Raw genomic sequence first — 56,906 nt, forward strand, 5'->3', positions numbered from 1 at the left:
TCCTTCGGGGCGTCGTAATCGCCTTTGACGGCCTTGACTCGCAGCGTTACGACCAGGCTGTCGCCGTCCCGCCTGGCAGACACAAAGGAGCCGCCGCTGACCTTCACGTCCGATTCCTTATAGCTTGCAAGGAAATAATCCTCGCTGACATCCTCGGGCTGCAGCGTCACGCGCATCTGCGGTTCGTCGGCAGCTTTTAGCTCCTTGTTTGAACCCTTGTTGACCCACTCGGCGTCCGTGACATGGTACTTGGAATTGCCGGCATTCACATTCACGCCGCCCTTTTCCGGCGTTCCGTCCCCGATGCCGATGTCCGGAAGGGTGGAACCGGCCTCCAGCCTGGAGTCCACGCGCACGCTGACCTTATTGATCGCCCTGGAAGCGGCCAGGGCCGTAATGGGAACCATCACTGCCATGCACAGTGCAAGAAGCGCGGCGCAGCGCTTTTTTAAACTTCCGGCTCTTCTGTCCATTCCCCATCCTCCTCTGCTCCCTCTTCTGGGCCGGCGTCCGGCACATAGCCCAGAAAATATACATATATTTCAACAACTGCCTGATATAATTCTTCCGGAATCGCGGCGCCCAGCTTCATCTGGCTTAGCAGGCTGGCCAAGGAATCATCCTCATACACCGGCACTCCCGCCTCTAACGCAGTCTCCGTAATCCGCTCTGCCATATAGCCCATACCGGACGCCACTACAATCGGGGCCCCGCTCTTCTCCGGATCGTATTTTAAGGCTACCGCCTTTTTCTGCATCAGCTCATCAAATTCTGACATTAATGCCTCTCTCCTTCTGTCTGAATTCCGGGAATGCCTCTTTAAGCCCAATCTCCTTTTCCTTTTTCTTCACAAGAATACGGTTCAGCCCCAGGCCGTTCTTCTTTAAGATTCCCGCTATGTTCTCCTGTATGTCTTCCTTCTCCCCGGACAGACGCTCGGGAACATAGAGCTGCATATCGATCTTGCGGTTCTGCAGCGCCATAACCATGTCGAACTTCCCAAGGTTCTGGACGTCGAATTTCAGCAGGAGCTTGATCTTCCTGGCCTCGTCCTCGCTGTCCTTCTTCGCGTCCGGGTCGATCCATACCTCGGACATAACCTCCTTTTCCTGAAAACGGAAGGGGAGCAGGATGTGCATCAGAGGAAGATACACGCTCTCATTGAGCAGCATCCCGTTAAATATATCGTAAAACTGCTGGATATTCTCCAGCCCGGCCTGGCCGTTGGCGCCTTTCATCAAAAGTGTGGAAAACGCGTCGGCAAAGCTCCTTCCGAATGTCTGACGGCCCAGGGCGCTCACTGTCTCCTGCAGATCCTCCTCCGCGTCGCCCTTGTACATCTGCTGAAAATCTTTATTTCCGATCATCCGGTTAAAAAGCTGCATGAGGCGGTCATGCCCGCCGTTTTCATACTTCACGGCATGAAAAATAAACATCATCGCAGCGTTGCGGATCGGGCCGTAGTCATGCGTGCGCGAAACGTAATTCGACAGAAACGGGATCAGGCGGCTGTTGATGACCTCCGTGTTGGCCTCCGTATTGCCATTCTGCGCCTCCCAGTCCATCTCCTGCACAAGCTGGTTAAAATCCTCACGGAATGAGCTCAGCATCAGACGGCTGATATCGCCGGTAAGGGAATGCATCTGCTTAAGCTGATGTTCTCCCGAAGAAAAGTCATTAAACGCCTTTAAAAATGCCGTCACCGAATCCTTCACGCCCTCCGGCGCATTCCGCGCCAGGAGATTGCGCAGGCCGTCAAACAGAGGGCCTGAAAACTTCACCTGGGCGGCCTGCTGCTCCTTGAGAAGCTGCATAAGCTCCTCCGGTGAATCGGTCTGGATCGAGGAAAAAAGCTGCTCAGCCAGATTACCGACCTCCGCCTTCTCGCCTGTGACGAGGCTGGCGAGGTCATCAAACATAAGCTGTTTTAAAAGTCCGGGAAGGCCCAGCGCATCCTCCAGCTTCTGCACAAAGGCCCCGTAATTACTCTCATAATCAATAATGCCAAACGCGCCTTCGCCCGTCGCGGTGCCGGCCTGGCCGTTCGTCTGGCCATCCGCCCGCACGACCCTGGTCGGATCAACGGGATTCTGGACATGCGGGCCGCCAGCCTCATTTTTAACCCCCTGGCTGTCGATAATGTTTCTATTGTTTATGGAAGGGGTCGTCACCTGCAAAATATTTGCCATAGCTCCTCCTGTCGTGCATGTTGTGTATAACCCATCTAATATATATCGGCGCAAATCACATTATTCATTAGTAATTTCCCTGTTTTTTTTACCCTGTAAAGCCATTATAAAAACCGATAATTTTGCCTCCAGACTTATTCTTCCAGAATTTTTGCCGATAATGTAGGTAAAGTATATATTTGACCCGTCGAAAGAAAGGAGGGCGGCATGAACGTTAAGCTTTATACAAGAGGTAGTGAATATACGGGTTTCCGCACCCTTACCACAGCGGCCGACAAGCCTTGCGCGGCGCCCGAAAAGACGGCAGGCAATTATGATAAAGTGACTATCCGCCGGCCGGCGGCAGGCAGCGAGTCCGGTTTTGCGCGCGCGCTGGCAAAGACGCTGAGTGAAAAGCTGGATGAAGGCGCCAGTCAGAGCGAGGTGATGCGGCTGAAATCGGCCGTTGCGTCCGGAAGCTATCACCCGGATGCGAGACACATTGCAGAGCGCATGCTTTGCTACCGTTAGAAAAGGAGTGTATATGGCGTTTACTGACAGCAGCACAGACGAAGCCGTTTCCGGCTTTTCCCATACACTGGAGCAGCTTCTGGGCCTGATGGTTTCCATCTCGGAGCTGGAGGAGGCCAAGGCGGAAGCCGCTTCCACAAGGCAGCATCAGAAGATAGACGGCTTCTTAAAAGAAGAGCAGGCTCTGATACTGAAACTGCGCGGCCTTGAGCAGCTCCGCATGAAGCAGGCCGGCGCGCTGGGATGGCAGGGGCTTACATTCCGTCAGATTCTCGAGAGGGCTGACGGCGGGCAGAAGGAGCTTCTGTCCCCTCTGTTTGATAAGATGAATTCACAGCTTAGGCGGCTCACTGATTCAAAGGATTCCGCAGATCGGATTCTCCGGCTGCGGCTAAAGGAGCTGGAGGAGGCTTTGGCAGGCTCTCCGCAGCCCCATCTGCATGATGCGTATGGCTAATCTTCGCGTCTTTGCCGTGATGCTGACCTGTTACCTGTAACCTGAATTTTGGAGGATATATCTATGTTAAGAGCTACTTTCGCCGGTTTTTCCACCGCGCTTTCCGCCCTGCAGGCGAATCAGAAGCGTCTGGACATCACCGGCCAGAACCTGGCAAATATGAATACGGTTGGCTATACGCGCCAGCAGTTGGAGACTTCCAGTTTAAATTATACGAACCCGATTTCCAAATATATGAGCAATCCCACATTCAACGTGGGATTCGGCACACAGATGAACTGTGTTTCCCAGATTCGCGACCCTTATCTGGATGCCCAGTACCGCATGCAGATGACGAAGTCCAGCTATACGGACGGCGTGCAGACAGCGCTGGATTCCTTATCCAGGATATTGGATGAGTCAAGTATTTCAGGTATCCAGAAGGCGTTTGACAATATTCAGTCCGTCCTGAGCAATATACAGGATTTAGCAAATGCAAACGACGCCGTGTTCGAGAGCGAGCTGCGCTCCCGTATGCAGGCTTTGACCAACCTGCTGAATGATTCTGCCAACAAGATTACAGAGGCAAAGCAGGATGAATTTGACCGGCTCAAGGGCGAGGGAACCAGCGAGCAGGGCGCAGTAGAGAAGGTGAATGATCTCCTGCGCAATATCGGTGATCTGAACGTCCAGATCAAGAGGAATCAGATCGTCGGCCAGCCAAGCCTCGAGCTGTTGGACGAGAGGAACCGGATGATCGACGAGTTATCCAGCTATATTCCGATTGAGGTCACGTATTATAAGGATGACGATCACAGCGGGACATATACCGCGCCGGACGGTTCCACCCGTGATAAGATGTACGAATACGATCAGAACGGCAAAGTGATTGGCAAAAAGGAATGGCCGGATGATCTGAGAATTACGATGTCTTATAAAGATCAGGACGGCAACACGAACAGCCTTATCCTCGTAAACGGCACAGAGGGCGGTCAGGGTAAGAATTATGCGGAAGCAACGGTAAACGGCACACGTGAGAATCCGGAAGGCGCCTCCATGACCTTCACCGGATGGGCTGCATACAATGCTGCGAACAAAACGCCTGTCACCATATCATCCGGCGATAATGCGAATCCCACGAATGCGCACAATTATCTGGAAGGCGGCTCTATCCAGTCCAGTATTGACATGCTGGCAGCGACGAAAGACGGCCCGGCTCATAAAAGTGTGGAATGCTATCAATATTATACTGAAAAACTGAATATGCTCGCAAATACCTTTGCAACTGTAATCAATACAATAAATAAAGATGGCAATGGCGGTCTGCAGGCTGATTTATTAAGCTCGAGAGATGGATCTGCCATCACTGCCGCCAATATCACAGTCAACACGGACTGGTACAGCGGCACGGTTCATTTCGGAAATACTTCACTCACCAAACCGGCCGGTTCTACAGACACTGCCCTGAATATGCTTGAGGCGATGAAGACACGTTTTGACGGCAACAGGGATATACAGGGTATTTTTGCTAATCTTGGCGTTGCCCTGCCGGATTTGGGCGATAAAACCTTTTCCGATTATATGACGAACGTTTCCACGGTTTTGGCAAATGATTCCCTGGCCAACCAGACTGCGCTTAAGACGAACGTTACTGTTTTAAACGGCCTTCAGGATTCGAGAGATTCTGTGTCCGGCGTGAGCCTGGATGAGGAGGCTTCCAATATGATGACCTACTTATCTGCTTATAATGCAGCCTCCCGGCTTATGACCGCATTGGATGAGGCCCTGAATACGCTGATCAACAACACCGGACTTGTAGGCAGATAACGAAGGATTGGAGGTAGGATAATATGCGTGTAACAAATCGTGTGACCAATACGGCGATGAACAGAAAGTATACCACCGGCGTGAATGATGTGCATGGCAGGCTGAACAAGGCCATGAACCGGGTATCCAGCGGAAAGGCATATGAAAACGCGGCCGAAAACCCCTTAGCTTATTATCAGGGGAAAAAGCTCGATAACCAGTATCAGGATGTTGAGAGTAAGCTGGAACTGATCTCGGATCTGGAAAAACGTCTGGAGGAACAGGAAGGCGGGGCCTATGCGATACAAAACCAGTTAGCAGAGGCTCAGAAGAAAGTCGTCTATATTACTTCTGACAGTAATAACGGCGAGCATACGGTAGCGACGGTCCGGGAGGATTTTGTCCAGAGAGCGCAGTTCATGGTGAATGAACTGAATTCCCAGTACCGGGATTACTATGTTTTCGGCGGCTGTGATGTAACTACGACTCCGTTCGAGTTATCGATTGAGACGAATCAGTCCGTTACATTAACTTATAACCATACGTTTCCGGGAACTACTACAGTTGAAACGATGAAGCTTACCTGGACACTGAATGGTGATAAGCTGGAGATGAATGAGGGTACGGCCGGAGATCTTGACAAAATTATTAACGCAATGCAGGAGCAGGGCCGTGTTGATATAGGTTATGGACTTATCTCTGACCGAAATACTCTGATGGACACGTATACAGGCGGTATGAATGTTCTTGCAGGATTAAGCTCTGATGCCGTTGTTGCCGGTATGAAGGGCGCTAACCCGGCTGATATGAAGCAGAAGGTTTTTGATCAGCTTAAGGAATCCCCTATCGGTCTCCTCGCGGAAGGTATTTTACGATGCGATGATCGTATGAATGGCGGCGATGCCGGAACTTTTTCCAACGGCATGAACGCGTTGATCAATACAATGTCCGATACCCATACACGGATCGGTATCGTATACAGTGATCTGGGCAACAAGTATTCTCTTCTGGAGGATATGGAATCAAAGCTGAAAAAACAGCATCAGTCCCTTGAAGCGCAGTACAAGGATAAACTCGGCGCCGATCCCTATGAGGCGATCATGGATATGTTTTCTGAGCAGTATTCCTATTCCGCCTGCTTACAGCTCGGCTCCAGGATGATGCAGTCCTCGCTGTTTGATTTCATCCGATAGTCTGTACTACTATATTACAATTAAGGAGGTGTTTCTATGGGTCAGCTTATCAGAGCTACGACTACTCCAATTGAGATCATTCGTTTTTCTCAGAATGCACGGCTGATCCCTTCCAATATGGTCGATGTTGAACGCCGAAAGGTGATAGCCCGGCATAATGCGTTCCAGCATCAGACCACAGGCGGCGCATCCGTTGATATGAATTTTATGAGCCGTGTAAACAGAACCTTTTCCGCCAGGCAGCATACGTCTCCGGCTGTTCCGGAGCCAGTGGATCTTCCGAAGGCTTCTTCACATTCTTCCGCACAGGGCGCGGCTGTCCGCCAGCAGGCGGCATACAGCCGCCGGATTTCATCTGTTCCGGCAGCGGAGCAGGCGGCAGAACTGCCGATACCGTCCGGAGCCGCCCAGACAGAGGTATCCTTTTCTGATGTGGACGCTGTATCCATGCCGCTTGACACTCAGTCCCAGGCCGCATACACCGCTCAGAGAGGCGCTTTTGAATTGCGCGTGGCAAAGGGCGAGCTTTCGTATGTGCCTGCTATGGTTATGACGATTGTGACACAGCTCCCGCAGGTTAATTTCGAGTATATCGGCGGATTTAACTATGTACCTCCCGATTGGGGCCAGCCATTGGGCAGTAACTTGAATTGTTCGATTTAGGAGCGTTTTATATGACTATTCATACTGATTATTACGGTGAAGTAGAATATGAGAAGGAGGATCTGGTATTCTTTGCGGACGGCCTGTTTGGTTTTCCCGAGCTGCGCTATTACCTTCCACTCTATCTTGAAGATGGGGATGAGTCTGTTATACTGATGCAGTCCACAGAGAATCCGGATATCTCTTTTGTAACTATGAACCCTATGTCCTTTTATCCGGATTACCAGCCCTGTCTTAAGCCTGAGGAGCTTTCTATCCTGTCAGCTCAGGACAGCGGAGATCTTTCCTATTATGTCATCTGTGTGATGAAAGAGGATTACCTTGACAACACGGTCAATTTAAAATGTCCCCTGGTTATCAACCCTGGCACGCGCACAGGTATGCAGGTGATACTGGAAGGCTCTCATTATGGCTTTCAGCACAGGCTCGGTTCTTTTGTAAATGCAGATTCTGAAAACAGAGGTGACACAGATGCTGGTTCTACGACGTAAAAAGAATGAGAGTATTTTGATTGGTAATGATATTAGAATTACGATACTTGAGTGTGCCTCAGACGGAATCCGCATTGCGATCGATGCTCCTAAACAGATTTCTATTATACGGGAAGAGCTGTCACAGGCCGAGCTGGCGAATAAAAGCGCCATTTCTCCTGCAAGCAGTTCTGTCCGTTCCTTTCAGGCTGCCATGGCCAGACATACTCAGAACACGGATGCGTCTATGTCAGCCCAAAGCGAATAGCCTCTCTTCGATGGCTAATAATATGATGATAAAAAAAGATATCAGGATGCGCAATGATGCCGCTGTCCTGATATCTTTTTTCCTGTTCATGCGCGCTTAACCATCTCCCCCAGCGCCTATTTCCTCATTTTTATCATCCCGCTGATCAGCCTTGTTCCGCGTATCAGCCAGCTTACCGGAAGCAGTATGGGGGCCTTCTCCAGCCATGGATACATGGAGCGCATATAGGAGAGCTCCGGAAAGATCCAGCTCATCTTCTTTTTGAAACGTTCCACGCGCTTTTCAAATTCCATTTTTATGCGCTGCAGCTTTTCAGCACGCCTCTCCCGCTCCTCCTCACGCTGTATCTGGCGGGTGAGCTCAAGGGCCTGGGTATCAGATTCCTTGTTGAGCGCGCCGCGGCTGAGTATCCTGTTCTCCAGCACATCATATACGGACATATCATCCCGGGGACCGAATATCTGTCTGCTTCCTTTATCCCCAAACCACATATAACCAATAGACAGGAGCTTTGCCGCCAGTTGATCAATCTGAAGCTCAATCAGCATATGCTTTATGAAATCCTGATTTAACTGTTCGGCCCACGCCCTGTGGTAGAGATATAAATCCAGAATCTCCCGTATCAGCAGTTCATCTGTCACATAATGGTACACTGCCTGCGCCATTCGGAACACAAAACGATCGGAGGCTGACATTCCTCTGATATACTGATACGATTTTTGAAGAGTCGCCCGCTCCAGAAGATAAAGCATCGTCTTCTTATATAAGCTGGTGATGAATGGCAGATCGTGGTAAATCTCTATCGTAAAGCCAGACACACGTTTCAGCCGTTCTCCGCAGCCTGAATAAACCCGATCCGTCTCATATCCGAGATCCACTAAATAGCCCTTTGTAAAAATATAGCTCTCCATATCCATATAGAGGATAAGGGGACTGTTCGACGCCATCTCCGGTACCTGATACAAATCTCTGACGGCCGTAGAGGCCAGAATGATACAGGAAATCTCCTTCATCTCTAAAAGAGTCAGTATCTCTTTTTCTGCGTCGCTGCATATCTCACCAAACAACAGGCTTTCCTGGTAGCGCTCAAAAAAGCGCTCCCGCCATCGCGCGGGCACATGCTCGTTCTTCCCCAGAAGCCCGATATACACCATATTGGCCAGCCTGTGGTAATCTGCATTGCGGTATATCTTCTCCCAATTTAATCCGCCGCGAATCGGGCTTAATGCATCCTGACGGATAATCGAGCCGGCCATATTAACCAGAAAGCGCCCTTCAAATATTAATTGATTCATTTTCTCACCCACATCAAGCGCAAGCGCTTATATCATCCTTGCTCCTTCCGGATAAGGGATAGAGCTGTACACAATCGTATACAGCTCTATCCCTACAGGCTAATATCCGCTTATACGGACAAGCCTGCCTGCCCGGCCGCCCGCAGGAATATAATGTTATGCCAATGTATTAAGAAGCATGCCAACTGCATAGTAATTGCTCAGGTTAAACGCCCCGCCTCTTGCAAATGAAGAGAAATACTGGAAGCTTGAAGAACCGATGCCTTTGGTTACAGCCGATGTCACGGAATCAGAATCGGAGCCTGACCCCTGGCCATTGGACAAATCCTTGTCTACGATGCTCTGTACCGAGTCCGACAGCGCGCTGTCCGCTCTGGTAGCCGCCTTCTGGGCAATCCCAAACTGTCCGCCGATCATATCTCTGGTCCAGTTATAATCATTTTCAAGAGATTCCTTTAATTTGTCCTCATCAACGTGCATCTTGCCATACTCGTCAAAATTAATACCAATTGCAGCGAGGGTCTTTTTGTCCGCCATCCCGCGCTGGAACGATGCCAGATGGGACGCCGCGCCTGAACCCCTGCCAGCGTTGGCAGAAAGCATGGAGGTAACGGAATTGTACTTATCAACCAGATCCTTTACAGCAGCGACAACGTCATCCTCGTCCACACCGGTGTAAACATTCGTCTCTCCGGTTGCTTTGAGCTTTGCGTCGATCCTGCCGTAATCCAGAGTGATATCATTCGTCGATGAGCGGTACTCCTGGGTATAGCCATTCTCTGTCACTGAATATACAGCGTCCTGCGCCGCCACGGATGCATTCTCAATGCCTGCCGCCGCGCCTGTCTTGCCCTCAACCGTGAAGCCCTTGGACTCCCCTGTATCCTTTGCGGTAAGAACCAAAGAAACCTTGCCCTCCACATTGGATACCGTCGCTCTCACGCCGAGATGCGAGTTGGCATTGATCGCTTTTGCCGCATCCTGATACATGTCATTGTAGGTCCTTGCAGAGCCGTCCTTGTTTGTGCTGCTGATCGAAATCTCCGCACTCATACCGGAAGCCCCGGTAATCTTAAACTCCATGTCCGCGCCTGCTTCAACCTTTTCCTGGGAATAGTGGGCTGCGCTTTCGTTCTTCTGCGCCTGCGCTAAGGACGTCACGTTTAACGTGATATCCGTGTTTCCATTCAGACGCCAGTTGCCTTTTACCGAAGCCACATCCTCGTTCGTCGAAGCTGCCTTGAAATCCGTGAAAACGTTCTTACTGTTTCCATAGATCAGCTTTGACGCCGCGGACTCAAGTGCTGTGAGCTCTGACTGATAATCTCTCAGAAAACTCTCTGTACTCGAATACGATGACTTCACACTGCTCGTACTGGAACTCGACGAACCGGATTCAAGCTTTTTCTTTGCCTCTTCAGCCGCGCTCGCGCTGTTCTTTGAATACTCCAGCCAGCGCATCTGGTTAAGAGAACTCGCATACTGATAATTGTAACTGCCGATTCCACTAATTGCCATAAATGATTCCTCCTTTCATTTTAATAGGCCATATCTCAGCCACGCATCCCTTCCATATCTGAAATATGGTTATCTATCTGTCTTTCCGTAGAAAGACTTATCGCCGCCCACCCTGCGGTTTAGCATCCGATCCCTTTCCTGGATTTCCCTAAGGAGCGTCCTGCTTTTACGGCGGATTTCGTAAATCTTCTGCTCCTCAAAGCTTCCTGGAGGACGGGCGGCAGCGGGATCAGACGTCATCAACTGACGCACCATACCGGCCTCTTCCTGGCCCTTTTCTGCCATAAGCCAGATTTCCTGCTGGCATCTCTCCATATTTTCTATCTCTTCTGCACGCATATCCAGGAGAAGCGAGGCCGAAACCTCGTCTCTCCTGGATACGGCATTCTGAATCTCAGACGTCAGCTTTCCTATCTCCTGAAGGGAACGATAGCGTCTCTGGAGAAGAATCATTATTCGTTCCAGATCAAGCTTCATATCTCCCTCCTACCCCTGAACGCTCTTCCTTTGCACATAGTGGGAATCCGAAACCTTACGCCCTGCCTGTTCAAACGCATCTCGCAGCTCAGACAGGATATGACTGATACGCCCAATCTCATCCTTACGGCGCTCGCGACCAGACTTAATCAAACTCACATCATAAATCAGATACGTATAAATATCCCACAAATCCTGTGCCAGAGGCTGGCGCATATCCAATATATCAATCAAATAACGGACAATCCTGGTAGTACGCCGCAGGCAATCCTCAAATATCGCATAATCCTTATCCCCCAACGCTATCTCGGCTTTGGAGAGGCGGCTGATTGCCTCGTCATAAAGCAAAAGCAACAATTCTAAATTGCTCATAGAATAGATACTTTGTTCTTTATACTTCTGGTATCCAGGCATGATACTCCTCCTACATTATAAAAATATAGCTTTACATCGATCCGGTTAAGCTGGAAAGAGCACTGGACTGGGAATTCATCTGGCTGATCAGGGTTTCCATCGATGAAAACTGGCTGATATAGCGATCCTGCTCTGTGGAAAGTCTCTTTTTAAGCGTCTCTAAATCCTGCTGCATCTGTTCAAGCTGTTTATAAATCTGGTTATTGGTAAGGCTGCGGGACAATTTTTCAGTTCCTGCCACTTCGACTAAGCTGCCATTCGAGCCGCCGTGCTTATAAGAAAATCTGGTTGCATAATTACTCAGGACATTATTAACTGTTCCAATCACACCAGTCTTTCCATCGCCATTGCCGCAGATAACAGACGCAACCTTATCCGGATCATTCTTCATGGCATCCTTAAATTTTGTCTCATCAAATGTAAGTGTACCGCCGCTGTAAATATCGTCGGAAATGCTGATCCCAATCTCCTGAAGGGCTTTCAGATCCACGCCATTCTTCTTCATATTGACGATCATACTCTGGATACTGTCGCTCAGTCCGCGGAGATTGCTGTCACCAAATAACAGGCCCTGCTTCGCTTTCTTCTCCCAGTTTTCAATGGAGGTTTCGCTCATCTCATCCTTCTGCTCGTCGGTCAGAGGACCGTAATCTTTGTCCGGACGGGTGGTCATCTCTGAATTCACTGCGCCTGCAAGGGCATTGTACTCATCAATAAACTTCTTCACGCGCTCCGCAGCACCGTCCGCATCCGCCTTGGCGTTGAAAGTGATCGCCTTGCTGGAGTCATATTTATCAATCGCCTTGTCATAGCCGAACTCACCGCTTACCGTTATCTTCAATCCTTCTAAATTTATCGTATTTGTTGTGCTCTCAACGATCGTGGGCTCACCGTTTCCGTAGCTGACAGCTATCTCCGCATTTTTTCCATCCTCTGCTTTGAAGCCTTTGTCTGCCGTACCGCCAAAGATTATCGTTGCCGCATTCGCCGCCGCCTGTGTCGCCGCATCTGCGCCAGCGTCGGCAGATGTGGATATTTCTCTTCCTTTTCCGGTTTCCGAAGCTAACAGGGTAAACTGATTCGTTGCGCTCATATAAGTTGCTTTTACGCCTGCCTTACTGGAGTTGATGGCGTTCATCATCTGATTAACTGTCGTATCTGCGTTAATGTCAATCTTCACTCCATTAATCAGCAAACCGTCCTTCAGGGCTTCCCTGCGGCTGGCCTCATCCTTAATGTTTTTATCAAATCCAAGCTTTTCCCAGTTTGACAATATACTGGAGTCCAAATCGATCTTATTGGACATGTTTTCCAGGCCAAGCAAATTTCTCATTTCCTTTGAACTGCTGCTCACGGTCAGAGTTGTCTTCTCCGACGCATTGTCGCCCAGTTTAAAAGTCAGTTCTCCGTTCTCGCTCGACGCCACTACATTATTCTTACCAAATGCATCCTCAAGGCGTTTATTAATATTCTCAACAAGCTGTTCTACGCTCTTTACGCCTGCCTCTGCCTCTTTTGCGGTAATCAGCTCAATCTGCTTTGTCTGGCCTCCAAATGTGACGCTTACCTTCTTCCCCGTCATGTACTCTTCCAAACTCTGTTTTTTGACAGAGCTTTCTTCCAGAGTCTTGTCAACATGGGAATTAAAGTCTGCGAAAGAAACTCCCTTGCTGGTATCCAGCGCCGTCGTCCCATCCTTCTTTGCATTAAAGCCCAGAGCGGACATGGCGGAAGAAAATCCTTTTACCCGCAGTTCTCCCCCCGCAGATTTATCGCCTGCTTCAAGCTGAAAGTTCCCACTATCATCAATCTTAAATTTCACGACATCTTTCAGAAAAGTTTTCGTACCTTCCAGTTTTGTGTCGGACTGCTGCAGAGCTTCGTTCAGCTGATCCTCCAGCTTTTTTCTGCCTTCTGCCGTTGACAAATCGGCTGTGGTATAATCAATCGTTACGGTCTCTTCCCCGATGACCTTCCCGTCCTGATCCTTTTTCTCAACCTTATAAGAAGTGGGGAATGTAAAGCTGGCTGAATTTACAAATTTTCCACCGTCTACATCTGTCCAGATTCCGAACTGGAGACTGGTTCCCGCCAGATTGGATGTTCTGCAGGTTCCCTCCGTATCAAGTCCCGTCGTATCGTTTACTTTTCCAAAGCTGATGTTAGAAGTTTCCTTTTCGGCGGATCTCATGTAGGCCGAAGAAGCCGTCTGCTTCACGCCCCGTATAGAGATGTAATCCAGCATCTGGGAATTGCCTGTGGCAGTGATATACTTTGTCACACTCGAATCGCCCAGTGCTGTAACCTGATTTTTGGAAAAAAAGCTGGGATCAATCAGGCTCGTAGTGGAGGAGTATGAAAAATAATTGTCCTCCATATTTATAATCTTGTCAATAACGTTCCGATATGCCTCCTGCTTCCACTGCAGACTGGTAATATCATTCTTTTTATTTGTTATCTTCGTGGTGGTTCCTAACGTCATCTGCTCAATGATAGAGTCACGATCAATGCCGGTCGCCATACCGCCAAATCCTCTCAGGCTGGTATTGCCAAGGCCGCTTGCTCCTGATACACTTGCCATCTGTCATTCTCCTTTCCTATATCTATCTTCTCTGTAATACAGGCTCTGCATTTTCATATCCATGATGAAGCCTTATTCTTCTATACTATATCTATCGGCGATTTTTTCAGGAAAATAATCTGGCGGAGTTAAATTTCTGTGACGCGGCCAGGTTTTATTCCGAATTCCGCAATCCGGCGGTATGTATCCTGAACAGCGGGGAGCAACCTGCACCCACACCCCTTACCCCCGCCAACAGCGACAAAAAAGCGCAGGTACCAAATCATCCCTGCGTTTTTTTGTCTGCATACCCCCTGCTCACCGCAGCACATCCCCTGTGATCTCATATTCTTTATGCCGCGGTTTTTCCTTCACAAGCATACATGCTTTCACAATTTCCGTAATGATCCTGGCCCGGTTTCTGCTTTCATAGTATCCGATGATAGGAGCAGTCGGGCTGCTGTCCACCACCACGTATTTGGGCGGCAGGCAGGTCAGGCATAATGCTATGACATCCGCGCAGCATCTGCTGCAGGTGCATACATCGTACTTTTCCATCTGATCTTTCAGATTTGTCCTTCCCAGCACCTTCTCCACCACGTTTAATATCTGGTATTCTTTTTCCTGAACCGGACTCATATCTCCGGACGCAGGCGTCTGCTCCTGCACAGGTGAGGGGCCAGCGCTGACGGCGCTATCCGTTTCGGACGCGGACTCCTCCAAAGCCTCTGCGCTCTCATCCGGCGCGCCGCCTTCCTGCAAAATCTCCTCCTGGGGCGGTTCTGTTTCAGCCGCCTCTTCTGCCGGAACAGCCGGCTCCGCTGCGGCCGGTTCCGTCTCCTGTTCCGATATATCCTGTTCGGATTCGGAGTCTGACACATCATCAGCCGGCTCTGATAAGCGGCTCTCAGCCTGCCCTTCCTCTCCTACAGCGACGCTGCTCTCCGGCTGGCTTCCGCTTTCCACAGCGCTGTCGCTCTCCGGCTGGTTCCCGCTTTCCACAGCGCCTTCGCTCTCCAGCCGCTCCGCCTCCGGTGCTTCCGGTTCACTTTTTGCCTCTTCTTCCGCCGCCTGCAGCAAGGTCTGCTCCAGATGTTCCTCAAGGCGTCCTTTGATCTCTTCCGATATCTTATCGCTGTCGCTGTCATCGACTACTATCACTTTTTTGTCGGTTCCCGCCTGCGGCGCTGCCGGAGCGGCCGCGCCTGCTCCCGGGGACGCTGTCTGGGCAGAAACCGACGCTGCCGGGGCGGATCCGGGAGCAGCCTCGCCTCCGGCCTGTGACAGCGCTCCAGCCGGCGCTGCGCCGGATTCCCCGGCGTTCTCCGCCGGCGCGTTCAGGCCGCCATCTGTCTCCGGATTCCCGGCCTCTGCGTCTTCCGCTGCTTTTGTTTCCGGCTCCGCCGGAGCGCCGTTGGTAATCAGATTGAGCACATGCGAGGTTTTATTCGTTTTCCTGGCCATCTCCCAACACCTCCTTTAAGTGAATCGTATCTGCTATTTCTTCCAAAAATTCCCTGTAATCCTGTACGGCGGCGGAACGGGGATTGTATTCAAAGATACTTTCTCCATGCGCAGGCGCTTCGGCGACTGCCACTCCGGTCCGGATCTTGGTTTCAAAGACCTTTGTCCCAATCTGATCGGCGAGCTGCTGCGCCATCTCTAAGACATCCCTGGAAAGCAGGGTACGCTTGTTAAAACGGTTTAACAGGATTCCCAGTACATTCAGCCTTGGGTTTAAAGAGTCGCGGACCGATTCAATGGTTTCCTTAAGCTGGGAGAGCCCGACCAGGCTCAGGATGTCGGAGGCCATGGGGATGATGAGGAAATCGGATACAGCGTAGGCATTTACAGTCAGAAGATTCAGGGCCGGAGGAGTATCGATGACCACATAATCATATTCCCCGATAACAGGGGCGAGCGCGTCCCTCAGGATATATTCTCTGTGTTTTGTCGCGACCTGCTCCAGGCCCCCGCTGCTTAAGGTGATGTCAGAGGGGAGAATATCACAGATTTCTGTTTTATGGATTGCCTGCCGTGCGGACATCCGTCCCTTAAGAGCGTCCAAAACCGTAGGACCATTTGACAGCTCCGCGCCCAGGCAAAAGCCTAAGTTACCCTGCGGATCTAAATCAATACATAATATACGCCCGCCGGCTAAAGCGATCCCTGCGGCCAGTGCCGCTGAAGTGGTCGTTTTCCCGACGCCGCCCTTCTGATTTGTTACAGTGATAATCGTAGCCAAAGCATTACCTCCGAGTCTTCCTTTGTTTGATACTGTTCTCTGTTATGATTCCCATAGAAGCAGCTCCGCCTCGCTGGGAAACATATCAACCGTCTGATTAATATTGTCCTCTGTAAGGAATATAACCGGATTCGGGAGCGGGCTTCCGGCGTCCGCCGCGGCTTCTGCAAGCCCCTCGTCCCATTCCTCGCGGCTGCTTTCGCTGCCGTTGATATAGAACAGAGGCGTATCCCAGTCGTCCTGTCTTGTCGTAAAGTGCCAGACATTATCAAAGAAAAGCCCCCCGTCGTCCAGGAGAAAATAGTCTTTATCCCAGCCGTTGCCGTAATCCGATACCAGCCAGGTCGTCTCTGTCTCAGCATTGCGTGCCAGCCATGTGGCCTCTGTTCCCTCCGCATCCGCCAGGGCGGCGGGAACGAGCTCTGCCTCATCCCTGTCCCATATGCCGATATACAGCATACGGCGGGGCGCGGAGGCGCGATCCACGACCGCCAGATCCTTGTAACCGTCGCCGTTTAAGTCTGCAATCACAAAACCCGGGCGCTGCGATGCGTCCGCCTGTTTAAATTCTTTGCTCTTTAAATAGGAATTGAGCTGCTTTTTCATATCCTTGCGCCAGTCGTCATACTTCTCCAGGATCACGCCGTCCGAGCCCACAAAATGGCCGTCATGCGTAAAGGAATTGTAGCGTTTGGCGCCGTCGTCTCCCAGATAATATTTGTTTCCGTCGTCCTTATCTTTATACCATCCGGTTTTCATATAGCCCTTGGAATCAAAGTAGTATTCCTTTCCGTCAACTTCAACCCATTTATCCTCAGCCGGTTCGTCCGGGGCGTACATATACATCCAGTGCTTCCCGTCCTCAGACATATCCCAGTCGCCGCCATAAGCAGCAAAAGGGCCTGCGGCTGCAGTCAAAGCCGCCAGGCAGAGGGCGGCAGAAAGCAGACGTCTTTTACCGGTTTTTTTTCTGTTTTTCATGTGCATTCTCCCCTCTCCTTCTCTGCTCTGACATGAGCCCTTTGTCCGGCGCCTTCGCCGGGCTCTCCAACACGCTGTTTTTACTCTGAACCGCCTTACTCTTCCGGCTTGTTCTGTATAAATTTTGCCAGCAGCTCATCCAGAATCATCACGAGATGGCCGATCTCCGGTTTCGTGAGCTGTTCGTCCGCGCCCAGCTCTTTTCCTTTTTTGCGCATCTGCTCGTCAATCAGGGATGAGAAAATGACAACCGGAATCTTTTTAAGCCTTGGGTCGGTCTTGATGAGCTTGGTCAGACGGTGTCCGTCCATCTCAGGCATCTCAATATCTGTGATGACCAGATTCACCTCATCGTAGAGGTTCGGAGCGTCCTTGATGGAAGAAAGATAATCCCAGGCCTCCTGCCCGTTTGTGAAATCGCGCAGGTTGGTAAAACCGGCTCTCTCAAGGGAATCATCGATCATTCTGCGCAGCAGGATAGAATCCTCTGCGATCACGATCGGGCAGTCGCATAACGGGCGGTCGCCCAGCTCTTCGATCTCAGACATCTGGATCGTGGTTTCCGGCGCAATCTCCGCTACGATCTTTTCAAAATCCAGAATCGTTACGAGCTGATCCTCGCACTGGGCGATTCCTGTGGCTACGCTCTCGTCTCCGTTGGAAATCGTCTTATCCGGCTTCTGGATGTCTTTCCAGGAGATGCGGCTGATTCCCTCAATGCTCTGCACGCGGAACGCCACGGTCATGCGGTTGAAGTTTGTCACGATAAACAGATCCCTGGGGCCGTTCTCAATCCGCTCGCCGGACAGGTAGTAGGCTAAATTAATCACAGTGATGAGCGTATCCCTGGGCTTAAAGATACCCTCTACCGCCGGGTTGGCGTGCGGCATGGGCTTTACCTTCTCGCTCATGATAATCTCCTGTACCTTTGCTACATTGATTCCGTAGAATTCTCCCAGAACCCGGAATTTCATGACCTCAATCTCATTCGTACCGGACTCCAGAAGGATACCTTCTTTGTTCTTATCTTTCTTCGCCATCGTTTTCTCCCCTCTCTACAAATGCCTCTCCGGCCTTCCAAAGGTGCGGACCCCCACATCGCCTGTCGCCAGATCAATATACATCGTCCTGGCATAGGATGCTCCGGTATCCTCTCCGGAAATACGGAGGCCCTCCTCCATCAGTACCTTTTTTACGCTGACTGTGTTTCTTTGTCCAATATTTCCGAAATCGGAATTTCCGCTGATCTCGAACATCTTTGCACCGCCGGCTATCTTTACCACCGTCCTGGATTTTACCATCCCGAAGGCGGACATCTTGCGTACCGTCTCATGAATTCCTGAATCCGCATATTTAAAAACATTCGGATCCGATGCATTAAACCTTGCAGGCAGCATTATATGCAGCAGGGCTCCCAGCCGGATAGCCGGGTCATAAAACGATATTCCGATGCAGGACCCCAAAGCGTACGTGATGATGCGCCCCTCTCCCCTGCTCAACTTCATATCTCCAATTCCTACTTTTAATTCCTTTTGCATCACTATGAGACTCCTAATTTATCCAGAATATCGTTCAGAGAACGGATGTCAGGGAGCATGAGAAGCCAGTCTGAAAGCTGCTTCCCGTCCATGACAAAATCTGCATTACAGTACATCAGCTTGTCAGTTTCATATCCGTACTCTGCGATGGGCACGGTCAGAATCGCCCCCAGCATGTTCATCGTCGCGCTGGGTACGGACAGCTCAATATCTACGTTCACAAGCTGTGAAAAGGCGTTGATATAGGAGCAGATGATAATATTACCGATCTCGGTCAGGGCTGATCTGGCGAGCTCATCCATTTCCTCAAAGCCCTTATAGCTTTCCCCAATCATCTTCTCAAGGACCGTATTGGCAAAATCGAGATTGAACAGGAAAAGCATCAGCCCATCCACATCTCCCGACATCTTTACCAGAGTGGCGGCAACGATCTGCTCCATATCCCCAATCCTGTCCACAGCCTCCTCATAGCCTAAAATATTGACCTGGGGAATGGTGATCCGTATCTCTTTCTGAAGCATCTTGGATAATGATGTGGCAGCATGACTGGTTCCGATACTGCCAATTTCCCTCATCACATCCAGCTCCTGAAGGTTCATGTCGTCATAACTCCTGAGTTTCATATCTTATCTGCTCCTCGTCTTTCTACCATCAGCCTCTTAAGTTATTGATGGTGTTTGTGATCTCGTCTGAGGTCTGTACCATCTTCAGCGCGTAAGAAAAGGCGCGCTGGCACTCAATCAGACGGACATATTCCTTAGCAACGTCCGTGCCGGATGCCTCCAGGGCCCTGGATGCCAGGATGGGCTTTTCCACCAGCGTTGCCTCCATTCCCTCGTCCATCGGCACATATTCGTTGTCCCCCACGCTCATCAGCCGGCTCGGATTCCGGAAAGTATAAAGGCTTATTCTCGGGCTGTCGTCATCCTCGTCGTCCTCGTCGTCGTCTTCCTCCACCTCTTCCTCGTAATCCTCCTCCATCTCGGCCTGCATCTTTTCCACGTCCTTTACCTCTAACTGCAGCGGCTCCTGGTTCTGATCAAGCACCAGTTTTCCGGACTCAGTCATGAGATAAAAGCCATCCTCCATCTCCGCGCGGTAGAAATGCCCGTTGCGGGTATACGTGATCTCGTTTGTCTGCGGATCCCGCAGCATGAAGAACGCATTGGGCTGCATGATGGCATAGTCATACTCGCTCTCTGTCTGGACAACAGGCGCCACGTCAAAGCCTGTGTAGGTTCTCTCAACCCTCATGCCCGCTCCGGCCTGCAGCTCGGTCACCGCGTCCGGCGAATCATTTAAATTGTAATTGATAAGCTCCGAAAATACCGTGGTTTTTGGCTTAAAACCCGTGTTATTCACGTTTGCCAGGTTATTTGATATAACGCTGAGCTTTTCGGTGCAGTTTGCAGCGCCCAGAGCGCCTACGTAAAATGACATATCCATCTTGGCTTCCTCCTTAACCCTAGCTTATCCTGCCGATATCCGTCGCGGATCTGCTCATGATCTGATCATACATCTTGAGAACCTGCGCGGCGCTCTGCAGCGCCCTCTGGGAGGACATCATGGATGTCATCTCCTCAACCATATCCACATTCGATTTTTCAATCGCCTTCCAGACAATGGGAGCCGCCGCCTGGCCTTCCCCGGGCACAATCTGCGCCTGATCCGTGGAAATCAGGCCGTTATCCTCTTTGTGGAGCTGATCGTAATCCGCAAAATCCACTACCTTTAACGTGCCGTAATCCCTTATCTCCGTCTCCACCTCGCTGTCCTCGTCGCCGCCCCCTGTGGTGATGGTGACCGTGATATGGCCTCTGCCGTCTACCGTAAAGTTCTCATTGTCAATCTGGATGGGCTGGTTGTCTGTGGAAAGCACCCGCCCGAAGTGATCCAGAACCAGAAAGCCCTCCTGATCCACGGAAAAGGAGCCATTTCTCGTATAGCGCTCCCCTGCCTCGGTCTGTATGCAGAAAAAGCCGTTTCCGCCGAGGGCAAAATCATAGATCCCGTCTGTCTGCTCAAAGCCTCCCTGCGTATAATTCACATAGGTTCTCTCCGCTGTCTTGATCTTTGACGTGGTTGCAAGAGGAGTCGGATCCTCTTTTTTCGTTCTTCCGGTCCGGTAGAGCATCTCCTCCTGAAAGGTACTGCTCACCATCTTGTCGCTCTTATATCCGGCGGTCTGTATATTAATCATATTATTACTGATCACGTTCAGATTCCTGCTCTGTGTCAGCATACCGGACGCAAGATTATAAAATCCCTGATACATCGCTGTCTCCTCCCTTATAGATGTGTATTCATATAGGCCTTCAGCTTGCGGATCGCTCCGCTGTGGATCTGGGAAATCCTTGGTTCGCTGACCTCCATCACCTGTGCAATCTGGCTCATATTCAGTTCTTCCACGTAATAAAGCGAAATAACCATCTGTTCCTTTTCTTTTAGGCTTCCTATGGCCTCTGTCAGGATCCTCAGCGTTTCCTCCCGGAGAAAGGCCCGTTCGGGCTGGGAGGCGATATCCCTGCTGGGGATCTGAACCGGCTGGCGCTCATCGTCGTCGCCTGTCATCATATCCAGGGACAGCACATTGACCATAGCGCTCATCCGCTGGATCTTCTGGCACTTTTTGAGATCCATCTGCAAATGCCTTGCGATCTCCTCGTCCGTGGGCTGGCGCCTCAGCGTCTCTGACAGATGAAGCCTCGCCGCCTCAATGGATTTGTTCTGCCTGTGGTAATCTCTGGGCATCCAGTCATTTTTCCGAACCAGGTCGATCACCATGCCGCGGATGCGCCTTGATATAAAAGTTTCAAATTTGTTGTCTTTTTCCGGGTCATACCGATCGATTCCCTTCATTATGGCAATGACCCCTTCGTTGATAATGTCTTCCATCTGCATGATGCCGGAGTAAAGGTTGTGCATCTGCACCGCTATCGCCCGCACGATATATACGTACCGCAGGGTCAGCTCCTGCTTGACAGGCTGGCTCTGATCCCTCTGATACAGGGCGAACAGCTCTTCATTCGTCTTTTCCTTTAACTCATCCAACTGCTGCATCTATCATCACCCTTTGCCTCAATTCCCTCTAAAGCCTGGTGATTCCAGCTTCAGGCTGCCTATTGACTGTATCTGGATATTGTTTGAAATCTCATTGAAGGAAAGTATCCTCACATTCGGATAAAACTGGTCGATCAAACGGTAAAAATGCATCCGCATCACCTGAGATGTCAGGATCACAGGCGTCTGCGTCAGGCCGTTGAACTTCTTAAGCTGCTCCGCAAGCTGGCGTATCAGGCTCTGGAGCACATCCGGGCTCAGCGCCAGGTAGAAGCCGTTCTCCCCCTTTGCCAGGGAGCCGACCATGGTCCTCTCCAGCTCCGAATCAAGCGTGATCACCTTCATACTGCCATCCTCGCAGTACATACGGGTAATCGTGCGCTTTAAGTTACTTCTGATCTTCTCAATGATCGCATCAATATCCTTCACAGGAAGTCCTGTCTCCGTAATGGCCTCGATCGTCGTCTCTATAATCGTCTCCAGATCCTTGATCGGAACGCCTTCTTTTAAAAGGCTTATCAGGATGCGCTGGAACAGGCTGTAGGTAACAAGCTGCGGGAACGCCTCCTCCACCAGTTCAGGCGCTGACTTTTTCACATTCTCGATCAGGTGGATGACCTCCTGCCTTGTAATCAGCTCATAGGCATGCTGTTTGATTACCTCCGACAGATGCGTTACCATAACGGACAGGGGATCAATGACCGTATATCCGTAAAGCTCCGCCTTTTCCCGGTCCTCCGGCCGGATCCACCGGCTGGGAATCCCGTAGGCAGGCTCAATCGTCTCAATACCGTCAACCTCCCGCTCGAGATGCTCCGGCTCCAGGGCCAGGAAATAATCCATCAGGATCTCTCCGCGGGCAACTTCCTCCCCCTTTATTTTAATACAATATTGGTTGATACTCAAGCCCGAACTGTCGCGAAGGCGGATGGACGGGATAACAAATCCCATATCCTGCGCGTACTGCCTCCGGAAAATCACGATACGGCTTATCAGCCGTCCTCCCACGGATTCGTCGGCAAGAGGAATCAGGCTGTAGCCGAACTCCATCTCCACCGGCTCCACCGACAGAAGTGTGTAAACATTATTGACATCCTTGAAGTATTCCTCCTCTGTAACCGTCTCCGGCGCGCTCTCTGCGGGAGCTTCTTCCCCGGCCGCGCCGGAGCCGCTCTCCTGAAAGAATGCCTGTGAGGCCCGCGACGGCTCTTCCTGGATCCGTCTGCCAAGGAAATAACCGCCTGTGATCAGGGATACCGATACAAGCCCCATCTGGATGATTGGCATGCCCGGTATCACGGTCAGGATCGCCACCGCTGCGCCGCTGACCATAATCGCCTGCGGCTGAGCCAGGAACTGTTTGGAAATATCCTCATTGAGGCTTCCCTCTGCGACAGCCCTGGTCACGATCATGCCGGTCGCCGTGGAGATCAGCAGGGACGGGATCTGGCCCACCAGCCCGTCGCCCACGGTCGCAATGGAATACGTGTTTAATACATTCCCGATCGTATCTCCTGACTGGACGATTCCGATGATGCTTCCGCCGATCAGGTTGACGGCAGTGGTGATAAGAGACATCACCGAGTCGCCCTTTACGATCTTCGTGGCGCCGTCCATGGAACCGTAGAAGTCAGCCTCTCTCTGTATCTTTTCTCTCCGTATCTTCGCCTGCTGTTCGTCAATCAGGCCGGAGCTTAAGTCCGCGTCGATCGCCATCTGCTTACCGGGCATAGCGTCTAAGTTAAACCTGGCGGCCACCTCGGCCACGCGCTCCGCGCCCTTGGTGATAACAATGAACTGCATGAGTACAATGATCAGGAAGATGATAATACCTACCACAACATTTCCCTGCAGGACGAAATCGCCGAAAGCCTTAATCACATGCCCCGAGGAACCGCCGCGGCTTAAGATGTTTCTGGTGGTCGATACGTTAATCCCTAACCGGAACAGGGTGGTAATCAAAAGCAGGGACGGGAATATCGCAAATTCCAGCGGCTCCCTGATGGTCATGGTTATCACCAGTATCATCATTGATAAGGATATATTCAAAATAATCGCCACATCCACCAATGCCGGAGGCATGGGTATAATCAGCAGCAACACGATCGTGAGTACAAATAGTACCACTGAATAGTTTAGTAACTTTTTCATTCTGCTTACTCCATATGTCACAATTTATTGAACATATCCTCCCTGTTCGTCGCCTTGTATATATAAACCAGAAGTTCCGCTATCGCGCCGTAAAATTCGGCGGGTATCTCCCGGTCCAGCTCACAGGAAGCATATAATGCTCTGGCAAGGGGCCTGTTCTCTATCACAAATACCCCGTGTTCCTCTCCCACCTTTATGATACGCAGCGCCAGCTTATCCTGGCCCTTGGCCAGGACCACAGGCGCAAGGTTCTGATCCGGATCATACTTGAGGGCAACCGCAAAGTGGGTCGGGTTTCTTACAATCACATCCGCCTGCGGAACCTTCTGCATCATACGGCTCATAGCCATCTGTCTCTGCAGGCGGCGGATACGGCCCTTGATCTCCGGATTTCCCTCGGTCTGCTTGTATTCGTCCTTAACCTCCTGCTTGGTCATCTTCAGCTCTTTCTCATATGTCCATCTCTGATAGAGGTAATCAAAAAATGCAACCACAGTAAAGGCCAGGGCCACCTTGAGAATCAGATTGAATATCCGGTTCAGCATGAAAATCGCCGAATTAAAGGGAACCATATCGATCGTCCTGGAAACCGGCGTCAGATCCCCCTTTATTATGTTATAGAGAATGGCCAGAAGTATGCTGATTTTAATCAGGTTTTTGATCAGCTCAACCGCCTTCTTTAAGGAAAACATATTTTTAATACCCTTTAAAGGGTTCAGCTTGCTGAATTTGGGCCTTATTACCTTAAAGGATACATTAAAGCGCGTCTGTATGCCTCCTGCGATAATACCGCAGACCATGGCCACCAGTAAAAGCGGCAGGGCGCATTTTGCAAAGGCAACCACCGTAGCCATAAACAGCTTATAAGACAGGAAGGAGCTCGAAATCTGGCCGATTCCGCCGAACACCCACTTCATGTAATCGCGAAGCGTCCTGTAAATGAGCGGCATCATAATACGCGCAACCCAGAAAACCCCTACCAGCATCACGACGGTAATAACATCCCGGCTCTGGAATACATTACCTTCTTTTCTCGCGTCGCTCCGCCGTTTACCAGTAGGCTGTTCGGTCTTTTCCTGACCGTTGCTCTCCGCCAAGCCCTCACCACTTCCTTTCTGCTGCAACCGGCGCGATCCGGACCGTTCCTCTTACGCCCCCGGCCTGACCAGCATCGCCAGCCCTTCCATAGACAGGTACATATCATTCAGGATCGCGTACAATTTATCTGACATGGGGCTGAACATGAACAGAAGCATAAAAAGCCCCACGATAATTTTCATCTGGAAATTGATCGAAAACACATTAATCTGGGGGATCATCCTCATCAGAATCCCCACCGCAGTCTCCGCAAGCAGCTCCATGGCGATAATCGGAAACGCAAGCTGCATTCCAAGCAAAATCCCCTCGCGGAACATGTCCAGCACAGCCGCGGCAAGCTCCGGCCGGAAGGTAACGGTCCCAAAGGGAACTGCCCGCGCAGAGTTAAAATAAATGGCAAGCAGGCGTAAATGCCCGTTTGAAGCAAAAAAAAGCAGTACCAGAAACGCATTATAAAGGCCCGCAGTAATCGTCATCTGGCTGCCGTGGATTGGATCATAAACCTGAGCCATATTTAAGCCCATGACCGCATCCATAATCGAAGTCCCAAACCGCACCGTCATAAGCGACAGCTCCATGGCAAACCCCAGGGTCAGGCCGAAAAACAGCTCCATTAAAAGCGCGGCTCCATACTGTATCAGACTGTCCGGCCGGACAGACGCCGCGTCCGGAAAGCTTAAATAAAGCATCACCGAAAGAACCAAAATAAACGCCGCCCTTGCTGTCCTGGGCAGACCGGACTGGCTGAAAATGGGGTTCAGGGCTATCGCCCCGCTCATGCGCATCACAATGAGGGAAAATAAAAACAGCATCTATCCTATCCCCCGGCTACCATGGAAAAAATCCCACGGGTAAAATCCTGCAGCATCACCAGCATGGTGCTCCCCAAAAAACCCATCATCGCCATAATCGCCAAGAGCTTTGGCACAAAGGTCAGCGTCTGTTCATTAATCTGCGTGGCGGCCTGAAAAATGGCAATCAGCACGCCCACAACCATACTCACAACCAGAAAAGGCAGCGCAAGCTTCAGCGCAAGCTGAAACGTCTGATACATCACATCCAATACTTCTAAGTTGCTCATTACAGCCTCCTCTCTGCCTGCTGCTTAAGCCCCCGGCCCCACAGCGGCAAAATCGTATCGTTTTCCTTACCCCGTTTGTCAGCGGAAGCTCTGGACAATGCTCGAAAACAGAAGCTCCCACCCGTCTACCGTCACAAAAAGCAGCAGCTTAAAGGGAAGGGACACCATCGTCGGCGGCAGCATTACCATACCCATGGACATCAGCGTCGTGGCAACCACTACGTCAATCAAAAGAAACGGAAGGTAAATGAGGAAACCGGCCGTAAAGCCTCTTTTCAGCTCATTAGTCATAAAGGCAGGAGTCACGACAGTCAGAGGGTAATCTTCCACATTCTCCTCCACCTCGCTTCCCGACAGCCTGACAAACAGATCCAGCGTGCTTTTCTCTGTGTTTCGCAGCATGAATTCCTTAATCGGGCCGCTGAGCCTTGTTACCGCCTCCTGCTGCGTGATCTCGCCCCGCACATACGGTTCATAGGCATTCTCCTGAAGCTGTCCCAGCACGGGATTCATGATGTACAGTGTCAGAAACAGGGCGATCCCGGTCAGGACCATATTCGGCGGCGTCTGCTGAACGCCCATCGCATTCCTCGTAAGGGCCAGAATAATGATGATCCGCGTAAAAGAGGTCATCATCACCACAAGCGAGGGCAAAAGCGCTACCATGGTCAGCGTGAAAATCGCGTCCAGGGCAGGCACGTTACCGCCGTTTAAGCCTGTCAGAAGTTCATTCATCTTCTTCCTCCTTCTTCTGTTTATGGGAGAAAGCGTATTTCTTCAGAACATCTCCGAACGCATGCTCTGCCAATATCCCCGCAGGCTGCGTATTCTCCTTAAGCTCCCCCTCAATCTCGGTCAGAAGCTCAATGCCGGCCGAACTGACTCCGAGAAGAAAACAATGCTCCTGCACTTTTACGAGAAGAAGCTGCCTGTCCGCTCCCACCTGAAGGCGTTCGAGGACGCGAATATTGCCGCCCGACGCCGCTCTCCCCCAGCTTCTCCCAAGGAGGCGGCTGCACCACCATGCCAGGAACAAGACGCATGCCACTGCCACAAGCGCTCCCGTCAGAGCTGTAAAGTCCTCCATCACAGGCACTCCGGAATCAGGTTCCTGGCTACAATCTCCGTAATTCTTATGCCGAAATTGTCCTCTACGACTACGATATCTCCTCTGGCAATACATTCCCCGTTTACATACAGGTCAGCCTGCTCTCCCGCCATCTTGTCAAGCACAACGAGCGAGCCCTGGGTAAATTCCAGAATATCCTTTACCAGCTTCTTGGTGCGTCCTATCTCCACGGAGATTTCGAGCGGAACCTTCATCAGCATCTCCTGATTGGTTCGGTTCTCCTGTCCGTCTCCTGCCTCGTCCTCCAGCACAGGGGAACTCATCGGGCGGATCAGGGAAGGCTCTGAGCTCTTCTTTGTCTCCTTTGCCTTGTTGTTCTCCCGCATGCTCTGCATAAGCTCCATCATCTGCATCTGGGACTGCTGCATCTGGTTTAAAAGCTGCAGCATCATCGGATCCTGAGCGGCCTGATAAACAGCCTGCGGCGCGGCATAGACAGGCGCGCTCTGCACAGGCGGTACGGGAACCGGGGCCGGAGCAGGCGCAGGCGCGGCTGGCTGTGAAGCCGCCATCATCGCCTCAATCTCCGCCTGTGACATCGCTGCTCCCGACGCGGCGGCCGGTTCGGCGGCTGGCTGTGAAGCTGCCATCATCGCTTCAATCTCCGCCTGTGACATCGTCGCTCCAGGCGCGGCGGCCGGTTCGGCGGCTGGCTGTGAAGCTGCCATCATCGCTTCGATCTCCGCCTGTGACATCGTTGCCCCCGACGCGGCGGCCGGCTCTTCTTTCTCCTCCTCCCGGGCCGGCGGCTCCGATTCATCCAGGCTCACCTGGAATGGCTCAAGGAGGCGTTTGACCAGATCCTCGGACATGATATTAAAGAACTCACTCTTTAACTGCCCTTCAATCTCCAGTGAAAAACGAACCACGACTCTGCTGCAGTTTTCCGGAAAATATTTTTCTTTAAAAACCGTGTCGCTCTCAATCTCAAAGGATACCGGAGTGGAGATATCCACAGGAATCCCTAAAAATTCGGCCAGCGCTGTGGCGGAGGAACCCATCATCTGGTTCATAACCTCACAGATTGCGCTGCGGTTCATCTCGTCCAGCTCGAACTGATCCGGCGGGATCTCCTCTCCCATCATCATCCCCACAATGATTCTGACGTCATTGCGGCTGAACATCATGATATTCCGGCCGTCCAGGCCCTTCACATAGGCAATCTCAACGCCCACTGCCGGCTCAAGCTTTTTGAATTCAAATTCACTGCCTGCAAGGATCCTGACAACAGGTGTGGTAATATTTACTGCCGTGCCCAGCATGGTGGAAACCGCGGTTGCCGAAGCGCCCAGGCTTATATTCATTATCTCGCCGATGGCGTCTATTTCCATTTCATTAAAGCTGTTAGCACCCATCCTTCTAATCTCCTTTTGTTATGCGTTATTTCCCTATATCTAATGCTCTCTGGGCCATCAGCTTCATTGCGTTTAAGGCTGTGACGTTTGCCTCGTAGGATCGTGTCGCGGACATGCTGTCCACAGTCTCTTTCAACAGATCCACATTGGGCATATTCACATAGCCCTCTTCATCTGCATCCGGATGATCCGGATTATAGACCCGCTTCATCTCCCGGTCGTCCTGTATAATCCCTGCAACCCTCACGCCTCTCGCCGCGCTGGCATATCCGCGGCCGTGCGATGCATTGCGCAAAGCTTCGCGAAAAGAATTGCCGCCAAAGCTTTCAAAGACGACATCCTTTCTCTGGTAGGAACCGCCTCCCTGGGTCCGGGTCGTGTCAATATTTGCGATATTCTCTGCGGCAATATCCATCCTGAGGCGCTGCGCGCTTAAGCCGGAAGCGCAGATATCAAACGAACCTAAAAATGCCATTTTAATTCCCCCTGCCTATTTGCCCAAAACGGCGTTGACGGTCTGGACAATCCTGTCTGCATTGAACGGCTTAACGATGAAATCCCTGGCTCCGGACTTAATAGCGTCCACTACCATACTCTCCTGGCCCATGGCTGTACACATCACAACCTTGGCTCCGGCGTCAGACTCTTTGATCTTCTTAAGCGCCTGCAGACCATCCATGTTCGGCATAGTGATATCCATAATCACCATATCCGGCTTCTCCTCGCCGTACTTCTGCACAGCTTCCGCGCCATCCTGCGCTTCCACAAAATCGGTATACCCGCTGGCGGTCAGCGCTTTTTTAATCATCATCCGCATAAATGCCGCATCATCAACCAACATAATCTTTGCCATTTTTATTTCCTCTCTTTTTCTTTAATTCGCAGCAGCTTTTAACTCCTCACTGACTGCCGCATAAATTCTCTATGTATAAAATCTGCTCAGATTTTAAAGCAGTCCGGTCATCCTTCGCCCGAGGCATACGCAGGTTCAAACTCCTCTGCGTTCTCTTCGCTCTCTTCGCTCTCGTAGGTCCTTTCTTCAATGCGTACAGCCACATTTTTCTTATATACGCCCATCTGTCCGGTAAACCAGGGCTGTCTGCCCACATACAGCTTCACGCTGCTGTTCTTGGGCTTGTTCAGATCAATGATGTCGCCCACCTTCAGATGATAGATATCCTTCAAGTCAAGCTCAACCGTACCAAGCTGCCCGGTTACCGGGAGCTGCGTATAACGGATATTGTCCATAATGATATCCTTGTTATCCTCATAGGCAAAGCCCCTCGCGATATGCTTACGGCTGTCTATCATGGAGAAGATAAATTCCAGAAGCGTACCCGGCATACAGATCCGGATTTTTTCCACCGCAAGGCCGGACACATCCACATTCAGGTGGATAATCGCCACCGTCTCGTCGAGTCCGAGCTCCTGCACCATGCTGGGATTCTCTTCTATCCTCTGTATCTGGAACAGGATGTTGATATAATTGGAAAATCCATCCTTTAAAGCCGCTGTAAAATACTCCACCACCCGGCGGTAAAGAGCCACCTCTACGTCGGAATAACGATACTCCGGCTCTACCTTCATTACTTCCTCGCCTCCGCCCAGCATACGGTTGATCAGGGTGATCACCAGGCCCGGCGTGACGTACATCATCAGAGGAACATTATTCTTTCCCCTGTCCACCACAGTGGCATCAATCAGCGTCATACAATCATTCTCATGGAATGCGTTTACATATTCATAATACCTGCGCTCCTGAACCTCCATCACCGTTATGTCTGTCATAACGCGGAAGATTCCGTTTACCTGGGAGGTAATGATCCGGGCGTAGTTTTCAAATACGCTGGTCAGGATCTTCATCTTCTCCTTTGTAAACTTCCGGGGACTGTAGAAGTCATACCTGCTATATTTCCTCTCATCTGCCTCCGGCTTTGGCTTCTGCGTCTGAGCTTGCTTCTGTTCAACTACCTCGGGCTCCTGCTCAGGTTCGCTGTTCTGCATGGACTTCAAAAGCGCGTCTATCTGACTTTGGGATAATACATCTGCCATTGCTTTAAGCCACCTTTTCTATATTATTCTGATGCCGGAACCTCGAATGAAGAAGGCATCGGAAGATCTCCTGCCACATCCGTATCAGCCGGGACTGCCGGCTCCACGGGGGCCGCTCCGTCTGCTGAGGGGAGCGGCATCGGGAAACCACCCTCAGGAGCTACATCACCAGTCGGAAGGGGCATCTGGAATTCTTCTGCCCCGGCATCCGCCGGAAGCTGCTCTTCCTCTCCTGTCAGAGGAGCCATCATGCTCGCCTCTGCGTCCGCATTCTCCGGCGCTCCCGGTTCTGAGGACTCAAAGCCATGTTCGCCAGTATCTGTCTGACCGCCGACGATGACTGTACTATCCTCGTTGATTCCGCTGGTGTACTCCTCATAATACTCATTCAATGAGCGCACATCCGCGCCTTCATCAATCAGCAGGAGCTCAACGCGCCGGTTCTGCGCCCTGCCCTCCCGCGTTTCGTTGGAGGCAATGGGCCGAAACTGACCGTAACTGACATCAATCATCTTCTCCGGATCCAGCACATTCTTGGCCTGCATATAGATAGTAACCTCAGCGGAACGCATGGCTGACAGCATACGGTCTGTCCTGGGATTGTTCGGCTTATCCGGATCGCCCTGCGCTGTATGAGCCATAATGTTTACCTGCTGGATCTGGCTGTTGGCCGGCCCCACCGCCTCGCAGAACACATCCATGACCTTCCTTCCCTCTGCCGTAAGCTGGGAGCTGTCTCCGTCAAAGAAAGCGTTGTCATGGAATACGATAAAGGTATAGCCGTCTCCGCGCGACACGGTTACGTCGTTAATCCCCTCTTCTTCCATCATCTCGGCGATGGTTAAGTACAGGGTATCCATATCCACTTCTGTCTCCGGAAGCTCGTCGAGTCCTGTGGAATCAGCATCATCGCTGATCTCGCCATTGATCACAACGTCGTCTATAATTTCCTTATCCGGAGTAATACTGCGGACAAATACTTCCCATTTCTTCGAGTCAAGGCTTGACATGGAAAACAGGAGAACAAAGAAACACAGGAGCAGCGTCACCATGTCCCCGTATGTATCCATCCAGTTTCCGCCGCCGTCTGTGGGACGATCCTTTTTTTTCATTAATCGTCACCCCCCGCAGCAGGCGTGGGAGCATTAGCCGCCTTGGAAAGCAGCTTTTTCTGCTGGGACTGCTTGAGGGAAGCAAGCAGATGCTCTCTTAAATATTTGGGATTCTCTCCCGCCTGGATCGCGATGATACCTTCAATAATCGTAGAGCAATACAGCTCCTCCTCATCCTGACGGATGCGGAGCTTTTTGGCAATCGGATGGAAGATCAGGTTCGACAGAACACTTCCATAGAAGGTGGTAATCAGCGCCACACCCATATCCTGGCCCAGGGTCGCAGCGCCGTCGCTGGAACCCAGATCCATGCCCTTAAGCATGTTTACCAGACCTACCAGCGTACCGATCATACCAAAGGCCGGCGCATAGGCAGATCCCTTTTCATAAAGCCCCGCCACCTGGTCATGACGGGTCATCTGGTTTTCCAGCTCCCGCTCCAGCAGCACGCGCACCCGATCCGGATCATTCGCATCGACGATCATCAAAAGACTCTGCTTTAAGAAGGGATCCTTGATCTCTTCCGCCTTTTCCTCCAGAGCGAGCAATCCGCTCTGCCTGGCCACCATCGCCAGATCCACGAGCTGATCCACGAGCTTCGGAATATTGTACTGCTTCCCCCGGAGCAAAACCATGAAATGTTTGGGCATATCCTTCAAAATCGATAACGGATAGCTTGCTATAATCGCCGCAAAGGTTCCTCCCACTACGATCAGGATACTGGGCATGTCAAAGAAATTCCCCAGCTTCGCTATGCCAATACCATTGACGATCAACACCGTTCCCAAAACGATTCCGATAATTGTTGTTAAATCCACCTTGCCGTACCTCCTATGCTATGCTGCTCTCTGCGCAGCAGTCCTATATTTGCACTGCTGCGCCCTTTGACTATTTTACAGGAGTTTATCCTTAAAAGCAACACAAGCATGCAAAAAAACTTTCACTTGCTGTAATATCTCCTCCACCGAATCCTTTACAAGGTAATAATCTCCGTTTACCATCATGACTTTCGTCTCCGGGATTGACTCGAGATATTGTATTTGGATGTAATTCAGATAAATGACTTCCCCGCTCAAACGGGTCATTTTAATCATCTGCGCCCTTCTTTCCCGTCACAGCAGCCATTCCGGGCCCCGAAAAGGGGCGCCGGGATGGCCGCTCTTTATATTATGTCATGGATTATCGTTTCATGTTTACTAATTCGTTTAAAATTTCATCGCTTACCGTGATAAGCTTGGAGTTGGCCTGGAAGCCTCTCTGGGTGGTAATCATGTCAGAGAACTGGGTTGCCAGGTCTACGTTGGATGCCTCCAGATAGCCTGTCATTAAATCTGACGTGGTACCGCCGGGGATAGTCGCCGACGATTTACCGGTATTATCGCCTTCTGTGGCTCCGTAGTAATACTGACCCTTTTTCGTCAGACCTTCCGGGTTCTGGAACGTGGCAATCGCTAATTTGCCAAGAGAAACAACGGTTCCGTCTATGGTTGAACCAGGCGTTGGATCTTTGATGGTAGCTGTTATCTCACCCAGCTTATTAACCTGAATATTAGCTAATTCCAGAACCGGATCGCTGGCTCCGCCTGTGCCTGATGAATACGAAGTGGCAGTGTCTGGGGCCCTCAGAGCTACCAACTTAGTCGTATCAATCGGATTCGTAGTCGTGTCGCTCGGATTCGTTCCCCTGAAGCCATATACAAATCTACCATTGCCATCTACCAGGAAGCCATTACTGTCGAGTTTAAACTGTCCCACACGGGTATAATCATAATCTACCTTTTTGATATCTGCAACAGCATCTGTAGGAACTGTAGGAGTGGAAAATGTTATAAAAAATCCATCTCCATTGATACTTGCGTTCAGTCCGCCCACATAGGTAGGTGTAGACGCCGTCATATCCGTTGCGATTGTTCCCATCAGGGCGCCGTAACCAAACTGAGCCGCGTTCGTACCGCCGGCATTGGTCGTTCCACCTGTCGATGCATTCGTCGTCTGATACATCGCCTCCTGGAAACTGTAAACCTGTGACTTAAAACCAAATGTATTCACGTTTGCGATATTATGTCCGATTACGTCCAGTTTATTCTGGTGCGCGCGCAGCCCTGCGACTGCTGAATCCATTGCTCTTAACATTTCTTTCCCTTTCTGCTGTTCTCTATGCCGGCCGCGCATCGGGCGTCCGGCACGGCCTCCTTAGCGGTCCTGCCTACATCAGAACAGCGCTGTCAATATTTGTGAAGATTTTTTTCTCTGTCTCGTCCTGCGACATGGTGGTGACAACGATGTTGTTCGGCACATTCACGATGAATACGCCTTCCCTGCCGATCACCGCTACGTCCCTTGCTCCCTTTTGCCGGGCCGCCTCCACCGCCTGCTCTAAATTTCCCAGAAGACGGCTGTCCATGCGGATGCCCCGTTCGTCCATGCGCTTTGCCGCGTGCTTTGAAAAGTTCAGGCTCTCATTGACCTTGCCCCGCAAAAGCTCCCCAAAGCTCGCCCCTGCATGCCCCGCCTGACTGACGGGCTGTGACTGTCTCCGATCTGCCCCGGAGGCACTCTCAACACTCAGATGATGTACTCCGTTTAAACCCATGATATGGTCCTTTCCAGCCGCGTATGAGGCTCAGCTACATGAAGAGAGTCGGATCATACAGCGGATTGCTGTTTTTATCGTTTGTACTGTTTCCCGCCAGCTTCGCGGCAGCTCCCGAGCTGCTATCGCCTTTGCCGTCTTCCTCGCCGCTTGATGCGTACGGGTCGTCAATCTTGCCCATGCCGAGCACGTGGGAAAGCGGGTATTTCTTGTTGTCGTCCTTCAGTTTAAATACCGGGGTTCCCGCTGTAAAGTCAACCGACTCTACAATACCGTATTTCACACCGCTCGGAACACTTCCCGTCCCGTTTTCATTCTCCTTTGTTATAGCGACCGTGATTTCCTGCCCTATCAGCCCGGCTGCATACGTCTGTGTGGATACCGCCGTGGATGTCTGAACGGACTCGGTCATTGCGCTTAAGGACTGCACCATCGCCATCTGTACCATCTGCGCCATCATCTCGCTGTTATCCATGGGATTGGACATATCCTGGTTCGCAAGCTGCGCTGCCAGAAGTTTGAAATAGCTTGTGATGGTCAGCGTATTCTTTTCATTCTGTCCCGGATTATAGGACGTCGGTGCGTACGGATCTGCCGTGCTGCTGACTGCTCCAACATCTGCCATTGCATCTCCTCCTTCTCTTAAACCAGCCCCAGGCGAAGCATCTGCGTAAAGGACTCCGACTGGTTCTTCTTATTCTGCTGCTCACGGCTTTCCTGCCGCTGCTGTTCTCTCTCCTGGCCTCCCTGGCCATCATCATAGGGCTGTTTCTGCTCCGGCGTGTACACAACCGTCTCCTGCCCTGTCTTTTCCTCCAGAATCCGGGCGATCTCGCCCGCTCTCTGGCTCAGGAGTTCCACGGTCTTCGGATTCGCCGACAGAATCGATACCGCCGCCTTTCCGGCCTCATATACGACCCGGATCGTCAGCTTTCCCAGCGAAGCGGGTTCCAGCTCAATCGTGAGCGTCCCGTTGCTCTTCGGAAGCGAGGAAGCCAGCCTGTTTCCCAGGTCATAGCCAAGCGTATCCGGCGATGTCTTAAGCGTCTGCGCCTTCTCCTGCGGGATCTCCCTGACATCAAATGCGTCCTGCGGCCGCCCTGCCGCCATATCGGAAACAGCCATCTTCTGAACCTCCGCCTCTTCTGTGCGGCCGTCCTGTCCGGTTCTGTCCTCCTGTGAATCAGCCTGCGGGGCAATGTCCGTCTTCTCCGTATCCTGTCCTCTGTCAGCGGACACCTCCTGCGGACGGAAATCCTCCTCGGATTTCTCCTTCACCGCTGCGGGTTCTGCCTTAACAGCCTTTTCCTCCGCGGGCTGCTCCGGCCTGTTCTGCCCTGCCGCCGCTGCATGTGGCTGCGCAGATAAAACATCCTGCGCCTCAGGCGTCTGCTGTACGGCCTCTGCCGGCTGTGCCTCCGTCTCCGGCAGCGCTTCTGGAATTACCCTCTCTGAAACGCCTGTCTGCGCCTGCAGCCCCTCCGCGGCTTTCACCGCCTCCGGCTGCCCTCCCAAAGCAAGCTCAGCCTCCGGCGTCCCGCCTGCTTCCTCTCCCGCGGCCTGCACCATCATCTGGCCCAGCGCTGCCTGGAGCTCCTGCATCGCTTTAGACGGATCCGCTTCCTCTTTAACAGGAACCGTATCTTTCTTGTCCTCATTTCCGACCGGCTTCCCGTTTGCGTCCTTATCCTGCCCTTTTACCGGAGCATCCTTTTTCTGCTCCCCGGAGGCAGCCCCATCCGCTTTGCCCTGCATCATGCTGGCAAAATCCGATTTGGACGTCTCCTTTGCGGATGCGGACGATGCGCTCCCCTTTTTGACGGACGAAGACTTCACAGACGAAGCTGCGGTCAGACGCGCCATGTCAATTCCAGCCATTCTTTCCCTCCTTTCTGAATGATCGTAACACTGTGTCAACTGGTTCTATATAATTATCAGCCGTCTCCGGCTGTAATTATCCGATTCGCTTACTCTCACTCCCCGGAGGACAAACCGCCCACCGTATATCCCCGCGTAACAAACTCCTCAATAAAGTTCTCCTCTTCCTTTGCCTCCGCTTTCCTGTACTCCTCCTGCCTGCGCCCCTTCAGTTTTTCAAACTTAGAAGCATCCACCTTAGCCGCAATCACCTGCTGCTTTTTCTTTTCCTCTTCCTTCTTCAAATGGCTGAGCTGCTCCTTGCGGATATTGATCTTCTCCTCCATCAGCCCGATACACATATCATACAGCCGAAAGCTCTCGATCGGCGCCCCCACGCTCTTCGACTCATCGAACCCGTGGTGAAACCCCATCAGCTCATCCTTCAGCCTGCGTATCTCTTCCTTTTTCTGATCCACCCGCCTGATAATCACAGCATGCTCCGCCTTCTCATTATCAAGAATCTGCTGCTTATAATCCAAAACCGTCTCAAGGCTGTACCGAAACCGCTTCATCACTCATCCCTCCGGACCTGCCGGCTTACCGGCTGACAATCTCTTCAATCATCTTCAGGGTTTCCTCATATGAAAAGCTCTCTTTGATATCCTGCTGTAAAAAGCCGTTGATGCGGTTAATCTTTGCCACCGCCTCGTCCAGGGCTATGTTCGTGCCCTTCTTGTAAGCTCCGATCGAAATCAGATCCGCGTTCTTCTGATATAGCCCCAGAAGATTTCGCATGCGCGCCGCGGCCTGCCTGTGGCCGTCTGACACAATCTCCACCATAAGCCTGGAAATGCTCGCCCCTATGTCAATAGCCGGGAAGTGATTTTCGTTGGCAAGCTGGCGGCTGAGTACGATATGGCCGTCCAGAATACCTCTGACCGTATCGGCGATCGGCTCGTTGGTGTCGTCGCCCTCGACCAGAACCGTATACACGCCTGTGATTGAGCCCTTGCTGAAATTACCGCTGCGCTCCAGAAGCTTTGGAAATTCGGCGTAAATTGATGGAGTATAACCTCTGGCAATCGGGGGTTCGCCGATTGCCAGGCCAATCTCGCGCTGCGCCATGGCATAGCGCGTCAGGGAATCCATCATCAGAAGGACGTCCATCCCCTGATCCCTGAAATACTCTGCTATCGTCGTGGCGACCAGCGGGCATTTCATGCGCAGCATCGCGGGCTGGTCCGATGTGGCGACCACCAGCACGGAGCGCTTCATACCCTCTTCCCCCAGGTCCTTCTGTATAAACTCCAAAACCTCGCGGCCGCGCTCGCCCACCAGGGCAATGACGTTAATGTCTGTCTTTACATTTTTGGCAATCATGCCCATCAGGGTGCTCTTTCCGACGCCGGATCCGGCGAAAATACCGATTCTCTGCCCTTTTCCTATGGTATTTAAGCCGTCAATCGCCTTGACGCCAAATTCCAGGCGTTCCCGGATCGGAGGACGGTTTAAGGGGTTCGTATAGGGGCTGTTGACCGTATAGCAGACGCTCCGGTCAATTGCCGGACCGCCGTCCATGGGCTCGCCCATGGCGTTTATAATCCTGCCGCGCAGGAAATCGCCGACCGGAACCTTTAAACGCCTCCGGGTATTTCGCACAAAGCTGCCGGATGTGATTCCGCTTGTGGCCTCATAGGTCATAAGCTGAATCCTGCCCTCCTTGAAGCCCACCACCTCAGCGGGCGTCTGGCGGCCCTCCTCTTCATTGTAAATCATCACAAGATCCCCAATCCCGGCCCGGCCTCCGGAGGCTTCCATGGACATACCCACAACATTTTCAATTTTTCCAATACGCCCTACTGTCTCGGACTTTTTAATGAGCTGGGGTATCTGTTCATACATATCGCATCACCTTATACTATGCAGACTATACGGAAACGCTGCCTAAAATCTCCCGCATATTGTCCATCTGTGTGTCTACGCTGATATCAATGATCTCATCCGGTACTTCGATGATGCAGCTCCCGCTCTGGGCCTTTTTCATCACAATGAATTTGATATTATCAGAAAGCCTTGACAGCTCGCCTATCACGTCTGCATCGGCCTGAGTCATCATCTCATAGTCTGTCTTTTCCATGTAAATCTTTACCCAGGCTGTCTTCTTCAGGCGTTCTGTCTCAGCCAGGATCATCCGCTTTATGATCTCGCCGCTGGACTCCAGGCTGATGTGAATCACCTTCTCCGCCACGGCCACGGCACAGTCCTTGAGTTCTCCCAGATACTGCCTGATACAGTCTTCCTTTGCCTCGCGGACCGATGCCAGGGCGCGTTCCATATCCTGCTTAAACTCTGTCAGAGTATCCTCGTATTCTTCACGGATCTCTGTGTGAGCCGTGTCTACGCCTTCCTGGCGTCCCTGCTCAAAACCCTCCTGATAGCCGTCCCCCAGCGCCTTTTTCTTCATCTGCTCCGCCTGCGCCCTGGCGTCCCGGAGGATCCCCTCGGCCATATCATTGGCCTTTTTGATGATCTCTCTGGCCTCTTCCTTGGCTCCTTCCCGGATACGGGATGCCTGGCGGTACATCTCCTCGTCCTGATCGAGGGAGACCCAGCGCCCCTCGGAGGGCTTTTGGATATCATTGACAAGAGACTTTGGCACAAAGGGCGTCTCCTTGCCCGGGGGCGGAGCAGGCGCCTGAACCGGAGGGATGAAGCTGCGGACATTCGCCGTTCTTCCGGCTGCCCTTACAATACCCTTACAAGAGGACATCTTCCTCATCGCCTCCCTTATTGATAATCACCTCGCCGGCATCTTCTAACTGGCGGATGATATTTACAATACGCTGCTGCGCTTCCTCTACGTCCTTGAGCCTTACATTGGTTGTAATTTCCAGATCGCCCTGAACCGTCTCCGCCATACGCTTGGACATGTTGGAGAAAAAGATCTGCTTCATCTCATCCGAAGCGTTCTTAAGGGCATATACGATATCCTTGGAATCGCAGTCACGCACAAAACGCTGTACAGAGCGGTCGTCCATGTCGAGGATGTTCTCGAATACGAACATCTTGTCGCGGATGCTCTGGCTCAAATCCGGATTGGTCTTATCCAGTTCGTCGAAGATACGTCTCTCATTACTGCGGTCTACATGGTTCATGACATCCGCCACGAAGTCCACGCCGCCGAGGTTCATGTTATCCTCACTCGTAATAATCGTCGCAAACTTGCGCTTCATCTCCTCCTCTACGATCGCGATCGCCTCAGGCGATACGCGGTCCATATTGGCCATACATTCAACGGTTGCTATACGCTTGGCATCCGGGAGCTGTTCCAGCACCTTGGCCGCCTGCTCCGGATCCATGTAGGCCATGATCAGGGCAATCACCTGCGCCCGCTCATGCTGCAGCAGGGAAAGGAGCGCCTTGGGATCCCCTTTCATAAAGAAGTTGAACGGCCTCGACTGAAGCGTCTTGGACACCTTCTCAAGCAGGGAACGGGCCGTAGTTTCGCCAAAAGCCTTTTCCAGAACGTCTCTCGCGTAATCCAGGCCGCCGTCTGTCATCATCTTATGCGTCAGGCACAGCTTGTAAAATTCATCGAGAGAGCTCTCTACCTGTGCGTTGGTGGTCTTGCCCATCCTGGCCACCTCAAAGGTCAGATCCTCAATATCCTGCTCATTTAAGTATTTATAAATCTGCGAGGCTCTGTCCGCTCCAAGAGAGACTACCACAATAGCGGCCTTCTGCTTCGTATCTAATGCTTTAACTTCTGCGTTCTCTTCCGAGGGCGCTTCCGCTTTATTTACGCTTACCTCTGCTCTCGCCACCGTCTTCCTCCCCTCTCAGCCAGCTCTGTACCAGCTTCGCTGCAATCTGCGGATTCTGTTCAATAAACTCGCCAATATTCTGTTTCAGTCTCAGGCTGTGCTGCATGCGCAGATTGAGAATCTCCTCGTTCTGCTCCATCTCGGCATTCTCTTCCCTGAACTGACGGGCCGCCTCTGTCTCAACAACAGGCGGCGTCTCGCCTTCCTGATTCTCTGTCTGCGGCCATTCGTCCGCGCTCTCCTCTAAGGCGATTGCCTTCTTCCTGCGGCTTCGGGCCAGGAGAAGGATGATGATCAGGAGGAGCAGCAGAAGCACGCCTCCGGCGATGAGGGCGATAATGATTGGGGTTGGGATGCCGGTCTCTGGTTCTGTACCCGCCTGTTTTGAATCTTCGTCTTCATCCTCTTCGCCTTCCGTTGCTGACGAAGCGCGGATAATCGTTATCTTATCCGCCGCCTGATCCTGCGCTATACCCGACGCGTTCGCCACCAGACTTATAAGATCCCTCTCATCAATACTCATATCCGCCGTATCAATCACAATCGCAATCGTCGTATTTTCAAGCACGCCCGGATCCACCTGACGCTGCTCGCGGAGCGTGTCAAAAAGCCACTCCCGGCTGGCGCTCCCATTCGCGTAAGTATCCGTGCCGTTCCCATTGCCATTCCCGGCCGTATAACGCGGTGTGTCTGCGTTCGCGTCCGCTCCTGCGACGCCTCCGGCCCCGTTTTCCTGCGTACCCTGGTTCTCAAAGGTTGTGTCTTCACGTTCCAGAAGGCCGGTCTTGTCTTCGGCGTCTATCTTTTCCGGAACCGTATATCTCGTCACTTCCTGTATCAGCTTATCCGTATTCAAAGTCCCTTTAACGGATACAGCTACATTGCCCTGCCCGTACAGCTTCTCCAGCACGCGGCGGACATTGCCTGCGATATGGTTCTCGATCTCGCTCGTAAGCTCTGTATATTCTCCGGAACCGCCTGTCCCGTCGTTCGCCCCAATCTCCACCATGGACTCTGCGTCGAACACTGACACATTCGTAAAGGTCATCCCGCGCACGGAGCGGGCGATGAGGTTCTTGATCGCGGCGGCCTGATTATCCGTAAGGCTTCTTCCGCTCTTCATGGTCACTGTAACCGCAGCGGAGGACTCCTCTGCCACCGTATCCAGAGCATATTTCTGCTCGCCCGCCTCCGCGATGGTCACCTTCGCGTCCTGAACACCTTCAAAGAGGCGGATCTGCGCGCCCAGGCGATCCTGAAGCTCATATTTGGTATACTGCTTCTTATCTGATTCGGTTGTCATGAGGCCGGAGTTATCCCGGTACATGTCGTATGTAAAACCGCTCTTGGGATAGCCCTGGCTGAGAAGCTGCACCCTGGCCTGATCCACACTCGCTGAAGGCATCCGTATCGCGCCGTCATTGTCATCATAACGATATGGATACCCCTGTTCCTGAAGGAGAGACACGACCTGCTGGGCCTCTTCCTGATTCAATCCCGTAAAGAGGACGCTGTAATCCCTCTGCGCCAGATAATTCAGCGCCACAACGCCCGAAATAGCGATCACCGCTGTCGCCGACACAATCGCTATCAGTAATTTTTTTGTTTTACCTGACAGGTTTTGCCAGTATTCTTTCATATTCTGCACCGTCTTCAGCCCTTTGCCCTATGTATTTCAACTTCTATACATTATACGCTAATCTTAATCAATTCATTATAGGATTCAAGCGCCTTGTTGCGCAAAGAGATTAAGAGGTCAACGCTCAGCGCCGCCTTTGCCTCCGCAATCGGCAGGCTGTGGGCATCGTCAAGCTGGCCTGTAGATAAAAGATACTGCTTATTCTCCACATCTGCCTGGGCTGTATAGACCTGCTGCACTGTGTTTTTAAACACGTCTCCGAAAAATGCCGCTTCCGTATTTTTGCCGTAGCTCCCCTTTTCTTCAAAAAGGCTGTTTACCGGCTCCCATGGCTTTATGGGGGTCATATATAATGGTTCCATCTTTTTTGCCCTTCCTTTTCCATTCTTACTTAATATAATATGTCTTATTTGCGAAAATGCCCTTCCCAATTTTACGGGAGCGCGCTATTGCGCGTTGAAGTGTTCACGAAGCAAAGCGAGACCGCCGCTTAAAAACTTCTGACCGCGCTCTGCAGACGGCTGATATCATTTCCTATTGAAGCAACCATATATTGGTATTCCAACGCCGTGCGTGCCAAATCCACCTGTTCCTGATCCATGTCCACATTATTTCCGTCCAGACGGGTTGACTCTGCTCTTGTGGTATGCAGGCTGGCCCTTGTGCTGTTGATCGCCTGTTCCACCTGCTTCATCGGCCTCCATCCTGCGCTGGCATCCTTTAACTTTTCTCCGAGAATATTCTCAAAACTGATATACTGGGATTTAAAGCCCGGGGTATCGTCGTTTGCTATATTGTTCAGCGTAACGGTCTGTCTTCCCCAGAGAAAATCAAGCATTTTCTCTGTCAGGGTAATCCCATTTCCATAGAATCCAAACATATGGCCACTTCATCCTTTCTTTCATACTATCTGATTAAGAAATACTTTTTTCTGTCTTCCGAATCTCACAGCCTCTTCTGGCCATACAGGAAGCCTGATTTCTGCTATCTCAATAAGCCGGGCAGTACAGACAGCCCGGACAAACCTGGAGGCAGCCTCCTCTGATTCAGATTTATTCCGAAAACCTGCCGCCCCTCTTCTCAGGCTGACGACAGTCGTAAAACCGGCGCAGAACACACGCATGGTTATAATATAAAACATTACAGCGTTCCTGCGAACTCCCCCGCATATGCCTGACATACCTCCTGCGGGCTCTTCTGACCCGCCCTGCTCCGCTTTTTCCTTTCTTAATTATAATCAAGCAGGTTCTTAATGAAGAATTGTTTTTATCCTGCTTCTTCATAATTACTCTCACCCATACTCAATTATGCTTCGGATATCTGCATTTCAGATTGCTTCAAAACCTCACAGTCTATACTGTCTTTCCCCCCTGACAGATGAGAACTGCACACATACTAATCTGTAAAGCTCATTTTACACCAGCTTTATGTACTTGTATAGTTTATCACCTTTTAGACACTAAATCAACCTTAAAATATCTTCTATATCTCAATTTTTAGACGATCTTAACATTCTTTTCAAGTCCTCACTGCCTGAAAATTGCCGGTTAAACGGACGTTTTGCCGTCCTACCGCTCTGACCGGCCTCCCAACGGTTTTCCAGCCGGACCAGTAATTCCCAGCGCCGCGCCTGGCAGGCAATAAAAAATTTAAATAATTTGAATTTTCCTTTTTTTTTCCTTTTTTTTTCCCTTATTGTATGTTATACTAAAATAGCTTATATAAACATTACGCTGTTACTTTCACAGAAGTTTTTACAAGAAAACTCTTTTTACATTGACCTGACAGCAGAAAGCGTTCTGTGAAGCTTCTGTCAAAATATCATGAATCCTCATAGCGCAGCGGAGGAATATCGAAGGAGGATACTTTTATGACACTGAAAAAGTGCAGCAGATGTACCGTCTATTCTATGAAGGGACAGAGGCTTGGGGAGGCCCGCGTTACGCATTTTGGAGATACCGTTACACTGTTTTTCAGCGACGCCCGATTAAGAGATCCGAAGATCAAAGCTAAGATAAATTTTTACGACGACGTTCTTGGTGTACTTCAGACTAATTGTACATTGAAGGTCGAACGAAATACCGTGGCAGGCGCCTCGGAGCCCCTGATGGCCGATTGTAAAATCACGGATGTGACCAATGTGATTCAGCGGCAAAAGGATGTGCGCGTTAAGGTCGAAATCGAAACCCCTTTTTTCTCGAACAAACGGGGCAGCTTTATGGGCGTTATTGATAATATCAGCGCTGGCGGAATTTACCTGATCACCAAGCAGACGCTGGAGCCGAATGAAATTATCAGCTTTGAATACCGCTTCAAATCCCTGGTGCGCCACTTTGACATCATGGCTATACGGGCAAAGCAGGAGAGCGGCGGCAGATATGGGTATGGATGCCGCTTTATCAACCTGACAGATGGGGCTGATGCGGCGATACGATCCTATGTGTATAAAAAACAGTTGGAGACAAGGATGGACAAATCAGAGACATAGTATTTAGATGAAACCAGGAGGTTTAAGGCATTTAAAAAGCAGGAAGGATATTTCCCGGCAGGATCCGGGAGATGAGCCTTCCTGCTTTATTATATTTAATGTACTCTCGGAATCTCTCTGCACCTGCCTTTGCGGCTGATTTTCCGCCAGATGCACCCAAATTTAATCAACGTACGCTCCACGTACGCCTCATAAATTTGTGCACATCTGACAAAAAATCATCTCACAAAATCAGGCGCAGCGAGATTCCGAGAGTACATTTTATATCTCTCCGTCCGCCCGGCTGTCCGGGCCGGCCGGTTAATCTCCTGCGCCCTATCCCTCCATCTGCCGCCCCAGAAACCCGGCCGCTGTTGAAACCAGCTTCATTTCTGTCTCGCCGAACTTCGCTTTTGGCTCCCTGCTTAAAATTGCCACTGCGCCTATCGCGTCTCCCTCACAGATGATGGGGACGATCGCCTCTGCAGTCACGCCTTCCGGTTCGTCCATGATTAACGGCACATAAGCTTTATCCTCTTTCACGGCCAGAACATTCATTCTCTCTGTGATGATATTTTCCAACTGACGGCTGACCGGCTTTTGCAGGTAATCCTTCTTAGGCCCGCCCGATACGGCGATCACCTGATCCCGGTCTGTCATGCATACCATCAGTCCCGTAGACTGGGCCATGGCCTCTGCATACTGTACGGCAAACGCTGCCAGTTCTACCATGGGCGAGTATTTTTTCAGGATGATTTCTCCTTCGCGATCCGTAAATATTTCCAGAGGAGTACCCTCCCGAAGCCGCAGTGTACGACGGATTTCTTTGGGGATAACGACTCTTCCTAAATCATCGATTCTTCTTACAATTCCTGTAGCTTTCATAAAAAATTCCTCCATTTACTGTACTGTCCGGTTCTGGATGTAGTATCTGTAAAATGGGGGAATTTATACTGTTCAAATCTTTTGGATTTTAATGCCATGAAGTGATGAGGCCCATCTAAAGCCTTCCTAAAAACGCAGCACAACCCCAGCCGCCGCTGAACATATAATATAGACAATCGGGTGCTTTTTAAACTTTTTAAGCCCGACATACACAGCTACAGCCAGAATAACCGCCTTCACATTCAGCCCCGGAAGAGCTGTCACCGCCTCATCATCCATGGTAAGAAAGGCAATTTTGGCCACCCCGAGCCCGGCAGCGGCGATCAGGGCCGCCGACGCGGCGCGCAGCCCGTACAGGACATTCTGCACCACAGGAGCGCTTTTGAAGCGGTCAAGCACTCTGGAGATGATCAGAATGATTATCACAGACGGCAGCACAAGACTTAACGGCGCTATGAGGGCCCCTGCTATCCCTTCTATATGAAAGCCAACATATGTTGCCATATTCACGCCCATGGGGCCCGGCGTCGATTCGGAGATCGCGATCATATTGGAAATATCCTGATACGTATACCAGCCCGTCTCTCTCGATATCTCATAGAGAAAGGGAAGCGTGGCCAGGCCGCCGCCTACTGCAAAGAGGCCGCAGCTAAAAAAACGGATAAAGATTTCAAGATATACATTCATGCCTGCTTCCTCTCCCTTTTTCCTGTGTTCTTATTCCCTGTGCTCCCTTTTATCATCACGCCGGCAACTCCGGCCGCTGCCACGAGGATGGCAGACGACACGTTCGTAAAAAGCGAGATGCCCAGAACGATCAAAAATATGATTTTCGCCGCATTGTCAACCAGAGCCTTTTTTCCAAGCTTTAACACCGCGTCAAAGATCAGCACGCAGACGCATGCCCGGATCCCGGCAAAGGCGCTGCTCACAAACCAGAGATCCATAAAATTAGAAATAAACGCTGTGATCACAGTGATAATCACCAGAGACGGGGCGATTACACCCAGGGTAGCCATAATTGCTCCCGGGATGCCTTTTACCTTATAGCCGATAAATGTGGCGGTATTGATTGCGATGATCCCCGGCGTACACTGTCCGATGGCGTAGTAATCCATCAGCTCCTCCTCTGTGGCCCAGTGTTTATTGTTCACCACCTCTTTTTCCAGCATCGGAAGCATGGCATACCCGCCGCCGAACGTAAAGCCGCCAATGCGGGCGAAAATGATAAACATCTCAAGCAGTTCTTTCATATTTCTTTTCAGCTCCTCCTTACATAACTCTTATTGTCAGGCGCCGTTTCGGATGGACGCCTCAGAGGGTATCATAGCAAATTTTCCTGGGATTGTAAATCCTGCCATCACATTTTAATATTGGTTAAAATAAGCTGAACTTTTTCCTGTTTTTTTCACGAATAATGTGCTAAACTTACGTTACAGAGCAAGATGTACTTGGCGGAACATCGGCTGCAAAAGCGGGAGCAAAGAGGCTCCGGGAGTACATCAAGATGAAAGGGAGGAGAATCTATGAGAATTGATCAGCATCCCATCCTCGAATTTGACCGCGGTGAAAAGGTCACCTTTTTCTACAACGGCCAGGAAATCGATGGATACACGGAGGAAACCATTGCCGCCGCGCTCCATGCGGCAGGCATCCGCACTCTCGGGCACAGCCCGGAGCTGCACCGGCCCAGAGGGTTATTCTGCGCAATCGGCAACTGTTCTTCCTGTTTTATGACCGTGGACGGACAGCCCAATGTACGCGTGTGTGTGACAAAAGTAAAGGCCGGCATGCATGTGGAGGAACAGGAAGGAAAGGGGGTTATCCGGAATGATTAGAGAGGCTGAGGTCCTTGTCATCGGCGGAGGTCCCGCCGGGCTGTGCGCGGCCGCGGCAGCCGCTTCCCTGGGCGCCAGGGTCCTGGTCTGCGAAAGGGATTACGTCCCCGGCGGCCAGCTCGTGAAGCAGACCCACAAATTTTTCGGCTCCGAAAAGCAGTACGCCGGAGATCGCGGCATACATATCGGCAAACGTTTAGTTGAAAACGCAATGGCGGATCCGAATATCGAGATCTTAACCGAAGCCACGGTGCTCGGTATCTATGAGGACGGCATTGTCACCGTGCTCCATGACAACCGCCACTTAAAGATTTGCCCTCAGAAGACGATTGTCACCACAGGCGCATCCGAAAAGTTCCTCGCCTTCCCGGGCAACGACCTTCCGGGCATTTACGGCGCGGGCGCGGTGCAGACCCTGATGAATGTGGCGGGCGTGAAGCCTGCCGAGCGCGTCCTGATGGTCGGCGCCGGAAATATCGGCCTGATTGTATCCTATCAGCTCATGCAGGCCGGCGTAGAGGTGGCGGGCGTGATCGAAGCCGCTCCGAAAATCGGCGGCTATCTGGTGCACGCCTCCAAGATCCGCCGCGCGGGCGTTCCGATCCGCACGGGCTACACCGTCAAGGAAGCGCACGGGGACGGAAAGCTTGAGGGCGTTACCATCTGCAGGCTTGACGAGAAATGGCGGCAGATCCCGGGTACAGAGGAGGAGATCGCCTGCGATACCCTGTGCCTCGCCGTTGGCTTAACGCCTCTGACTGAGCTCTGCTGGCAGGCGGGCTGCGAGATGGCCTTCGTCCGCGAATTATCCGGCCATGTGCCGTTAGTCAATGAAGATCTGGAAACCACGGTTTCCGGCATCTACGCCGCCGGAGATGTATCCGGCATCGAAGAGGCGTCCTCCGCTATGGTAGAAGGACGGCTTGCCGGCTATGCAGCGGCCGAAAGTCTGGGCCATGAGCCTGAGCGTGCCAGAGAGCTGAAGGAAATGGCGGCCGCCGAGCTTTCCGAGCTTCGCTCCGGCCCCACAGGCGCAAGGATCCTCGCAGGGCTTACAAAGGCATCCGGCCTGCTGGCTTCAAAGAAGGGAGGACAAGCGGTATGTTAATTCAAAACGGAATTCCCACAGCGGAAGATATTTTAAGCGTTGCCCCTTCCGAGGAGCGCTTTGCAAGGGGAGCGGTTGCCATCGCGGAGTGCTTTCAGAAGATTCCCTGCAATCCCTGCACAAAAGCCTGCGTGAAACAGGCAATCCGGATGGAACCCGATATCAACGAGACCCCGAAGATCGACTTTGACGTCTGTAACGGCTGCGGCGCGTGTATCGCGAGATGTCCCGGCCTTGCCATCTTTGTGGTTGACAAGACCTACAGCGACACCGAGGCGCTTGTAAAGCTCCCCTTTGAGTTTCTCCCGGTTCCAAAGGAAGGACAGCTCGCCTGCGGTTTAAACCGTTCCGGCGAGGAGCTGGGATGGTTCCCGGTTGTAAAAGCCGTCTCAGGAGGGAAGAAAAACATGACCTGGACCATCACTCTGGCTGTTCCCAAAGAGCTGGCCATGGAGGTTCGGAATATCAAGGCAGGAGGTTATCAGGATGGACGATAAAAATACGATTCTCTGCCGGTGCGAGGATTTAACAAGAGAAGCGATTCTTGACTGCATCAAGGCCGGTTACTGCACCATTGACGAGATTAAACGCGTAACCAGGGCCGGCATGGGACCCTGCCAGGGGCGCACCTGCCGCATGCTCATTGCCCAGGAGCTCTCCTCCTATTACGGGATTCCCATGGAGGAGGTTCTGATGACGACCTTCCGCCCGCCCACAAAACCCATCAGTATGGGCGTTCTGGCGGACGCTTATGAGGAAGGAGGCGCTGAGGAATGAAAAAAGGCTATGACGTGATTATCATCGGCGGCGGTATCGTCGGATGCGCAACTGCGTTTGAGCTGGCCAAACGGGGCATCACGGATGTGCTCCTGATCGAAAAGGGCTACTTATCCTCCGGCGCCACCGGGCGCTGCGGGGCCGGTATCCGCCAGCAGTGGGGATCCGAGCTCAATGCCCGCATCGCCATGGAGAGCACCCATATTTTTGAGAATCTGGAGGAATACACTGGCTACAGCCATAGCTGCGGCCTTCACCAGGGGGGGTATCTCCTTGTGGCCTACACGGAAAAGGAATGGGCGCAGTTTCAGGAGAACTTAAAGGTTCAGCACTCTCTGGGCATTGACTCCCGGGCCGTTGACTTAAAAGAGGCAAAGGAAATCGTTCCCTGCCTGAATACCGAAGGGATGTTCGGCGCCACCTTCTGCCAGAAGGACGGACATGCGGATCCCTTCCACTGCACCCAGGCATACGCCCAGGGCGCAAAAAGGATGGGCGTGGAGTTTCTGACCTATACCGAGGCCACGGGCCTCATCATCCGCGGCGGTCATATCGCCGGCGTGGAAACCACAAAGGGGACTTTCGAGGCTTCCACTGTGATCAACTGCGCCAATGTCCGCGCGCCGGAGCTGGCGAAGATGGCCGGTGAGGATCTTCCCATTGTATCAGAACGCCATCAGGCCCTTGTGACAGAGCCCGTGGCCCCGCTCATTGACTGTATGGTGATGTCCTTCCACCGCTCCTATTACGTGCAGCAGACCCCGCATGGCAGCTTTGTCATGGGCATCGGCCCCAAGGAAGAGCCCAGCTTTAACTTCAAGTCAAGCTGGCAGTTCTTAGAGAAAAACTGCGCCGTGATGTGTGAAGCGCTTCCCATCCTGCGAAAGCTCAATGTCGTGCGCCAGTGGGCCGGACAGTACGACTTAAGCCCGGACCGCAATCCCATTATCGACGAGGCAAAGGAGGCCAAAGGCTTTTACAGCGTCTGCGGCTTCTCCGGCCACGGCTTTATGGTCGCCCCGCGTATCGCGATCCTCATGGCAAACCATCTGGCAAACCAGGAGGATACCATGGATATCCATATGTTCAGCCAGGAACGCTACAAGACAGGCAAGCTCCTGTTAGAGCCCGCTGTTGTCTAAGCAGGCGCAGAGAGATTCCGGGCCTGCATTAAGCAGCCGGGCAGGGGAAACGGTTTTCTCCGTGCCCGCCGCGCGGCCCGCGCATAAAAAAGGGAAATCTCCCGGAACACAATCCGGCGGATTTCCCTTTTTTACGCGCGGTCCCGGCTCAGACCGTCCTCTCTTGCCCCGCTTCCTTCTCATCTTCCGGGAGAAGCGCAAACTGATTCCTGCCGTTTTCTTTGGCAAAATAGAGCGCCCGATCCGCCCGCCTGATTACTTCCTCATACACGTCGCCCTTTGCGAAGAAGGAAACGCCCATGCTGATTGTAAATTCTGCTTCATCCCGGAAAGTCTGCACGAGCCGTTCTGCGATGCCCCGCACGATAAACTCGTCGCGCAGCTCCCACAGCCAGATACAGAATTCATCGCCGCCATACCGGCTCACCACATCGTCATGGCGGACCTCCTGCTTCAGCAGGGAGGCGGCATACTGCAGCGCCCGGTCTCCGGCTACGTGGCCCTTTGTGTCATTGATGTTTTTGAAATTATCGATATCCAGGAAAAAGCAGCATCCGCTTCCTCCCTTTTCCAGATGGCGCTCCAGCATATATCTCGCTGTCTTCCGGTCATACACATCTGTCAAGAAATCTCGCTTTCCCTTTTCCGTCTCCTGACGAATCCGGTACATGATCATACCCGCCAGAATTGCCACGCCGATAAAGCAGATAATCGTTATAGTGGAAATTAGAAGCAGATCCCGCCGCATCGCCCCTTTTTCCTTCTGGTATGCCTGCGCGTCCACCAGCGAAATGATACACCAGTCCTCCACTCCTGCAGGCTGATGGTACAAAAGCCGTCTGCGGCCGCTGCTGACATATTCCAGAAACCCCTTCTCCTTATTCCTGATAGACGCCTTCAGCCGTTCTACTGCATCCTCTCTGCGGTGATCCATACCTTCCATCATCTCATAAAAATCAGAGAACGCATCCATTCCGGCATAGCTGAAAACCACCTTTCCCTTTTCGTTTATCACCAGCGTTGTACCGCTGTCAGTGCGGTCAACGGAATTTAAAGAATTCCCCAAATCAACACAATTGAACTCTTCGCACAAGACGCCGGTGATGCTGCCGTCCGCCCCGTAGCGCGGCACCGCGATCACCAGGCTGCCTTCTCCTGAAAAGCCGGCCGGCCGGATCTCATAAGCGACCTGCTCCCCGTTCATAACCCGTTTGTAATAGTCACAATCCGAAATGTCCCTGTTCTCCGAATTACCGTACCACAGCTCCCCGTCTGTATCAGCCGCGCCTATACGGGCCCCCGAGCCCGCGCAGCTGCAAATGGTCTTTACCCAGTTATCACGGCTGTCTCCCGGCTCACTCCCGCAAAAGGAGGCCATAATCCGCAGCCGTTCCGCCCGGCTGTCAAGAGTGGCGCGCAGCACAATCATCCCGATATCACTATATTTGCGCAGTGCAACCTCTGTCTGATAGGAAATCCAGCTCTTAAATACTCTGTAATACAGAAAACCGTTTCCCACCATAATACTAAGCAAAAAAATCAACACGGCCACAAAATGCTTCAAACGTCCGCTCTGTCCCCTGCTCCGCACCATTCCTCACCTCCTTTACACAGGATTCACCCTCGTCACAGCCAGCAATTACTTTGCTCTGCTTTTAATTACAAACAAAACCGCCGCAAGGAGCGCCAGACCGACGCCGGTCCCAACCCATCCGTTGCCGGTAATGCCCGCCGCCAGATATCCCACAAAGCAGCAGGAAGCCACACAGAGCACATACGGAATCTGCGTGGAAACATGGTTGATATGATCGCACTGAGCCCCTGCTGAGGCCAGGATTGTCGTGTCTGAAATCGGGGAAATGTGATCGCCGCACACCGCTCCGGCCAGAATCGAGGCCGTGGAAATCGTCAGCGCATTCATGTTCTCCGCCCCCACTACGGCAAAAGCGATCGGGATCAGGATGCCAAACGTTCCCCACGAGGTTCCCGTCGAAAATGCCAGGCCGGAAGCGACTGCAAACATAATCGCGGGCATCAGCGCGCCCACCAGAGCGCTGCCGCTCACCACCTCTTTTACATAGCCGCCAATATTCAGATAATCCGCGCTGCAGATACCGGAAAGCGTCCACGCAAGGCTTAAGATCATGATCGCCGGGATCATGGCCTTTACCCCGATGCCAAACGTCTCGCAGAATTCATTAAAGCGCAGCACTCTTCTCGCCAGGTAAAAGATAAAAATAAACACCAGGGTAAAAAAGGAGCCCAGCACCAGGCTTAAAGAGGAGTCGCAGTTTGCAAACGCGTCCACCACATTCGCGCCGGAAAGGATCCCGCCCGTATACAGCATGGCCGCGATACAAAACAGGATCAGAACAGCGATCGGCGCAACCAGATCCATCACCTTTCCATTTCCCGCCACCGTATAGGCATCCGCTTCCACGGTCTTTTCAAATCCATCCCTCTCTACCTTTTCATCATACCGCTTCATCGCCGAAAAGTCAAAGCCCCCGAGAATCATAACCAGCATAAAAATAATGGTCAATATCGCATAGAGGTTAAAGGGAATCGTGCGCAGAAACAGGTTAAAGCCGTCTACGCCGCTTCCCTCCGGAAGAGAAGAGCCCACCGCCGCCGCCCAGCTCGAGATGGGCGCAATGATGCATACCGGCGCCGCTGTGGCGTCAATGATATACGCCAGCTTTGCGCGGCTGATCTTGTGCTTGTCTGTCACCGGCCGCATCACCGTGCCGACTGTCAGGCAGTTAAAATAGTCGTCAACAAATATCAGGGAACCCAGAAACATGGTGGACAGAAGCGCTCCCTTTTTGTTTTTAATCGACCGGGAGGCCCATTCGCCGTACGCCTTCGACGCGCCCGACTTGGTGATCAGGGCCACCACAATACCCAAAAACGATAAAAACAGCAGAATATTGACATTTCCGCCTATCTTATCTCCCATAATGGCAACCATGGTTTCCACTGCATGAAGGGGGTTAGGCCCCACATAGAGAACCGCCCCAGAAAGAATCCCTATCAACAGGGAAAGATAAACCTCCTTTGTGGCCAGCGCCAGAGCAATCGCCACAACAGGAGGAATCAGAGAAAAAACTGTACCGCTCATTTTTTATGCCTCCTCATTTTGTACAAAAAGCAGTAACTTATCTTATTTTGTCTGAAAGCCAAAGCAGGGGAAGGTTCACCTCCTCCTGCCCGCGCGCCTGCCGGCTTTGCTGACAATCTTCTTTGAGCGCCCGTGTGCATAAATACTCCGGCCGCCTGTTCGACAACCGGAGTATACCTTCTAATTTTTAACGTTATCCACGCCGTCCCGCCGCCGTTTACTCGGTAGCTTCTTCCGCCATCTCAAGGGCCGTCGCTTCATACTTCGCAAGAATAATACTCTGTATCATATCGCGTGTGCCGGAATTAATCGGATGGGCGATATCACGGTATTCTCCGTCTGCAGCTTTGCGGCTCGGCATAGCAATGAAAAGGCCCTTCTCTCCCTCTATTACCTTGATATCATGAACCACAAACTCATTGTCAAGAGTGATGGACACAATGGCCTTCATCTTTCCTTCCTTTTCAATCCTCCTTACTCGAACGTCCGTAATCTGCATATTTTTTCCCTCTCCGTCTGTTTCTTTTATAACGTAAATCTCTCATTCTTTTCGATCACAATCTTGAGATTATCCGGTGTGCCGATATGTGTGGTGTTTGCCCGGATCGTATCACGGCTCTCTACGATACAGTTTTCAATTACGGTGTTATCTCCAATATATACATCGTTAAGAACAATGGAGTTCTTAATCACACAATTGTTGCCGACATACACCTTTTTGAAAAGAACCGAATTCTCCACTGTTCCGTTCAGGATGCAGCCGCTGGATACAAGGCTGTTCTTCACAACCGCTCCCGGATTGTACTTTGCCGGGGGAAGATCGTCAACCTTGGAGTAAACCTCCGGATATTCCTTAAAGAAATAGTTTCTCACTTCCGGCTTTAAGAAATCCATGTTCGTCTTATAATAAGCGTCCACAGAGGCGATGTTGTTCCAGTACGTGTTAAGCTTGTATGCATAGATTCTCTTTAAATTCTTATAGCGCACCAGGATATCCGTCACGAAATCGTAGCGGTCTTCGGCGGCGCAGCGCTCGATCAGTTCAATGAGCTGACGGCGGCGGATCACATAAATTCCGCACGAAATCGTGTTCGACGTGGCAACCATGGGCTTCTCATCAAAATCAATGATCCGCCCCGAATCATTCGTCTTCACCAGGCCAAAGCGCGTCACATCCTCCTCCGGGGCCATATCCTTGCAGACCACGGTGATATCCGCCTTTTTCTCCACATGGTATTCGAGAACCTTATTGTAATCTAACTTATAGATGCCGTCTCCGGCTGCCAGAACCACGTAGGGCTCATGGCTTTTCTTTAAATAATCCAGATTCTGGTAGAGCGCGTCCGCTGTGCCTCTGTACCAGTCGCTGCTCTCCGCCGTGATGGTCGGCGTGAATACAAACATGCCACCCTGCTTGCGCCCGAAATCCCACCACTTGGAAGAGCTTAAGTGCTCGTTCAGCGAGCGGGAATTATACTGGGTCAGCACCGCAACGCTCTGGATGTGGGAGTTGCTCATATTGCTCAGGGCAAAATCGACACTGCGGTAGCTGCCTGCGATAGGCATAGCAGCGATTGCTCTCTTGTTGGATAATTCTCTCATTCTCTTGCTGTTGCCGCCAGCTAAAACAATACCGATTGCTCTCATTGTACTCCCCCTGCCTTTATGATATAGTCTCCGCTTTCAAGTATTCCGCCATGATAATCCTCTGCCGTCGTCTCGCCTGAAATCGCTGTGTTCTTGCCAATCTTCACTCCGTCCGGTACAGTAGAACGCTCGCCGATCGTTACCAGATCAAACTGATACACCTTGGGATCGTATTTGCTCGGCGCGTACTCACCGACGCCGATCTGCGCATTGGCCCCTATCACGACATCCTCAGCCACAATCGCTTTATTCATATAGACGCCGGCGCCGACCACGCTGCCCTTCATGATGATGGAATCCTTCACGACCGCGCCCTCTCCGATCGTCACGCCCGCGCCGATCACGGAGTTGCTTACCTCGCCGTAGATCTCCGTGCCCTCTCCGATGATGCTGCGCTCCACCTTTGAGTTCTCGGATGTAAACTGCGGAGGGATAATATCGCTCTTTGTGTAAATCTTCCAGTATTCCTCATATAAGTTGAATTCCGGAATAATGTCAATCAGCTCCATATTGGCCTCCCAGTAAGAGCCCAGCGTTCCTACGTCCTTCCAGTAGCCATTGTACTCGTAGGCGAATATCCGCTTGCCTGCCGCATGGCAGAACGGAATGATATGTTTACCAAAGTCACAGCCCGGCTCGTCAGACAGCTTGAGCAGCGCGTCGCGTAAAACCGGCCAGCTAAAGATGTAGATACCCATGGAGGCAAGGTTGCTGCGCGGATGCTCCGGCTTCTCCTCAAACTCCGTGATGCGGTTGTTGTCATCTGTGATCACGATACCGAAACGGCTGGCCTCCTCAATCGGAACCTGCATGGCCGCGATCGTCACATCCGCATTGTTCGCCTTGTGGTACTCCAGCATCACCTCATAGTCCATCTTGTAAATATGATCTCCGGACAGAATCAGGACATATTCCGGATTGTAGTTCTCCATATATTCAAGATTCTGATAAATCGCATTCGCCGTACCTGTGTACCAGTCGCTTCCCTTGCTCTTCTCATACGGCGGAAGCACGGTTACGCCTCCGACATTGCGATCCAGATCCCACGGGATACCGATACCGATATGCGCATTTAAGCGCAGCGGCTGGTATTGTGTTAAAACTCCGACGGTGTCAACTCCTGAGTTAATGCAGTTGCTCAACGGAAAATCGATGATACGATATTTCCCTCCGAAAGAAACTGCCGGCTTTGCAACCTTCTGGGTCAGGACTCCCAGGCGGCTGCCTTGTCCGCCTGCTAACAGCATAGCAATCATTTCTTTTTTAATCACGATATCACCCCTTGATGTTAGTTAATGTATAGCTTAATTGTATCCTCTATTATACCATATCTTTACGAAATAGTGAACAATTATTTAACAGAATTTGACTGAAAAATGTACATTTTCTGACATTTCCTCCAGAGGGTTGTGTATTATTTACTAAATCCCTACTGTTCAGATGGGATTTGTTCATCGCAGTGAACAAATGTGACGGTAAAGGTAATTTAGTGATACTATATACAGGTATTCCATAGTGATATTGCAACTATATGTAGGTATTATACACAATATGTCAAATAAAATTTCACAGATATGTTTTTTATTTCATGCCAATAAAACCATCTTTTGAACGTATGTTCCTGGCAGAACCTGCTGAAGGCCGGGCGGTAAAGGCCGTCCAATTATGTTTCTGGTTACGCTTCACCTGTCAGCTACCTGAGTCAACAACCCCTCTGCAAGCAACGGGGCGTCAAACTTGCAGCGCTGCAGAGCAGCGGGGTATTTGACCCTCGCGGCAGCCGCCAAATGTGCATGCAAGCATGCCCACCTGGCTCGTTGCCCGCGGGAATAAAGAAACCGATGGCTCTTGCCCTTGAATACCCGGACAAAATAAAGTATAATATCACCAGATCATTTTATAAAGGAGCAGTATTTATGAATTTAGTAACAATAAGAGAAATCTACCGCGGCAGAGAAGCTTATCTTGATAAGGAAATCGAAATCGGCGGATGGGTTAAAAGCGTACGGGCCTCCAAGGCGTTTGGCTTTATTGTTGTCAGCGACGGAAGCTATTTTGAAACGCTTCAGATAGTTTATCACGATACTCTGGAGAATTTCGCCGCTGTTTCCAAATTAAATGTTGGGGCTGCGATTCTTGTAAAAGGCGTTCTGGTTGCCACCCCTGAGGCGAAGCAGCCGTTTGAGATTCAGGCGTCCTGCGTGACGGTGGAGGGCGCGTCCGCCTCGGATTATCCCCTGCAGAAGAAGCGCCATACGCTGGAGTATTTGCGGACCATTTCCCATCTGCGTCCCCGGACAAACACGTTCCAGGCCGTGTTCCGCGTGCGCTCCCTGGCCGCATATGCGATCCACCAGTATTTCCAGGAGAGGGATTTTGTCTATGTGCATACGCCCCTGATCAC

62 protein-coding genes and 1 pseudogene (1 of these 63 running past the window's edge) are annotated in these 56,906 nt (G+C 51.5%); 14 read left to right on the forward strand and 49 right to left on the reverse strand.

From position 1 onward, the window contains the following. From NFS31_RS03990 to NFS31_RS04000, 3 genes and pseudogenes are all read right to left on the reverse strand, one after another. Positions 1–473 (reverse strand): annotated as a pseudogene (locus tag NFS31_RS03990) (N-acetylmuramoyl-L-alanine amidase family protein); the annotation flags it as partial. After that, entirely contained in the window at positions 449–778 is a 330-nt protein-coding gene (locus tag NFS31_RS03995) for an EscU/YscU/HrcU family type III secretion system export apparatus switch protein (RefSeq protein ID WP_160225349.1), read from the reverse strand. The pseudogene NFS31_RS03990 and the gene NFS31_RS03995, both read right to left, overlap by 25 nt. After that, the gene (locus NFS31_RS04000; protein ID WP_251491878.1) at positions 765–2,189 is read right to left on the reverse strand and encodes a hypothetical protein; all 1,425 of its coding nucleotides are present in this window, start codon (positions 2,187–2,189) and stop codon (positions 765–767) included. The genes NFS31_RS03995 and NFS31_RS04000 overlap by 14 nt, the downstream gene beginning before the upstream one ends. A gap of 207 nt (positions 2,190–2,396) precedes the next feature. Here NFS31_RS04000 and NFS31_RS04005 point away from each other — a divergent pair, with 207 nt between their 5' ends. The 7 genes from NFS31_RS04005 (at position 2,397) to NFS31_RS04035 (ending at position 7,535) form a co-directional block, all read left to right on the forward strand. After that, on the forward strand, positions 2,397–2,699 hold the full coding sequence (locus tag NFS31_RS04005) for a flagellar biosynthesis anti-sigma factor FlgM (protein ID WP_251491880.1): 303 nt from the start codon (positions 2,397–2,399) through the stop codon (positions 2,697–2,699). A gap of 13 nt (positions 2,700–2,712) precedes the next feature. Continuing rightward, complete coding sequence (gene flgN, locus NFS31_RS04010) at positions 2,713–3,156, forward strand: flagellar export chaperone FlgN (RefSeq protein ID WP_251491882.1); 444 nt, start codon at positions 2,713–2,715, stop codon at positions 3,154–3,156. A 63-nt stretch (positions 3,157–3,219) separates the two neighbouring features. Then, the gene (locus NFS31_RS04015; RefSeq protein WP_251491884.1) at positions 3,220–4,962 is read left to right on the forward strand and encodes a flagellar hook-associated protein FlgK; all 1,743 of its coding nucleotides are present in this window, start codon (positions 3,220–3,222) and stop codon (positions 4,960–4,962) included. Positions 4,963–4,985: 23 nt separating this feature from the next. Beyond that, entirely contained in the window at positions 4,986–6,134 is a 1,149-nt protein-coding gene (locus NFS31_RS04020; protein ID WP_251491886.1) for a flagellin N-terminal helical domain-containing protein, read from the forward strand. 36 nt (positions 6,135–6,170) lie between these two features. After that, positions 6,171–6,797 carry a hypothetical protein gene (locus NFS31_RS04025; protein ID WP_251491888.1) on the forward strand — a complete coding sequence of 209 codons (627 nt, stop codon included), beginning with the start codon at positions 6,171–6,173 and terminating at the stop codon, positions 6,795–6,797. Between the two features lie 11 nt (positions 6,798–6,808). Further along, positions 6,809–7,288, forward strand: coding sequence for a flagellar assembly protein FliW (gene fliW, locus NFS31_RS04030; RefSeq protein WP_160225342.1), 480 nt, complete (start codon positions 6,809–6,811; stop codon positions 7,286–7,288). Next, positions 7,269–7,535, forward strand: a complete 267-nt coding sequence (locus NFS31_RS04035; RefSeq protein WP_160225341.1) for a carbon storage regulator — start codon at positions 7,269–7,271, stop codon at positions 7,533–7,535. Before fliW ends, NFS31_RS04035 begins: the two co-directional genes overlap by 20 nt. Positions 7,536–7,651: 116 nt before the next feature. Here NFS31_RS04035 and NFS31_RS04040 read toward each other — a convergent pair whose 3' ends face one another. The 38 genes from NFS31_RS04040 to flgB form a co-directional block, all read right to left on the reverse strand. Then, on the reverse strand, positions 7,652–8,830 hold the full coding sequence (locus tag NFS31_RS04040; protein ID WP_160225340.1) for a nucleotidyltransferase family protein: 1,179 nt from the start codon (positions 8,828–8,830) through the stop codon (positions 7,652–7,654). 156 nt (positions 8,831–8,986) lie between these two features. Further along, entirely contained in the window at positions 8,987–10,348 is a 1,362-nt protein-coding gene (fliD, locus tag NFS31_RS04045; RefSeq protein ID WP_251491890.1) for a flagellar filament capping protein FliD, read from the reverse strand. Positions 10,349–10,417: 69 nt separating this feature from the next. Further along, entirely contained in the window at positions 10,418–10,825 is a 408-nt protein-coding gene (locus tag NFS31_RS04050) for a hypothetical protein (RefSeq protein ID WP_251491892.1), read from the reverse strand. A gap of 9 nt (positions 10,826–10,834) precedes the next feature. Next, positions 10,835–11,239: a flagellar export chaperone FliS gene (locus tag NFS31_RS04055; protein ID WP_251491894.1), complete on the reverse strand. Its 405-nt coding sequence runs from the start codon at positions 11,237–11,239 to the stop codon at positions 10,835–10,837. Positions 11,240–11,270: 31 nt separating this feature from the next. Beyond that, entirely contained in the window at positions 11,271–13,820 is a 2,550-nt protein-coding gene (gene fliD, locus NFS31_RS04060) for a flagellar filament capping protein FliD (protein ID WP_251491896.1), read from the reverse strand. 297 nt (positions 13,821–14,117) lie between these two features. Beyond that, positions 14,118–15,263, reverse strand: coding sequence for a late competence development ComFB family protein (locus NFS31_RS04065; RefSeq protein WP_251491899.1), 1,146 nt, complete (start codon positions 15,261–15,263; stop codon positions 14,118–14,120). Then, complete coding sequence (locus NFS31_RS04070; protein WP_251491901.1) at positions 15,244–16,044, reverse strand: ParA family protein; 801 nt, start codon at positions 16,042–16,044, stop codon at positions 15,244–15,246. The genes NFS31_RS04065 and NFS31_RS04070 overlap by 20 nt, the downstream gene beginning before the upstream one ends. 42 nt (positions 16,045–16,086) lie before the next feature. Then, positions 16,087–17,025, reverse strand: a complete 939-nt coding sequence (locus NFS31_RS04075; protein WP_251491903.1) for a hypothetical protein — start codon at positions 17,023–17,025, stop codon at positions 16,087–16,089. Positions 17,026–17,120: 95 nt separating this feature from the next. Further along, the gene (locus NFS31_RS04080) at positions 17,121–18,065 is read right to left on the reverse strand and encodes a chemotaxis protein (protein ID WP_251491905.1); all 945 of its coding nucleotides are present in this window, start codon (positions 18,063–18,065) and stop codon (positions 17,121–17,123) included. A gap of 15 nt (positions 18,066–18,080) precedes the next feature. After that, positions 18,081–18,566: a chemotaxis protein CheD gene (locus NFS31_RS04085; RefSeq protein WP_251491907.1), complete on the reverse strand. Its 486-nt coding sequence runs from the start codon at positions 18,564–18,566 to the stop codon at positions 18,081–18,083. Further along, the gene (locus tag NFS31_RS04090) at positions 18,566–19,186 is read right to left on the reverse strand and encodes a chemotaxis protein CheC (RefSeq protein ID WP_251491909.1); all 621 of its coding nucleotides are present in this window, start codon (positions 19,184–19,186) and stop codon (positions 18,566–18,568) included. The genes NFS31_RS04085 and NFS31_RS04090 overlap by 1 nt, the downstream gene beginning before the upstream one ends. Positions 19,187–19,214: 28 nt before the next feature. Further along, entirely contained in the window at positions 19,215–20,009 is a 795-nt protein-coding gene (locus tag NFS31_RS04095) for a flagellar hook-basal body protein (protein WP_251491911.1), read from the reverse strand. A gap of 19 nt (positions 20,010–20,028) precedes the next feature. Next, positions 20,029–20,838, reverse strand: coding sequence for a flagellar hook-basal body protein (locus NFS31_RS04100; RefSeq protein ID WP_251491913.1), 810 nt, complete (start codon positions 20,836–20,838; stop codon positions 20,029–20,031). 14 nt (positions 20,839–20,852) lie between these two features. Next, entirely contained in the window at positions 20,853–21,623 is a 771-nt protein-coding gene (locus NFS31_RS04105) for a sigma-70 family RNA polymerase sigma factor (RefSeq protein ID WP_251491915.1), read from the reverse strand. 18 nt (positions 21,624–21,641) lie between these two features. Continuing rightward, positions 21,642–23,774 (reverse strand): flagellar biosynthesis protein FlhA, encoded by a 2,133-nt coding sequence (gene flhA / locus NFS31_RS04110; protein WP_251491917.1) that lies wholly within the window; start codon positions 23,772–23,774, stop codon positions 21,642–21,644. 17 nt (positions 23,775–23,791) lie between these two features. Then, entirely contained in the window at positions 23,792–24,871 is a 1,080-nt protein-coding gene (flhB, locus tag NFS31_RS04115; protein ID WP_251491919.1) for a flagellar biosynthesis protein FlhB, read from the reverse strand. Positions 24,872–24,922: 51 nt separating this feature from the next. Then, positions 24,923–25,684, reverse strand: coding sequence for a flagellar biosynthetic protein FliR (locus tag NFS31_RS04120; protein ID WP_251491921.1), 762 nt, complete (start codon positions 25,682–25,684; stop codon positions 24,923–24,925). A gap of 5 nt (positions 25,685–25,689) precedes the next feature. After that, positions 25,690–25,953, reverse strand: a complete 264-nt coding sequence (gene fliQ / locus NFS31_RS04125; RefSeq protein ID WP_251491923.1) for a flagellar biosynthesis protein FliQ — start codon at positions 25,951–25,953, stop codon at positions 25,690–25,692. Positions 25,954–26,031: 78 nt separating this feature from the next. Next, complete coding sequence (gene fliP / locus NFS31_RS04130; RefSeq protein ID WP_251491925.1) at positions 26,032–26,688, reverse strand: flagellar type III secretion system pore protein FliP; 657 nt, start codon at positions 26,686–26,688, stop codon at positions 26,032–26,034. Further along, a complete protein-coding gene (gene fliO, locus NFS31_RS04135; protein WP_251491926.1) occupies positions 26,681–27,040 on the reverse strand; it encodes a flagellar biosynthetic protein FliO in 360 nt (119 codons plus the stop codon). Before fliO ends, fliP begins: the two co-directional genes overlap by 8 nt. Continuing rightward, on the reverse strand, positions 27,040–28,437 hold the full coding sequence (gene fliN, locus NFS31_RS04140; RefSeq protein WP_251491928.1) for a flagellar motor switch protein FliN: 1,398 nt from the start codon (positions 28,435–28,437) through the stop codon (positions 27,040–27,042). The genes fliO and fliN overlap by 1 nt, the downstream gene beginning before the upstream one ends. Before the next feature lie 25 nt (positions 28,438–28,462). Further along, positions 28,463–28,912, reverse strand: coding sequence for a flagellar basal body rod protein FlgC (flgC, locus tag NFS31_RS04145; RefSeq protein WP_251491930.1), 450 nt, complete (start codon positions 28,910–28,912; stop codon positions 28,463–28,465). A 15-nt stretch (positions 28,913–28,927) separates the two neighbouring features. Next, the gene (locus tag NFS31_RS04150) at positions 28,928–29,290 is read right to left on the reverse strand and encodes a response regulator (RefSeq protein WP_160225319.1); all 363 of its coding nucleotides are present in this window, start codon (positions 29,288–29,290) and stop codon (positions 28,928–28,930) included. 107 nt (positions 29,291–29,397) lie between these two features. After that, on the reverse strand, positions 29,398–30,489 hold the full coding sequence (locus NFS31_RS04155; RefSeq protein WP_251491932.1) for a flagellar motor switch protein FliM: 1,092 nt from the start codon (positions 30,487–30,489) through the stop codon (positions 29,398–29,400). A 23-nt stretch (positions 30,490–30,512) separates the two neighbouring features. Beyond that, a complete protein-coding gene (locus NFS31_RS04160) occupies positions 30,513–31,601 on the reverse strand; it encodes an OmpA/MotB family protein (protein ID WP_251491934.1) in 1,089 nt (362 codons plus the stop codon). After that, entirely contained in the window at positions 31,601–32,419 is an 819-nt protein-coding gene (locus NFS31_RS04165; protein WP_251491936.1) for a motility protein A, read from the reverse strand. Before NFS31_RS04165 ends, NFS31_RS04160 begins: the two co-directional genes overlap by 1 nt. Positions 32,420–32,494: 75 nt before the next feature. Further along, a complete protein-coding gene (locus NFS31_RS04170; RefSeq protein WP_251491938.1) occupies positions 32,495–32,695 on the reverse strand; it encodes a flagellar FlbD family protein in 201 nt (66 codons plus the stop codon). 85 nt (positions 32,696–32,780) lie between these two features. After that, on the reverse strand, positions 32,781–33,734 hold the full coding sequence (locus NFS31_RS04175; RefSeq protein WP_251491941.1) for a flagellar hook-basal body complex protein: 954 nt from the start codon (positions 33,732–33,734) through the stop codon (positions 32,781–32,783). A gap of 73 nt (positions 33,735–33,807) precedes the next feature. After that, positions 33,808–34,197, reverse strand: a complete 390-nt coding sequence (locus tag NFS31_RS04180; protein ID WP_416389425.1) for a TIGR02530 family flagellar biosynthesis protein — start codon at positions 34,195–34,197, stop codon at positions 33,808–33,810. A gap of 31 nt (positions 34,198–34,228) precedes the next feature. Further along, positions 34,229–34,819, reverse strand: coding sequence for a flagellar hook capping FlgD N-terminal domain-containing protein (locus NFS31_RS04185; protein ID WP_251491947.1), 591 nt, complete (start codon positions 34,817–34,819; stop codon positions 34,229–34,231). Positions 34,820–34,836: 17 nt separating this feature from the next. Further along, positions 34,837–36,072, reverse strand: a complete 1,236-nt coding sequence (locus NFS31_RS04190; protein WP_251491949.1) for a flagellar hook-length control protein FliK — start codon at positions 36,070–36,072, stop codon at positions 34,837–34,839. Between the two features lie 95 nt (positions 36,073–36,167). Then, positions 36,168–36,626, reverse strand: a complete 459-nt coding sequence (gene fliJ, locus NFS31_RS04195; protein WP_251491951.1) for a flagellar export protein FliJ — start codon at positions 36,624–36,626, stop codon at positions 36,168–36,170. Between the two features lie 25 nt (positions 36,627–36,651). Then, complete coding sequence (locus NFS31_RS04200) at positions 36,652–37,956, reverse strand: FliI/YscN family ATPase (RefSeq protein WP_251491953.1); 1,305 nt, start codon at positions 37,954–37,956, stop codon at positions 36,652–36,654. Between the two features lie 25 nt (positions 37,957–37,981). Next, positions 37,982–38,713: a FliH/SctL family protein gene (locus NFS31_RS04205; RefSeq protein ID WP_251491955.1), complete on the reverse strand. Its 732-nt coding sequence runs from the start codon at positions 38,711–38,713 to the stop codon at positions 37,982–37,984. A gap of 97 nt (positions 38,714–38,810) precedes the next feature. Continuing rightward, positions 38,811–39,878, reverse strand: coding sequence for a flagellar motor switch protein FliG (gene fliG, locus NFS31_RS04210; protein ID WP_251491958.1), 1,068 nt, complete (start codon positions 39,876–39,878; stop codon positions 38,811–38,813). Further along, on the reverse strand, positions 39,850–41,526 hold the full coding sequence (locus NFS31_RS04215; protein WP_251491960.1) for a flagellar M-ring protein FliF C-terminal domain-containing protein: 1,677 nt from the start codon (positions 41,524–41,526) through the stop codon (positions 39,850–39,852). The genes fliG and NFS31_RS04215 overlap by 29 nt, the downstream gene beginning before the upstream one ends. Positions 41,527–41,567: 41 nt before the next feature. Further along, on the reverse strand, positions 41,568–41,879 hold the full coding sequence (locus NFS31_RS04220; RefSeq protein ID WP_251491962.1) for a flagellar hook-basal body complex protein FliE: 312 nt from the start codon (positions 41,877–41,879) through the stop codon (positions 41,568–41,570). 128 nt (positions 41,880–42,007) lie between these two features. Beyond that, a complete protein-coding gene (gene flgB, locus NFS31_RS04225; RefSeq protein WP_251491964.1) occupies positions 42,008–42,397 on the reverse strand; it encodes a flagellar basal body rod protein FlgB in 390 nt (129 codons plus the stop codon). 990 nt (positions 42,398–43,387) lie between these two features. Here flgB and NFS31_RS04230 point away from each other — a divergent pair. After that, positions 43,388–44,005, forward strand: a complete 618-nt coding sequence (locus tag NFS31_RS04230) for a PilZ domain-containing protein (protein ID WP_251491966.1) — start codon at positions 43,388–43,390, stop codon at positions 44,003–44,005. A gap of 315 nt (positions 44,006–44,320) precedes the next feature. On the opposite strand, the gene spoVT is transcribed toward NFS31_RS04230, so the two are convergent. The 3 genes from spoVT to NFS31_RS04245 form a co-directional block, all read right to left on the reverse strand. Then, positions 44,321–44,869: a stage V sporulation protein T gene (gene spoVT, locus NFS31_RS04235; protein ID WP_275563871.1), complete on the reverse strand. Its 549-nt coding sequence runs from the start codon at positions 44,867–44,869 to the stop codon at positions 44,321–44,323. 126 nt (positions 44,870–44,995) lie between these two features. After that, on the reverse strand, positions 44,996–45,556 hold the full coding sequence (locus NFS31_RS04240; RefSeq protein WP_251491970.1) for a chromate transporter: 561 nt from the start codon (positions 45,554–45,556) through the stop codon (positions 44,996–44,998). Continuing rightward, positions 45,553–46,122, reverse strand: coding sequence for a chromate transporter (locus NFS31_RS04245; protein ID WP_251491973.1), 570 nt, complete (start codon positions 46,120–46,122; stop codon positions 45,553–45,555). Before NFS31_RS04245 ends, NFS31_RS04240 begins: the two co-directional genes overlap by 4 nt. Before the next feature lie 273 nt (positions 46,123–46,395). Here NFS31_RS04245 and NFS31_RS04250 point away from each other — a divergent pair, with 273 nt between their 5' ends. The 5 genes from NFS31_RS04250 to NFS31_RS04270 are packed head-to-tail and all read left to right on the forward strand — an operon-like array spanning position 46,396 to position 49,734. Then, entirely contained in the window at positions 46,396–46,707 is a 312-nt protein-coding gene (locus tag NFS31_RS04250; RefSeq protein WP_251491975.1) for a (2Fe-2S)-binding protein, read from the forward strand. Then, entirely contained in the window at positions 46,700–47,815 is a 1,116-nt protein-coding gene (locus NFS31_RS04255) for an NAD(P)/FAD-dependent oxidoreductase (RefSeq protein ID WP_331482484.1), read from the forward strand. The genes NFS31_RS04250 and NFS31_RS04255 overlap by 8 nt, the downstream gene beginning before the upstream one ends. Then, positions 47,809–48,312 carry a 4Fe-4S dicluster domain-containing protein gene (locus NFS31_RS04260; RefSeq protein ID WP_251491977.1) on the forward strand — a complete coding sequence of 168 codons (504 nt, stop codon included), beginning with the start codon at positions 47,809–47,811 and terminating at the stop codon, positions 48,310–48,312. The genes NFS31_RS04255 and NFS31_RS04260 overlap by 7 nt, the downstream gene beginning before the upstream one ends. Further along, a complete protein-coding gene (locus NFS31_RS04265) occupies positions 48,302–48,592 on the forward strand; it encodes a (2Fe-2S)-binding protein (protein ID WP_251491979.1) in 291 nt (96 codons plus the stop codon). Before NFS31_RS04260 ends, NFS31_RS04265 begins: the two co-directional genes overlap by 11 nt. Then, on the forward strand, positions 48,589–49,734 hold the full coding sequence (locus tag NFS31_RS04270; protein ID WP_251491981.1) for an NAD(P)/FAD-dependent oxidoreductase: 1,146 nt from the start codon (positions 48,589–48,591) through the stop codon (positions 49,732–49,734). Before NFS31_RS04265 ends, NFS31_RS04270 begins: the two co-directional genes overlap by 4 nt. 148 nt (positions 49,735–49,882) lie before the next feature. Here NFS31_RS04270 and NFS31_RS04275 read toward each other — a convergent pair whose 3' ends face one another. From NFS31_RS04275 to NFS31_RS04295, 5 genes are all read right to left on the reverse strand, one after another. Beyond that, positions 49,883–51,328, reverse strand: coding sequence for a sensor domain-containing diguanylate cyclase (locus tag NFS31_RS04275; protein WP_251491983.1), 1,446 nt, complete (start codon positions 51,326–51,328; stop codon positions 49,883–49,885). Positions 51,329–51,373: 45 nt separating this feature from the next. After that, positions 51,374–52,855: a Na+/H+ antiporter NhaC family protein gene (locus NFS31_RS04280; RefSeq protein WP_251491985.1), complete on the reverse strand. Its 1,482-nt coding sequence runs from the start codon at positions 52,853–52,855 to the stop codon at positions 51,374–51,376. 217 nt (positions 52,856–53,072) lie between these two features. Next, the gene (spoVG, locus tag NFS31_RS04285) at positions 53,073–53,354 is read right to left on the reverse strand and encodes a septation regulator SpoVG (RefSeq protein WP_251491987.1); all 282 of its coding nucleotides are present in this window, start codon (positions 53,352–53,354) and stop codon (positions 53,073–53,075) included. 26 nt (positions 53,355–53,380) lie between these two features. Beyond that, positions 53,381–54,502 carry a glucose-1-phosphate adenylyltransferase subunit GlgD gene (gene glgD / locus NFS31_RS04290; RefSeq protein ID WP_251491989.1) on the reverse strand — a complete coding sequence of 374 codons (1,122 nt, stop codon included), beginning with the start codon at positions 54,500–54,502 and terminating at the stop codon, positions 53,381–53,383. After that, positions 54,499–55,773: a glucose-1-phosphate adenylyltransferase gene (locus tag NFS31_RS04295; protein WP_251491991.1), complete on the reverse strand. Its 1,275-nt coding sequence runs from the start codon at positions 55,771–55,773 to the stop codon at positions 54,499–54,501. The genes glgD and NFS31_RS04295 overlap by 4 nt, the downstream gene beginning before the upstream one ends. 645 nt (positions 55,774–56,418) lie before the next feature. On the opposite strand from NFS31_RS04295, the gene asnS reads away from it, so the two are divergent. Continuing rightward, on the forward strand, positions 56,419–56,906 hold the start of the coding sequence (asnS, locus tag NFS31_RS04300) for an asparagine--tRNA ligase (protein WP_251491993.1). Its footprint extends 904 nt past the window's final position; only the first 488 of its 1,392 coding nucleotides appear in the window; the start codon lies at positions 56,419–56,421; its stop codon lies beyond the right edge, outside the window.

The sequence above is a fragment of the Otoolea muris genome (assembly GCF_943193115.1).
GTDB lineage: Bacteria > Bacillota > Clostridia > Lachnospirales > Lachnospiraceae > Otoolea > Otoolea muris.

Excerpts from the sequence above, each read along its gene's own strand:
- NFS31_RS03995 (WP_160225349.1), bottom strand. The coding sequence starts at position 778 with ATGTCAGAATTTGATGAGCTGATGCAGAAAAAGGCGGTAGCCTTAAAA.
- NFS31_RS04000 (WP_251491878.1), bottom strand. The coding sequence starts at position 2,189 with ATGGCAAATATTTTGCAGGTGACGACCCCTTCCATAAACAATAGAAAC.
- NFS31_RS04005 (WP_251491880.1), top strand. The coding sequence starts at position 2,397 with ATGAACGTTAAGCTTTATACAAGAGGTAGTGAATATACGGGTTTCCGC.
- flgN (WP_251491882.1), top strand. The coding sequence starts at position 2,713 with ATGGCGTTTACTGACAGCAGCACAGACGAAGCCGTTTCCGGCTTTTCC.
- NFS31_RS04015 (WP_251491884.1), top strand. The coding sequence starts at position 3,220 with ATGTTAAGAGCTACTTTCGCCGGTTTTTCCACCGCGCTTTCCGCCCTG.
- NFS31_RS04020 (WP_251491886.1), top strand. The coding sequence starts at position 4,986 with ATGCGTGTAACAAATCGTGTGACCAATACGGCGATGAACAGAAAGTAT.
- NFS31_RS04025 (WP_251491888.1), top strand. The coding sequence starts at position 6,171 with ATGGGTCAGCTTATCAGAGCTACGACTACTCCAATTGAGATCATTCGT.
- fliW (WP_160225342.1), top strand. The coding sequence starts at position 6,809 with ATGACTATTCATACTGATTATTACGGTGAAGTAGAATATGAGAAGGAG.
- NFS31_RS04035 (WP_160225341.1), top strand. The coding sequence starts at position 7,269 with ATGCTGGTTCTACGACGTAAAAAGAATGAGAGTATTTTGATTGGTAAT.
- NFS31_RS04040 (WP_160225340.1), bottom strand. The coding sequence starts at position 8,830 with ATGAATCAATTAATATTTGAAGGGCGCTTTCTGGTTAATATGGCCGGC.
- fliD (WP_251491890.1), bottom strand. The coding sequence starts at position 10,348 with ATGGCAATTAGTGGAATCGGCAGTTACAATTATCAGTATGCGAGTTCT.
- NFS31_RS04050 (WP_251491892.1), bottom strand. The coding sequence starts at position 10,825 with ATGAAGCTTGATCTGGAACGAATAATGATTCTTCTCCAGAGACGCTAT.
- NFS31_RS04055 (WP_251491894.1), bottom strand. The coding sequence starts at position 11,239 with ATGCCTGGATACCAGAAGTATAAAGAACAAAGTATCTATTCTATGAGC.
- fliD (WP_251491896.1), bottom strand. The coding sequence starts at position 13,820 with ATGGCAAGTGTATCAGGAGCAAGCGGCCTTGGCAATACCAGCCTGAGA.
- NFS31_RS04065 (WP_251491899.1), bottom strand. The coding sequence starts at position 15,263 with ATGGCCAGGAAAACGAATAAAACCTCGCATGTGCTCAATCTGATTACC.
- NFS31_RS04075 (WP_251491903.1), bottom strand. The coding sequence starts at position 17,025 with ATGAAAAACAGAAAAAAAACCGGTAAAAGACGTCTGCTTTCTGCCGCC.
- NFS31_RS04080 (WP_251491905.1), bottom strand. The coding sequence starts at position 18,065 with ATGGCGAAGAAAGATAAGAACAAAGAAGGTATCCTTCTGGAGTCCGGT.
- NFS31_RS04090 (WP_251491909.1), bottom strand. The coding sequence starts at position 19,186 with ATGAAACTCAGGAGTTATGACGACATGAACCTTCAGGAGCTGGATGTG.
- NFS31_RS04095 (WP_251491911.1), bottom strand. The coding sequence starts at position 20,009 with ATGGATATGTCATTTTACGTAGGCGCTCTGGGCGCTGCAAACTGCACC.
- NFS31_RS04100 (WP_251491913.1), bottom strand. The coding sequence starts at position 20,838 with ATGTATCAGGGATTTTATAATCTTGCGTCCGGTATGCTGACACAGAGC.
- NFS31_RS04105 (WP_251491915.1), bottom strand. The coding sequence starts at position 21,623 with ATGCAGCAGTTGGATGAGTTAAAGGAAAAGACGAATGAAGAGCTGTTC.
- flhA (WP_251491917.1), bottom strand. The coding sequence starts at position 23,774 with ATGAAAAAGTTACTAAACTATTCAGTGGTACTATTTGTACTCACGATC.
- NFS31_RS04120 (WP_251491921.1), bottom strand. The coding sequence starts at position 25,684 with ATGCTGTTTTTATTTTCCCTCATTGTGATGCGCATGAGCGGGGCGATA.
- fliQ (WP_251491923.1), bottom strand. The coding sequence starts at position 25,953 with ATGAGCAACTTAGAAGTATTGGATGTGATGTATCAGACGTTTCAGCTT.
- fliP (WP_251491925.1), bottom strand. The coding sequence starts at position 26,688 with ATGAATGAACTTCTGACAGGCTTAAACGGCGGTAACGTGCCTGCCCTG.
- fliO (WP_251491926.1), bottom strand. The coding sequence starts at position 27,040 with ATGGAGGACTTTACAGCTCTGACGGGAGCGCTTGTGGCAGTGGCATGC.
- fliN (WP_251491928.1), bottom strand. The coding sequence starts at position 28,437 with ATGGGTGCTAACAGCTTTAATGAAATGGAAATAGACGCCATCGGCGAG.
- flgC (WP_251491930.1), bottom strand. The coding sequence starts at position 28,912 with ATGGCATTTTTAGGTTCGTTTGATATCTGCGCTTCCGGCTTAAGCGCG.
- NFS31_RS04150 (WP_160225319.1), bottom strand. The coding sequence starts at position 29,290 with ATGGCAAAGATTATGTTGGTTGATGATGCGGCATTTATGCGGATGATG.
- NFS31_RS04155 (WP_251491932.1), bottom strand. The coding sequence starts at position 30,489 with ATGGCAGATGTATTATCCCAAAGTCAGATAGACGCGCTTTTGAAGTCC.
- NFS31_RS04160 (WP_251491934.1), bottom strand. The coding sequence starts at position 31,601 with ATGAAAAAAAAGGATCGTCCCACAGACGGCGGCGGAAACTGGATGGAT.
- NFS31_RS04170 (WP_251491938.1), bottom strand. The coding sequence starts at position 32,695 with ATGATTAAAATGACCCGTTTGAGCGGGGAAGTCATTTATCTGAATTAC.
- NFS31_RS04175 (WP_251491941.1), bottom strand. The coding sequence starts at position 33,734 with ATGTTAAGAGCAATGGATTCAGCAGTCGCAGGGCTGCGCGCGCACCAG.
- NFS31_RS04185 (WP_251491947.1), bottom strand. The coding sequence starts at position 34,819 with ATGGCAGATGTTGGAGCAGTCAGCAGCACGGCAGATCCGTACGCACCG.
- NFS31_RS04190 (WP_251491949.1), bottom strand. The coding sequence starts at position 36,072 with ATGGCTGGAATTGACATGGCGCGTCTGACCGCAGCTTCGTCTGTGAAG.
- fliJ (WP_251491951.1), bottom strand. The coding sequence starts at position 36,626 with ATGAAGCGGTTTCGGTACAGCCTTGAGACGGTTTTGGATTATAAGCAG.
- NFS31_RS04200 (WP_251491953.1), bottom strand. The coding sequence starts at position 37,956 with ATGTATGAACAGATACCCCAGCTCATTAAAAAGTCCGAGACAGTAGGG.
- NFS31_RS04220 (WP_251491962.1), bottom strand. The coding sequence starts at position 41,879 with ATGGAACCATTATATATGACCCCCATAAAGCCATGGGAGCCGGTAAAC.
- flgB (WP_251491964.1), bottom strand. The coding sequence starts at position 42,397 with ATGTTTGGATTCTATGGAAATGGGATTACCCTGACAGAGAAAATGCTT.
- NFS31_RS04230 (WP_251491966.1), top strand. The coding sequence starts at position 43,388 with ATGACACTGAAAAAGTGCAGCAGATGTACCGTCTATTCTATGAAGGGA.
- spoVT (WP_275563871.1), bottom strand. The coding sequence starts at position 44,869 with ATGAAAGCTACAGGAATTGTAAGAAGAATCGATGATTTAGGAAGAGTC.
- NFS31_RS04240 (WP_251491970.1), bottom strand. The coding sequence starts at position 45,556 with ATGAATGTATATCTTGAAATCTTTATCCGTTTTTTTAGCTGCGGCCTC.
- NFS31_RS04245 (WP_251491973.1), bottom strand. The coding sequence starts at position 46,122 with ATGAAAGAACTGCTTGAGATGTTTATCATTTTCGCCCGCATTGGCGGC.
- NFS31_RS04250 (WP_251491975.1), top strand. The coding sequence starts at position 46,396 with ATGAGAATTGATCAGCATCCCATCCTCGAATTTGACCGCGGTGAAAAG.
- NFS31_RS04255 (WP_331482484.1), top strand. The coding sequence starts at position 46,700 with ATGATTAGAGAGGCTGAGGTCCTTGTCATCGGCGGAGGTCCCGCCGGG.
- NFS31_RS04260 (WP_251491977.1), top strand. The coding sequence starts at position 47,809 with ATGTTAATTCAAAACGGAATTCCCACAGCGGAAGATATTTTAAGCGTT.
- NFS31_RS04265 (WP_251491979.1), top strand. The coding sequence starts at position 48,302 with ATGGACGATAAAAATACGATTCTCTGCCGGTGCGAGGATTTAACAAGA.
- NFS31_RS04270 (WP_251491981.1), top strand. The coding sequence starts at position 48,589 with ATGAAAAAAGGCTATGACGTGATTATCATCGGCGGCGGTATCGTCGGA.
- NFS31_RS04275 (WP_251491983.1), bottom strand. The coding sequence starts at position 51,328 with ATGGTGCGGAGCAGGGGACAGAGCGGACGTTTGAAGCATTTTGTGGCC.
- NFS31_RS04280 (WP_251491985.1), bottom strand. The coding sequence starts at position 52,855 with ATGAGCGGTACAGTTTTTTCTCTGATTCCTCCTGTTGTGGCGATTGCT.
- spoVG (WP_251491987.1), bottom strand. The coding sequence starts at position 53,354 with ATGCAGATTACGGACGTTCGAGTAAGGAGGATTGAAAAGGAAGGAAAG.
- glgD (WP_251491989.1), bottom strand. The coding sequence starts at position 54,502 with ATGAGAGCAATCGGTATTGTTTTAGCTGGCGGCAACAGCAAGAGAATG.